The sequence below is a fragment of the Actinomyces sp. HMSC075B09 genome (genome assembly GCF_001812395.1).
In the GTDB taxonomy this organism is placed as follows: Bacteria; Actinomycetota; Actinomycetes; order Actinomycetales; family Actinomycetaceae; genus Gleimia; species Gleimia europaea.
The window spans coordinates 1-57,671 of the sequence record NZ_KV808735.1 but is presented as its reverse complement, the minus strand read 5'-3'; the positions used below and the strand labels follow the sequence as shown (position 1 = coordinate 57,671).

At 56.3% G+C, this 57,671-nt stretch carries 55 protein-coding genes (1 of these 55 running past the window's edge); 8 read left to right on the top strand and 47 right to left on the bottom strand.

Annotation, left to right across the window (positions count from 1 at the left end):
- Both HMPREF2854_RS04830 and hisD read right to left on the bottom strand, forming a co-directional pair.
- Positions 1 to 873, bottom strand: the 5' portion of a protein-coding gene (locus HMPREF2854_RS04830) for a histidinol-phosphate transaminase (RefSeq protein ID WP_070619849.1). The gene continues 237 nt to the left of window position 1, outside the view; only the first 873 of its 1,110 coding nucleotides appear in the window; the start codon lies at positions 871 to 873; the stop codon falls past the left edge of the window.
- A gap of 5 nt (positions 874 to 878) precedes the next feature.
- Positions 879 to 2,204, bottom strand: coding sequence for a histidinol dehydrogenase (hisD, locus tag HMPREF2854_RS04825; RefSeq protein ID WP_070619846.1), 1,326 nt, complete (start codon positions 2,202 to 2,204; stop codon positions 879 to 881).
- 48 nt (positions 2,205 to 2,252) lie between these two features.
- Between hisD and HMPREF2854_RS04820 the strand changes: the two genes are divergently transcribed.
- Together HMPREF2854_RS04820 and HMPREF2854_RS04815 are read left to right on the top strand one after the other, a co-directional pair.
- Positions 2,253 to 2,738, top strand: coding sequence for a VanZ family protein (locus tag HMPREF2854_RS04820; protein ID WP_146002550.1), 486 nt, complete (start codon positions 2,253 to 2,255; stop codon positions 2,736 to 2,738).
- Positions 2,731 to 2,964, top strand: a complete 234-nt coding sequence (locus tag HMPREF2854_RS04815; RefSeq protein ID WP_070619841.1) for an RNA-binding S4 domain-containing protein — start codon at positions 2,731 to 2,733, stop codon at positions 2,962 to 2,964. Before HMPREF2854_RS04820 ends, HMPREF2854_RS04815 begins: the two co-directional genes overlap by 8 nt.
- A gap of 44 nt (positions 2,965 to 3,008) precedes the next feature.
- Here HMPREF2854_RS04815 and dnaE read toward each other — a convergent pair whose 3' ends face one another.
- From dnaE to HMPREF2854_RS04690, 25 genes are all read right to left on the bottom strand, one after another.
- Positions 3,009 to 6,542 carry a DNA polymerase III subunit alpha gene (gene dnaE / locus HMPREF2854_RS04810; RefSeq protein WP_070619838.1) on the bottom strand — a complete coding sequence of 1,178 codons (3,534 nt, stop codon included), beginning with the start codon at positions 6,540 to 6,542 and terminating at the stop codon, positions 3,009 to 3,011.
- A 37-nt stretch (positions 6,543 to 6,579) separates the two neighbouring features.
- The gene (locus HMPREF2854_RS04805; RefSeq protein WP_083309395.1) at positions 6,580 to 7,497 is read right to left on the bottom strand and encodes an RluA family pseudouridine synthase; all 918 of its coding nucleotides are present in this window, start codon (positions 7,495 to 7,497) and stop codon (positions 6,580 to 6,582) included.
- Entirely contained in the window at positions 7,494 to 8,003 is a 510-nt protein-coding gene (gene lspA, locus HMPREF2854_RS04800; protein ID WP_070619834.1) for a signal peptidase II, read from the bottom strand. Before lspA ends, HMPREF2854_RS04805 begins: the two co-directional genes overlap by 4 nt.
- A 72-nt stretch (positions 8,004 to 8,075) precedes the next feature.
- Positions 8,076 to 8,681, bottom strand: a complete 606-nt coding sequence (locus HMPREF2854_RS04795; protein WP_070619832.1) for a DivIVA domain-containing protein — start codon at positions 8,679 to 8,681, stop codon at positions 8,076 to 8,078.
- Positions 8,682 to 8,807: 126 nt separating this feature from the next.
- The gene (locus HMPREF2854_RS04790) at positions 8,808 to 9,098 is read right to left on the bottom strand and encodes a YggT family protein (protein ID WP_034500753.1); all 291 of its coding nucleotides are present in this window, start codon (positions 9,096 to 9,098) and stop codon (positions 8,808 to 8,810) included.
- Between the two features lie 16 nt (positions 9,099 to 9,114).
- Entirely contained in the window at positions 9,115 to 9,585 is a 471-nt protein-coding gene (locus HMPREF2854_RS04785) for a cell division protein SepF (RefSeq protein WP_083309394.1), read from the bottom strand.
- Positions 9,586 to 9,734: 149 nt separating this feature from the next.
- Positions 9,735 to 10,400: a purine nucleoside phosphorylase YfiH/LACC1 family protein gene (locus HMPREF2854_RS04780; protein WP_070620337.1), complete on the bottom strand. Its 666-nt coding sequence runs from the start codon at positions 10,398 to 10,400 to the stop codon at positions 9,735 to 9,737.
- A gap of 44 nt (positions 10,401 to 10,444) precedes the next feature.
- Positions 10,445 to 11,689 carry a cell division protein FtsZ gene (gene ftsZ / locus HMPREF2854_RS04775; protein WP_070619829.1) on the bottom strand — a complete coding sequence of 415 codons (1,245 nt, stop codon included), beginning with the start codon at positions 11,687 to 11,689 and terminating at the stop codon, positions 10,445 to 10,447.
- Between the two features lie 236 nt (positions 11,690 to 11,925).
- The gene (locus HMPREF2854_RS04770) at positions 11,926 to 12,996 is read right to left on the bottom strand and encodes a cell division protein FtsQ/DivIB (protein ID WP_070619826.1); all 1,071 of its coding nucleotides are present in this window, start codon (positions 12,994 to 12,996) and stop codon (positions 11,926 to 11,928) included.
- The gene (gene murC / locus HMPREF2854_RS04765) at positions 12,993 to 14,372 is read right to left on the bottom strand and encodes a UDP-N-acetylmuramate--L-alanine ligase (RefSeq protein ID WP_070619823.1); all 1,380 of its coding nucleotides are present in this window, start codon (positions 14,370 to 14,372) and stop codon (positions 12,993 to 12,995) included. Before murC ends, HMPREF2854_RS04770 begins: the two co-directional genes overlap by 4 nt.
- Complete coding sequence (gene murG, locus HMPREF2854_RS04760; RefSeq protein ID WP_070619818.1) at positions 14,369 to 15,520, bottom strand: undecaprenyldiphospho-muramoylpentapeptide beta-N-acetylglucosaminyltransferase; 1,152 nt, start codon at positions 15,518 to 15,520, stop codon at positions 14,369 to 14,371. The genes murC and murG overlap by 4 nt, the downstream gene beginning before the upstream one ends.
- Positions 15,521 to 15,528: 8 nt before the next feature.
- The gene (locus HMPREF2854_RS04755; protein WP_070619815.1) at positions 15,529 to 16,755 is read right to left on the bottom strand and encodes an FtsW/RodA/SpoVE family cell cycle protein; all 1,227 of its coding nucleotides are present in this window, start codon (positions 16,753 to 16,755) and stop codon (positions 15,529 to 15,531) included.
- Positions 16,748 to 18,247 (bottom strand): UDP-N-acetylmuramoyl-L-alanine--D-glutamate ligase, encoded by a 1,500-nt coding sequence (murD, locus tag HMPREF2854_RS04750; RefSeq protein WP_070619812.1) that lies wholly within the window; start codon positions 18,245 to 18,247, stop codon positions 16,748 to 16,750. The genes HMPREF2854_RS04755 and murD overlap by 8 nt, the downstream gene beginning before the upstream one ends.
- Positions 18,229 to 19,317, bottom strand: a complete 1,089-nt coding sequence (gene mraY / locus HMPREF2854_RS04745) for a phospho-N-acetylmuramoyl-pentapeptide-transferase (RefSeq protein WP_070619809.1) — start codon at positions 19,315 to 19,317, stop codon at positions 18,229 to 18,231. The genes murD and mraY overlap by 19 nt, the downstream gene beginning before the upstream one ends.
- A gap of 21 nt (positions 19,318 to 19,338) precedes the next feature.
- Positions 19,339 to 20,718 (bottom strand): UDP-N-acetylmuramoyl-tripeptide--D-alanyl-D-alanine ligase, encoded by a 1,380-nt coding sequence (gene murF / locus HMPREF2854_RS04740; RefSeq protein WP_070619806.1) that lies wholly within the window; start codon positions 20,716 to 20,718, stop codon positions 19,339 to 19,341.
- A 43-nt stretch (positions 20,719 to 20,761) separates the two neighbouring features.
- The gene (locus HMPREF2854_RS04735) at positions 20,762 to 22,381 is read right to left on the bottom strand and encodes a UDP-N-acetylmuramoyl-L-alanyl-D-glutamate--2,6-diaminopimelate ligase (protein WP_070619803.1); all 1,620 of its coding nucleotides are present in this window, start codon (positions 22,379 to 22,381) and stop codon (positions 20,762 to 20,764) included.
- A 7-nt stretch (positions 22,382 to 22,388) separates the two neighbouring features.
- Entirely contained in the window at positions 22,389 to 24,143 is a 1,755-nt protein-coding gene (locus tag HMPREF2854_RS04730) for a peptidoglycan D,D-transpeptidase FtsI family protein (protein ID WP_070619801.1), read from the bottom strand.
- A 12-nt stretch (positions 24,144 to 24,155) separates the two neighbouring features.
- Entirely contained in the window at positions 24,156 to 24,545 is a 390-nt protein-coding gene (locus HMPREF2854_RS04725; RefSeq protein WP_034510357.1) for a cell division protein FtsL, read from the bottom strand.
- Positions 24,542 to 25,540: a 16S rRNA (cytosine(1402)-N(4))-methyltransferase RsmH gene (rsmH, locus tag HMPREF2854_RS04720; RefSeq protein ID WP_083309392.1), complete on the bottom strand. Its 999-nt coding sequence runs from the start codon at positions 25,538 to 25,540 to the stop codon at positions 24,542 to 24,544. Before rsmH ends, HMPREF2854_RS04725 begins: the two co-directional genes overlap by 4 nt.
- Positions 25,541 to 25,637: 97 nt before the next feature.
- Complete coding sequence (gene mraZ, locus HMPREF2854_RS04715) at positions 25,638 to 26,069, bottom strand: division/cell wall cluster transcriptional repressor MraZ (protein ID WP_034510360.1); 432 nt, start codon at positions 26,067 to 26,069, stop codon at positions 25,638 to 25,640.
- A gap of 265 nt (positions 26,070 to 26,334) precedes the next feature.
- Positions 26,335 to 26,952: a response regulator transcription factor gene (locus tag HMPREF2854_RS04710; protein WP_034510362.1), complete on the bottom strand. Its 618-nt coding sequence runs from the start codon at positions 26,950 to 26,952 to the stop codon at positions 26,335 to 26,337.
- A 2-nt stretch (positions 26,953 to 26,954) separates the two neighbouring features.
- Positions 26,955 to 28,061, bottom strand: a complete 1,107-nt coding sequence (locus HMPREF2854_RS04705; RefSeq protein ID WP_070619794.1) for a sensor histidine kinase — start codon at positions 28,059 to 28,061, stop codon at positions 26,955 to 26,957.
- Positions 28,058 to 28,843 carry an ABC-2 transporter permease gene (locus HMPREF2854_RS04700; RefSeq protein WP_070619791.1) on the bottom strand — a complete coding sequence of 262 codons (786 nt, stop codon included), beginning with the start codon at positions 28,841 to 28,843 and terminating at the stop codon, positions 28,058 to 28,060. Before HMPREF2854_RS04700 ends, HMPREF2854_RS04705 begins: the two co-directional genes overlap by 4 nt.
- Positions 28,840 to 29,742 (bottom strand): ABC transporter ATP-binding protein, encoded by a 903-nt coding sequence (locus tag HMPREF2854_RS04695; protein ID WP_070619788.1) that lies wholly within the window; start codon positions 29,740 to 29,742, stop codon positions 28,840 to 28,842. Before HMPREF2854_RS04695 ends, HMPREF2854_RS04700 begins: the two co-directional genes overlap by 4 nt.
- Before the next feature lie 68 nt (positions 29,743 to 29,810).
- Positions 29,811 to 30,290 (bottom strand): SixA phosphatase family protein, encoded by a 480-nt coding sequence (locus HMPREF2854_RS04690; protein ID WP_070619785.1) that lies wholly within the window; start codon positions 30,288 to 30,290, stop codon positions 29,811 to 29,813.
- A gap of 77 nt (positions 30,291 to 30,367) precedes the next feature.
- Here HMPREF2854_RS04690 and HMPREF2854_RS04685 point away from each other — a divergent pair, with 77 nt between their 5' ends.
- The gene (locus HMPREF2854_RS04685; protein ID WP_070619782.1) at positions 30,368 to 30,658 is read left to right on the top strand and encodes a hypothetical protein; all 291 of its coding nucleotides are present in this window, start codon (positions 30,368 to 30,370) and stop codon (positions 30,656 to 30,658) included.
- Here the strand turns inward: HMPREF2854_RS04685 and HMPREF2854_RS04680 are convergent.
- The gene (locus HMPREF2854_RS04680) at positions 30,655 to 32,265 is read right to left on the bottom strand and encodes an ABC-F family ATP-binding cassette domain-containing protein (protein ID WP_070619780.1); all 1,611 of its coding nucleotides are present in this window, start codon (positions 32,263 to 32,265) and stop codon (positions 30,655 to 30,657) included. The genes HMPREF2854_RS04685 and HMPREF2854_RS04680 overlap by 4 nt on opposite strands.
- Before the next feature lie 61 nt (positions 32,266 to 32,326).
- Here HMPREF2854_RS04680 and HMPREF2854_RS04675 point away from each other — a divergent pair, with 61 nt between their 5' ends.
- The 4 genes from HMPREF2854_RS04675 to HMPREF2854_RS04660 all read left to right on the top strand — a co-directional run bounded on the left by HMPREF2854_RS04675 (position 32,327) and on the right by HMPREF2854_RS04660 (position 37,260).
- Positions 32,327 to 32,998, top strand: a complete 672-nt coding sequence (locus HMPREF2854_RS04675; RefSeq protein WP_070619777.1) for a queuosine precursor transporter — start codon at positions 32,327 to 32,329, stop codon at positions 32,996 to 32,998.
- Positions 32,991 to 34,319, top strand: a complete 1,329-nt coding sequence (gene tgt / locus HMPREF2854_RS04670; RefSeq protein ID WP_070619774.1) for a tRNA guanosine(34) transglycosylase Tgt — start codon at positions 32,991 to 32,993, stop codon at positions 34,317 to 34,319. The genes HMPREF2854_RS04675 and tgt overlap by 8 nt, the downstream gene beginning before the upstream one ends.
- Positions 34,320 to 34,328: 9 nt before the next feature.
- Positions 34,329 to 35,420 (top strand): type II CAAX endopeptidase family protein, encoded by a 1,092-nt coding sequence (locus HMPREF2854_RS04665; RefSeq protein WP_070619771.1) that lies wholly within the window; start codon positions 34,329 to 34,331, stop codon positions 35,418 to 35,420.
- A gap of 145 nt (positions 35,421 to 35,565) precedes the next feature.
- The gene (locus HMPREF2854_RS04660; protein WP_070619768.1) at positions 35,566 to 37,260 is read left to right on the top strand and encodes an AMP-binding protein; all 1,695 of its coding nucleotides are present in this window, start codon (positions 35,566 to 35,568) and stop codon (positions 37,258 to 37,260) included.
- Between the two features lie 58 nt (positions 37,261 to 37,318).
- On the opposite strand, the gene HMPREF2854_RS04655 is transcribed toward HMPREF2854_RS04660, so the two are convergent.
- The 8 genes from HMPREF2854_RS04655 to HMPREF2854_RS04620 are packed head-to-tail and all read right to left on the bottom strand — an operon-like array spanning position 37,319 to position 43,944.
- Entirely contained in the window at positions 37,319 to 37,726 is a 408-nt protein-coding gene (locus HMPREF2854_RS04655; RefSeq protein WP_070619765.1) for a metal-sulfur cluster assembly factor, read from the bottom strand.
- Positions 37,723 to 38,187, bottom strand: coding sequence for a Fe-S cluster assembly sulfur transfer protein SufU (sufU, locus tag HMPREF2854_RS04650; RefSeq protein WP_070619762.1), 465 nt, complete (start codon positions 38,185 to 38,187; stop codon positions 37,723 to 37,725). Before sufU ends, HMPREF2854_RS04655 begins: the two co-directional genes overlap by 4 nt.
- On the bottom strand, positions 38,188 to 39,483 hold the full coding sequence (locus HMPREF2854_RS04645) for an aminotransferase class V-fold PLP-dependent enzyme (RefSeq protein ID WP_070619759.1): 1,296 nt from the start codon (positions 39,481 to 39,483) through the stop codon (positions 38,188 to 38,190). It abuts the gene before it with no gap.
- Positions 39,484 to 39,496: 13 nt separating this feature from the next.
- Positions 39,497 to 40,249, bottom strand: a complete 753-nt coding sequence (gene sufC, locus HMPREF2854_RS04640) for a Fe-S cluster assembly ATPase SufC (RefSeq protein WP_034510392.1) — start codon at positions 40,247 to 40,249, stop codon at positions 39,497 to 39,499.
- Between the two features lie 11 nt (positions 40,250 to 40,260).
- On the bottom strand, positions 40,261 to 40,587 hold the full coding sequence (locus HMPREF2854_RS04635; protein ID WP_070619756.1) for a Rieske (2Fe-2S) protein: 327 nt from the start codon (positions 40,585 to 40,587) through the stop codon (positions 40,261 to 40,263).
- The gene (sufD, locus tag HMPREF2854_RS04630) at positions 40,584 to 41,771 is read right to left on the bottom strand and encodes a Fe-S cluster assembly protein SufD (RefSeq protein WP_070619753.1); all 1,188 of its coding nucleotides are present in this window, start codon (positions 41,769 to 41,771) and stop codon (positions 40,584 to 40,586) included. The genes HMPREF2854_RS04635 and sufD overlap by 4 nt, the downstream gene beginning before the upstream one ends.
- Positions 41,772 to 43,220, bottom strand: a complete 1,449-nt coding sequence (sufB, locus tag HMPREF2854_RS04625) for a Fe-S cluster assembly protein SufB (RefSeq protein ID WP_070619750.1) — start codon at positions 43,218 to 43,220, stop codon at positions 41,772 to 41,774. It abuts the gene before it with no gap.
- A 10-nt stretch (positions 43,221 to 43,230) separates the two neighbouring features.
- Entirely contained in the window at positions 43,231 to 43,944 is a 714-nt protein-coding gene (locus HMPREF2854_RS04620; protein ID WP_070619747.1) for a helix-turn-helix transcriptional regulator, read from the bottom strand.
- Between the two features lie 305 nt (positions 43,945 to 44,249).
- Between HMPREF2854_RS04620 and HMPREF2854_RS08825 the strand changes: the two genes are divergently transcribed.
- Positions 44,250 to 44,372, top strand: a complete 123-nt coding sequence (locus HMPREF2854_RS08825; protein ID WP_261666660.1) for a hypothetical protein — start codon at positions 44,250 to 44,252, stop codon at positions 44,370 to 44,372.
- Positions 44,373 to 44,449: 77 nt separating this feature from the next.
- Here the strand turns inward: HMPREF2854_RS08825 and HMPREF2854_RS04615 are convergent, their stop codons facing one another.
- The 11 genes from HMPREF2854_RS04615 to HMPREF2854_RS04570 form a co-directional block, all read right to left on the bottom strand.
- Positions 44,450 to 45,094 carry an NUDIX domain-containing protein gene (locus tag HMPREF2854_RS04615; protein WP_070619744.1) on the bottom strand — a complete coding sequence of 215 codons (645 nt, stop codon included), beginning with the start codon at positions 45,092 to 45,094 and terminating at the stop codon, positions 44,450 to 44,452.
- Between the two features lie 9 nt (positions 45,095 to 45,103).
- Complete coding sequence (gene murJ / locus HMPREF2854_RS04610) at positions 45,104 to 46,726, bottom strand: murein biosynthesis integral membrane protein MurJ (RefSeq protein ID WP_070619741.1); 1,623 nt, start codon at positions 46,724 to 46,726, stop codon at positions 45,104 to 45,106.
- Entirely contained in the window at positions 46,727 to 47,539 is an 813-nt protein-coding gene (locus HMPREF2854_RS04605; RefSeq protein WP_070619738.1) for a hypothetical protein, read from the bottom strand.
- Complete coding sequence (locus HMPREF2854_RS04600) at positions 47,532 to 48,542, bottom strand: copper transporter (RefSeq protein WP_070619735.1); 1,011 nt, start codon at positions 48,540 to 48,542, stop codon at positions 47,532 to 47,534. Before HMPREF2854_RS04600 ends, HMPREF2854_RS04605 begins: the two co-directional genes overlap by 8 nt.
- Before the next feature lie 11 nt (positions 48,543 to 48,553).
- Positions 48,554 to 49,756 (bottom strand): putative cytokinetic ring protein SteA, encoded by a 1,203-nt coding sequence (steA, locus tag HMPREF2854_RS04595; protein WP_070619732.1) that lies wholly within the window; start codon positions 49,754 to 49,756, stop codon positions 48,554 to 48,556.
- On the bottom strand, positions 49,753 to 51,420 hold the full coding sequence (gene recN, locus HMPREF2854_RS04590; protein ID WP_070619730.1) for a DNA repair protein RecN: 1,668 nt from the start codon (positions 51,418 to 51,420) through the stop codon (positions 49,753 to 49,755). Before recN ends, steA begins: the two co-directional genes overlap by 4 nt.
- Positions 51,417 to 52,256: an NAD kinase gene (locus HMPREF2854_RS04585; protein ID WP_034510418.1), complete on the bottom strand. Its 840-nt coding sequence runs from the start codon at positions 52,254 to 52,256 to the stop codon at positions 51,417 to 51,419. The genes recN and HMPREF2854_RS04585 overlap by 4 nt, the downstream gene beginning before the upstream one ends.
- A gap of 8 nt (positions 52,257 to 52,264) precedes the next feature.
- Positions 52,265 to 53,098, bottom strand: a complete 834-nt coding sequence (locus HMPREF2854_RS04580) for a TlyA family RNA methyltransferase (protein ID WP_083309390.1) — start codon at positions 53,096 to 53,098, stop codon at positions 52,265 to 52,267.
- Positions 53,086 to 53,223, bottom strand: a complete 138-nt coding sequence (locus HMPREF2854_RS08735) for a hypothetical protein (RefSeq protein ID WP_186822487.1) — start codon at positions 53,221 to 53,223, stop codon at positions 53,086 to 53,088. Before HMPREF2854_RS08735 ends, HMPREF2854_RS04580 begins: the two co-directional genes overlap by 13 nt.
- Entirely contained in the window at positions 53,220 to 55,994 is a 2,775-nt protein-coding gene (locus tag HMPREF2854_RS04575; protein WP_261666659.1) for an HAD-IIA family hydrolase, read from the bottom strand. Before HMPREF2854_RS04575 ends, HMPREF2854_RS08735 begins: the two co-directional genes overlap by 4 nt.
- A 461-nt stretch (positions 55,995 to 56,455) precedes the next feature.
- Positions 56,456 to 57,178, bottom strand: coding sequence for a hypothetical protein (locus HMPREF2854_RS04570; protein ID WP_070619727.1), 723 nt, complete (start codon positions 57,176 to 57,178; stop codon positions 56,456 to 56,458).
- Positions 57,179 to 57,671 lie beyond the last annotated feature (493 nt).

The window sequence follows — 57,671 nt, the reverse complement described above, 5'->3', positions numbered from 1 at the left end:
CATGTGCGCCACCTGACTCATCAGCTCTTTCGAATGTGACAGTGCCGCGAGCGCCACCGCCTGCGTGGTAGCAGACAGGTGGTACGGAAGGCGAACCCGCATAACGTGGTTAACTATTTCGCGCGAGGCTGCGAAGTAACCCAGACGCAATCCGGCCATCCCAAATGCTTTCGACATGGTACGGCTGACAACGACATGCGGATACTCATCCAGGAGAGTCAGCGCAGAGGGGGTGCCTTCGCGGCGAAACTCGGCGTAGGCCTCGTCGATCACCAAAACCGTGTCGGTTTGGGCTCCCCCTATCACGGGGCCACTTCCACGCGTAGCCTCGCCAACCCGGCGTACCTCTTCTAAAGTTAGAGCTGTGCCTGTCGGGTTATTTGGAGAGGCCAGGACTAACACGGAAGGTTTCGTGCGCGCGATCTGAGCCTCAACCTGTTCGAGATCAAGTTTGAAACCAGCGCCGCGCGTGCCAGCAACCCAGTTTGTACCCGTGTCGCGAGCGTACTCGTGATACATCGAATAGGTAGGGGCAAAAGATAGTAGCGTTCTGCCCTGGCCCCCATAGGCCTGCAAAAGGTGCAGCATGACCTCGTTGGAACCGTTCGCAGCCCAAATACGTTCCTTCTCGACCATTACACCCGCTTCCGCGCGCAAATAGTTAGCCAATCCGGCACGAAGCTCCATGAAGTCGCGATCAGGATAGCGATTCATAGTAGGCAGAATCTTAGCTACTCGCTCCAAAATGGATGCGATTACCGCCGGCGAAGGCGAATACGGATTCTCGTTTACATTTAAGCGCACTGGAACGTCGAGTTGCGGTGCGCCATAGGGCTGGACACTGCCGAGTTCTTCACGAAGAGGTAAAGTCATGGCGTTTATTCCTTCATTGCAAAGCGTTCGATAGCGGCCTCGCCATGCGCTGGCAAGTCCTCACTATTGGCGAGCGCAACCAGCGGATCGGTTAGATCTCGAAGCGCCTGCTCGTTGTACTCAATCTGCTGCACCGACTTCAAGAAAGCATGCACGTTCAATCCCGACGCGAATCGCGCTGTGCCTCCGGTAGGTAGAACATGGTTAGAACCGGCAATGTAATCGCCCAGCGGCACCGGTGAGTACGGGCCCACAAAAATCGCACCCGCATTACGGATCTGCTTGGAATCCTCAAGAGCGTTCTCCGTTTGGATTTCCAAGTGCTCTGCCCCAAACGAATTTGCCACAAAAATCGAGTGTGCAACATCCTTGGTGAGTACTATCGCGGACTGAGGCCCCCCCAGTGCTGTCTCAATACGCTGCGCGTGCTTCGTTTGTGGAACCATCCGCGCCAGCTCTGCTTGGACCGCCTGGGCGTGCGCCACCGAATCTGTAATCAAAACCGAAGCAGCTGCCGGATCGTGTTCGGCCTGCGATATCAGATCGCGCGCCACGAAGCGCGGATTCGCCGCCTCGTCGGCAATAATAGCGATCTCTGTCGTACCTGCCTCCGCATCAATACCAACCACCGACTTCACGGCGCGTTTTGCAGCGGCAACAAAAATATTGCCCGGCCCCGTAACTACATCGACCGGCTCCAAAACACTGTCATCAACCTCGTCGATAAATCCATACGCGAACGCTGCTATCGCCTGCGCCCCGCCCATGGCATAGACCTCATCGATACCCAAAAGCTCGCAAGCCGCCAAAATCGTTGGATGTGGTAGACCGTCGAACTCCCTTTGCGCCGGGCTTGCAATCGCGATCGAATCGACTCCCGCAACCTTCGCGGCAACAACGTTCATGACCACCGAGGATGGGTAAACAGCCAAACCGCCCGGCACGTACAAGCCAACACGTCGCACCGGAATCCAGCGCTGTCGCACAAAACCACCCGGCACTACCTCAACCACGCGCTCCATGGGTAGCTGCGCCTCATGCCCAATCTGATTGTTACGGATTGAGATCTCCAAACCCGCGCGAACCTTTGGATCAAGCCCTGCTAATGCATCTTGCAGAGCCGACCTCGGCACGCGAATATGAGCAGGTTCCACTCCATCAAACTGAGCGGTCCACCTGCGAACAGCTTTCGCCCCGTGAGCGCGTACGTCCGCGATAATCGGCATAACTTTTTCTAAAGCGCCTTCAACGTCGAGAGAAGCGCGCGGCAGTCTTTCAGAAAGCTCTCTCGCGCTAAGCGAAATCTCACGCAGGTCAAGTATGTTCATCATGCCTTCTACTTTAGGGTTTTTACTGCGTAGATGCGCCGGCGGGCGAAAATGTGGAACGCACTTGCACACCCCAACTGGCATAATGAGCTCATGAGTATGAGGCCGCGTCACGCAAAAGACACACCCGAAATCAACTACTGGTGGGCGGGCGTCTTTGCCGTAACGTTTACCGCGCTGTGCTGGGTCCTTTATACACCCGCAGACGGCTCTGCCTCCGGAATCCTAACGACCTTGCTAAACCACGTCAGCGAACTCGTGCCCGCACTGAACCTCACCGACTCAGCCGGATTAGATAAGATTGTTCATTCGAGCGCATTCGCCACGGTCACTGCCGCAGCGCTACTGACCGGATGGCGTAGGGACATTGTCGTTGGGCTCAGCATTATCCACGCAGGCCTGTCCGAAATCATCCAGGCCTACTTCATCCGCGGGCGAACCGGGCAGGCCCTAGACATCGTGGCAGACGTGGCAGGTATCCTCATCGCGTGGCTAATAGTGGCGCTACTAGTTAAGAAAGAGAAAACACATGAATGAGCGCGAAATCCGAGTCCGCGGCGAAATCCGGCTGGGTCAACTGCTAAAACTAGCTGGATTAGTAGAAAACGGTGGAGAAGCACGCGTGGCCATACAGGAAGGCTACGTTAGCGTAGATGGTGAAATAAATACCCGCCGCGGCGCCCGCCTCAAGAATGGTCAAGTGGTATCCATCGACTACGGCGGTGAAATCGAATCAGTCATCGTCCGCGCCGAAAGCGAATAGCTTAACAACCTGGTGGCGGCTCCCAAAGCCGCCACCATTTTCTATTAGCGCAATACTCCCGCCCCAAGCGCCGCCTTCAAATCCGCAAAGAAAGACGTATTCGAATCGACGTTGAAGGACGGGTCAAACTGCACCAATGTGGGCTTCTCCCCCGGCCTCAAAATCCTTAGTTGCACTGGACACGGCCCCGGATAGCCCGAAATAATACTCTTCAAATCGGTCAGTACCGGCTCCGTACACCTGTGAACCGGAAGCTCCAAAACTACGGGCGCATTACCGTCCTCACCCAAATCGAGCACGGTCATCGACATGCCATTAATCGTGCGCTCGCGGTCGCGTTCTTTCACCCGTCCCTCCACCTGCACTACAAGATCGGTAGCGAGGATGTGCGAGATCGACTCGTATGAGCGAGGGAAGAACAAGACGTCGATTGATCCGGATAGGTCCTCAACCGTGACTATCGCCCACAGCTCACCCTTGCGAGTGGTCTTTACATCAACTTTTGTCACGAGGCCGGCAACCTTCACGGTCTGGTTATCCATGCTGCCTTCGCCGTGGACGATGCCGCCAATAGTCATGTCCTGGTAGCGAGCAAGCGCTCGGTGAATGCCCGAGAGCGGATGGTCCGAGACGTACAGGCCGAGCATGTCGCGCTCGTACTGGAGCTTCTCGCGCTTGGACCACTGCGGAATGTCGGGGATCTCCACCTGGAGAACTGACGCGCTTTCACCGCCCATCGCACCGAAGAGGTCAAACTGGCCGATGGACTCGTTGCGCTTCAGTTTAACGGCCGAGTCCACTGCCTCCTCGTGCACCGCCACAACTGCCCTGCGGTTTTCCTCCAGCGTGTCGAACGCACCCGCCTTGATGAGGGACTCGATAGTGCGCTTGTTACAAACCCGCACCGGAACCTTGTCCAAGAAGTCAGCGAAAGACGTGTATGCACCCTTCTCATCCCGCGCTTCCTCAATGCCGTCCACCACGTTCGCACCTACGTTACGGATTGCGGCAAGACCAAAACGAATATCGTTACCAGCTGGGGTGAAGTTCGCAGCCGACTCATTAACGTCCGGCGGCAAAACCGTAATTCCCATGCGGCGGCACTCAGAAAGATACAGCGCGAGCTTATCCTTCTTGTCCCTATTCGAAGTGAGGAGGGCAGCCATGTACTCGGTGGGATAGTTAGCTTTCAGCCAAGCCGTCCAGTAAGACACAAGTCCGTATGCGGCCGAGTGAGACTTGTTGAACGCGTAGTTCGAAAACGGAACGAGAATGTCCCACAGGGTCTTCACCGCGTCCTCGGAATATCCGCGTTCAATCATGCCCTGATGGAACGGACCATATTCCTTATCGAGGATTTCCTTCTTTTTCTTGCCCATCGCGCGGCGCAACAAATCTGCTTGTCCAAGCGAGTAGCCGGCAACGCGCTGCGCGATAGCCATAACCTGCTCTTGATAGACGATGAGGCCGTAAGTAGTGCCCAGGATATCCTCAAGAGGCTCTGCCAGCTCGGGGTGAATCGGCACGATTTGTGCGCGCCCATTCTTACGGTCCGCGTACTTGTTATGCGAGTCCGCACCCATCGGACCGGGACGGTACAGGGCACCCACAGCTGAAATGTCTTCGAAGTTATCCGGATGCATACGCTTAAGTAGCTTTTGCATACCGTCACCATCAAGCTGGAATACACCTAGCGTTTCACCGCGTGAAAGTAGCTTGTACGTCTTTTCATCATCGAGGCCAATATGGTTTAGGTCGGGGCGCTCCTTGCCATTCTTCTCAATATTGTCGAGCGCATCCGAGATCACCGTGAGGTTGGTGAGCCCCAAGAAGTCCATCTTTAGCAGGCCCAGCGTCTCACACGTTGGGTAATCAAACTGGGTGATTATGGCCCCGTCCTGTGGACGCTTCATTAGTGGAATGATCTGTTGCAAAGGCTCCGAGGACATGATCACCGCGCAAGCGTGCACGCCCCACTGGCGAGTCAGGCCCTCAATACCTTTGGCAAGCTGAACCACCTCGTGGGTTTCGGCATTCTCCTGGTGGAATCGGCGGAACTCGGCGGCCTCCTCGTACCGAGGATCTTCCGGGTTGAAAATGCCATTTACCGAAATGTCCTTGCCCATGACCGATGGTGGCAGAGCCTTGGTCAGCTGGTCTCCCAAGTTAAACGGCTTGTCCAAAATACGCGCCGAGTCTTTCAGCGCCTGCTTGGTTTTAATCTTGCCGTAGGTAATAACCTGCGCCACGCGATCCGAACCATACTTCTCGGTCACGTAGTCGATGACCTCACCGCGCCTACGCTCATCAAAATCGACGTCGAAGTCAGGCATTGACACACGTTCAGGGTTCAAGAACCGCTCGAACAGGAGGCCGTGGTTCAGCGGGTTCAGATCGGTGATCTGCATCGCGTATGCCACCATCGAGCCTGCGCCGGAGCCACGACCGGGCCCTACCCTAATGCCTTGTTCTTTTGCCCAGCGAATGAAGTCAGAAACGACGAGGAAGTAACCGGGAAAGCCCATTTGAGTGATGATGCCGACCTCGTACTCGGCCTGTTTGCGCACGTCTTCAGGAACACCGCCCGGGAAGCGGTAGTTCAGGCCCCGTTCAACTTCCTTTACAAACCAGGAGGTCTCGTCTTCTCCGGCAGGAACCGGGAACCGGGGCATGTAGTTAGCGCCTTCGCCCACCGTGGTGAAGTGAACGTCGCAACGCTCAGCGATTTCCAGCGTGGCATCGCAGGCGTCGAGGGCATCTTGCCAGTCCCGGCGCATCGATTCGGATGAGCGGATGTAGTAGCCCGAGCCGTCAAATCGGAAGCGGTCTGGATCTGCTAGTTTCGAACCGGAGTTAATACAAAGCAGTGCATCTTGAATATCGCGATCATCGGCCGTCACGTAGTGCGCGTCATTGGTGACGATCTTCGGGGCCTTCAGATGCTCGGCGAGCCGGAATAAGTCGGTGCGAACACGGCGTTCAATCTCGATGCCGTGATCCATCAACTCAATGTAGAAGTTGTCTTTACCGAAGATATCCTGCAAACGCCCAGCTGCGGCAACTGCCTCGTCCCACTGCCCAAGACGAAGACGCACCTGAACCTCGGACGAAGGGCAACCCGAGAATGCGATTAGGCCAGAGTGGTGGCGTTCCAACAGTTCCATGTCCGCGCGCGGCCACTTACCCATCTGCCCATCAAGCGAGGCACCAGATCCAAGGCGGAAAAGGTTATGCATTCCCTCCGTGGTTTCAGAAATGAGGGTCAGGTGCGTGTAGGCGCCGCGAGCGGAAACATCGTCTTCCTTTTGCGATTCGTCTCCCCAACGCACACGCGTTTGGTCAAAACGTGACGTACCCGGCGTCATGTACGCCTCGAGGCCGATAATTGGTTTTACGCCATGCTTCTTCGCCGCCGCGTAAAACTCGTAAGCTCCAAACAGATAGCCGTGGTCCGTGATTGCGATTGCGGGCTGACCAAGCCGCGCAGCCTCCTTAACCATGGGAACAATTTTGGACGCCCCATCGAGCATCGAATACTCGGTGTGATTATGAAGGTGAGCAAACTGTGGAACGGACATAGGGTCAGTCTATGCTAGCTAAACCCTCGAAGAAACTTCAGGAGGGGTTGCGAAGTTGTTCGAGGACCTGTTCCAGATCCGGTGGATACGGCGCGGTAACACTCATTCTGACCGCTGTGCGCGGGTGTGTAAATTTCAGTTCCACCGCGTGCAGCCACTGCCGTCCCAACCCCAGTTCTTGGGCCTTACGCTCATCCGCACCATAAAACGTGTCGCCAATCAAGGGAGCGTTAATTGACGAAAAATGGACACGGATCTGGTGGGTACGTCCCGTCTCCAGCTCCACCTTTACCAACGTTGCACCCGGTAAATACTCCAGCACTTCAAAATGGGTAATCGCGCGGCGGCCCGAAGCCACAATGCCCATCCGCCATTCCTTTGACGGATGGCGTGCGATCGGAGCATCAATCGTTCCTTTAGCCGGTTCCAAATGTCCAGTAACGAGGGCATGGTAGATCTTGTCCACCGTGCGCTCTTTAAATGCGTGCTTCAGCTTGGTATAGGCAAGCTCCGACTTTGCCACCACCATCGCGCCAGAAGTACCCACATCCAGGCGATGCACAATGCCCTGGCGCTCCGGCGGACCCGAAGTAGAAATACGATAGCCCGCGGCCTCCAGGTTTCCAATCACCGTGGGCCCATCCCAGCCCGGACCCGTGTGCGCGGCGACCCCCACCGGTTTGTTTACAACAACTACGTCCTCGTCATCGTAAAGAATATCCATGCCCACCACCGGCGCAGAAGCCTTCTCCTGCACCTGCATATTGACCGAAATCATTTGGCCAGATTCCAGCCGCTGGCCTTTCTTAGCAGCAACCGAATCAACTTCGATCTCTCCTGCTTCAATCATCTTGCCAACAGCGGAACGCGATAGCCCCAGCATTCGCGAGAGCGAAACATCGATTCGCTCCCCCACAAGGCCGTCCGGAACAGGCAAGAAGCGTGTTTCACTCACTGCCTCTCACCACCGAGATCACGGTTGAACGGCACTTCAAGAACTGCCAGCAAGAACATTGAAGCTGCCGCAACCACGATGTAAATATCGGCAACGTTACCTACAAACCAGCCGTTCCAATTCAGGAAATCAACCACGTGTCCCATTCCAAACGAAGGCGGCTGAATCAGGCGGTCAATCAAGTTTCCAATTGCCCCACCAAAAAGAAGAGCCATCGATAACAACCACGGCGATGAAGAAACCTTGCGAACGTAGTACAAAATCACCACGATTATCGCAATAGCTATGACCGTGAAAACCCACGTAGCGTTATCCAGCAAAGAAAAAGCGGCGCCAGGATTGTGGACGAGTTGAAAACTAATGAACGAACCAATAAAAGGGTCAATCTGATCGGTGGACAGGTTATTCAAAGCCCAGACCTTGCTCACCTGATCCGTAACCACCGCTAGAATGGCAACCACGTAAAAGATGATGCGGGTCTTAAAACTTTGTGTCACCTGTTGCATTCGATAACCCCCAAATAATAAGACAAAGCGGGGGCGACGCACGTCGCCTCCGCTTTGTCGGAACAGTTAAAACTAGTTGGCAACTTCCGAGAGGAAGCTCTGTAGCTGTTCACGCAGACGAGTGCGGTACTCAGCCTCAAAGCTCTTCAACTCGTTGATCTTGCCCTCTAGCATGCCGCGATCAACGTCAAGCTGGTTGAGGATCGAGTCGCGCTTATCTTCAGCCTCCGCCACGATCTTGCTTCCCTCTTCGCGAGCCTCAGCAATAATGCGCTCGCCTTCCTCACGACCATCGCGCACGTACTCATCGTGAACGCGCTGGGCCAGAGCCAACATCGAGGTTGCATCTTCCGGCGTGGAGGTCGGAGCTGCAGCCGTCACGGGGGCGGGAGCTGGTGCCGGCTCCGGTTCGGGCTCCGGCTCGGGTTTGACTTCCTCCACTGGCTCAGCAACAACTGACGCGGGCGCGGAGCCCGACTCAGAACCCTCAAGCTCTTCAACGCGAAGCTGCGCTGCTTCAAGCTTTTGCTTTAGCTCCGTATTCTCAACCTGGAGAGCGTAGATGGTTTCAACTACTTCGTCGAGAAACTCATCAACCTCGACCTGGTCGTATCCCTCACGGAACTTCACCGACTGGAAAGTCTTATTCAAGACATCCTCTGTCGAAAGCAGTGCCATTTCTTCACCTCTATATCTAAATGGGATTTGCACGGCGCTAGCCTCCAGACAATAATTTTGTCCACAGCACGCGCAGTCAAACTTTTTCTATCTCATAGACTACAGAATTTCATTGTAAGTGTGCACCTACATGAGCAATCTCGCAATTTCTCCCAAAATTACTACACCCGCAAACAGGACAATAAATCCCACGTCGAGAGAGATCTCGCCAAGCCGCAATGGAGGAATGAAACGGCGCAAAAAACGCAACGGTGGATCCGTAAGGGCGTAAATAACGTTCAGGAGCACAAGGAGCACACCGCGAGGCTGCCACTGCGGGCTGAAGAACTGAACCCAGTCAAAAACCAGCCTAATGAGTAGCACCAGCGTGTAAATCGAGACTAATAACGATAGCGCCTGCCCGATGTACCAAGACAAGTGTTAAAACCTACCTTTAGAAACCCAAGCCCGACTTGTTTGCGAACAACGGCTCGTTTGCGAACGCGTGCTTTTGCTGACCTTCCTCAACCTTCACAGATTCTGGCGTGAGGAGTATTACTCCCTCCACTACCTGCTCCATCGATCCTCCCAGCGCGAACGCAAGACCAGCGGTGAAATCGACGATTCGCCGGCCTTCCGCATCATTCACCTTCGAAAGGTTGATAATCACGGGAACGCCATCACGTATCGCGTGGCCAATGCCCTCAGCGTCCGCATAGGAAGCGGGAGTCAAAGAAACAATACGGTTGATGTCCAGGCTTGCACTTCTGGAAGAAACGATCTCAGGGCGAGGTAGCGGGGTTACTGACTCCGGCTCCGAAAAAGTCGGTTGCGAGAAATCAGAATCGTCAAACACCTGATCCTCATCCTCGTCGTATCCGCGCCAGCCAAAGCGTTCCATTGCGCGGTTCAGTGCATCACCCATGTCATTCCTCCCAAGGCAACAAAAGTTTGAGCTGCTCTTAAAGTAATCGAGTTGCCGCAAAATATACGGTTTTGAGGCGGCGTGTCACATCCCCACGCGCTTTTCATGCCCGATACTCAACAGTCGCTGTGACGGGCCCCGTCGCGCGGCTAGTCGAGGACCACCCAACCCACCTGTCTGCCGCATTTTGGATTACGCCTATACGAGTTCAAATCATCAGATTCGAGCGTGCATGCATCGTCAATTTTGACATCTCCCACATGCTCCAAGTCGCGTAAAACTGCTGCACGAACGTCGAGTGCCCTAGTGCCCCATCTAGACTGCGTAGCCATTTCCGGCCGTATGGACACCGTCTGGGCAAACACATCCTCGCCCACCTCGTAACACGCACCGCAAATACTCGGGCCCACCACGGCCTTTATATTGCGGGGCGAGCAGCCCATGCTAGTCATCTGCGAGACAGTCTTTGCAACGACGAAAGCCTTCGCACCTGCTCGCCCCGCGTGTACCGCAGCTACCACGCCTGCGGCCTTGTCGAACAGCAGCACAGGAACACAATCTGCTACCTGCACTGCCAGTGCGACACGGTCCCTAGTTATCACCGCATCAGCAGTGACCGAATTGTCCAGGCCGGATTCCTCCTGCCCTACCACACACACGATGTCGGAGTGAATCTGGTTCATCCACACCACCGGCGCACCAATCGAATCTGCAAGTGCCTGCCTGTCGGCCAGCACAAGGCTACGCGGCGCACCCGTATTCAATCCATAGTTGGGACTCGAAAGAGCCCGCCCTACTTGAGTCGGGTTCGTCACGGCCCTCGTAAAGCCATAACGAACCCGACCGAAGGAGCTATTCATTAACGCAAGAAGTCCGGAAGATCTAGCTGATCCTTCGAATCGTCCTCATCAAAAATGCGGGGAACTTCGAAGCGGTCCGAAGATGGCTCTTCTACCGGCTCGCTACGCCGCGGCGTTGCCGAAGGGAAGTTCGATTCACGCGTCGGGGGCTTCACCTCAGCGCGGTGCGCTGGCTGAGCCGGCTGGGCCGACTGCGCCGTGGGCAAAGAACCGAGTGGACGCTCATAAGCGGGCTTTTCTACCGGCTCCGATGTTTGCACAGTGCGAGTCGGCATTGCCGGCGCAGGCTGCGCCGATGCCTCTTCCTCGTCAAAACCAGCGGCAATAACGGTAACGCGCATCTCGTCGCCAAGCGAGTCGTCAATAACCGTACCGAAAATGATGTTGGCTTCCTCGTGGAGGGACTCACCGATGAGCGAGACAGCGGCATTGATCTCGGCAAGACCCATGTCAGAGGCGCCCTGTACGTTGATCAGAGCGCCGTGTGCACCATCGATACGGGTTTCGAGGAGCGGGGACGAAATCGCAGCCTCAGCTGCACGCAATGCGCGATCTTCGCCCTGCGCTGTACCGATACCCATAAGAGCGGTGCCCGCACCTCGCATAATCGTATTCACGTCGCGGAAGTCCACGTTCATGTCACCGGCAACCTTGATGATGTCGGTGATGCCCTGCACGCCAGAACGGAGCACATCGTCGGCAATGCGGAACGCGTCAAGGTACGAAACATTCTTGTCGGCAATCTGGAGCAGACGATCATTTGGAATGATGATCAGAGCATCAACTTCCTTACGCAGATCCTCAATGCCCTGCTGTGCAACCTGGCCGCGACGAGGCCCCTCAAAAGCAAACGGGCGAGTAACGATACCCACGGTCAAAGCGTCGAGCGAACGCGCAACACGTGCCACAATCGGAGCCGCGCCTGTACCTGTTCCACCGCCCTCACCGGCGGTAACGAAAACCATGTCGGAGCCCTCAAGCGCCTCCCTGATGGTGTCCTCGTTCTCTTCAGCCGCCTTTCGGCCAACCATCGGATCAGAGCCGGCTCCAAGGCCGCGCGTTAGCTCATCTCCCAGGTCAATCTTGACTTCTGCGTCAGACTGCAAAAGTGCCTGCGCATCCGTGTTCATCGTGATGAATTCAGCGCCCTTAACACCGGCGCTAATCATGCGATTAACGGCGTTACAGCCGCCGCCGCCTACGCCCACGACCTTAATAACGGATTGGTAGTGTGCCTCGTTCACTCGTGATCCCCTTACGTCTGTCTCGCCTGCCTAAACCTTAAGTTGAAGGTTTAAGTTTTGGCTCATCGTTGCACGCAGAAGATAAACGCGTTTCACGTCGGTTTCAAACACTGTTATGGGCGTGTCGCAACCTATTTTCCCGGCCGCGCTAAACCCTTGATTATTCACCTTTAATGGTCCAACAATTACCGACCGATAAACCCCCGCTTAAGATCCTTGCAATGTGGGGCTTATAACTACGAAGTTACCGGGCGAGCGGGAGTAGACACGTCGTACACCTGGGCGGGACGCTGGTCCAGCAATAGCTTGAGCACCTGCGCTTTCAGCTGCGAGTCACTCTCATCGCCCCACTTGATGATGCGCCCATCCAACGTGCGCATCTCTACGCTCGTCGGGTACGCGGTATACACCGTGATCTGCTGGGAAAGTTCTGCAGGTAGTTCATCCTTCACCGTAGCCACCCGCGCAACAGCCGCCGCCCGTTGCTCCTGCGACTCGATCTTTACCTCCACGATCGGCAAGCCCTCCGGCACGTCTGACGAGGAGCGCAACACCACGCCCTCGCGATCAATCACGTTGTATCCCTCATCGCTTTTCTCAGCAGCCATGGGCGTGCGCACCGTTACTTTCACGTTGAGTCCGTCCGGCCATGCGCGGGTGATTTCGGCTGCATCCACCTGAGCGATGCTCTCCACCTCACTTCGCGCGGCATTCATCGAAATGCGTGGGAGCGGCACATCCACAAAACCCGCAAGTTTCTCTTCAACGACCTCGGCGGTCACATCTTCATTCAGACCCGAAATCTTGATTTTCGAGGCTGTTAACGCAAAGAACGGCGAGAAGAAAACTGCCCATACTACGGCGGCTACCAACAAAACCGCTGCGAATGCAATGCCCACGCGGGTGAGGATGGCACTACGGCGAGCGCGTTTCATTTCCGCGCGACGCTCATTCAAACTGATTGTGTTTTTCTGGGAACCAAAAACCTCTGTGGCGCGCCGCGACGTGAAGTACTTCTGCAAGCTAGAGCTACGCGAAGGTTTGGATTTGTTTACCGAAGGATCGAACCTGTCTTCATCTGGCGCACCCGAAGATACTTGGTTCGACTTTTTTGCACGAGTAAAGCGCGTAAGGCTTAGACGCGATGAGGACTTCGGTTCTTCTGGCGCGCCTTCTGAAGACTTTTGATTAAAACCCTCAACCGGCTTTGACGTAGCGGGATTGGACCTTCCAAGGCGCTCAGCATCGACGCCTCGGTCCGCGTGTTCCTCGGACCGAGGCGTGTTTGGCAGCCCTGGACGTTTCACTTACTGGCGCCCCAGCGGTTTAAAATGACCTCACCCATCGATGTGATGCTACCGGCTCCCATGGTGATAACTAAATCGCCCTCGCGCGCTTCGTTCGCGATCGCTTGCGCAGCCTCACGCATGTCCGGAATGTAGCGGGCCCCGGGAACCTGGTTAGAGATAAGCTGCGATGTTACCCCCTCCACGGGATCTTCGCGCGCCCCAAAAATATCGGTAATATACAGCCGATCAGCCAGTTGGAAAGCTTTAGCAAACTCGGTCGCAAAAGTCTTGGTACGTGAATACAAGTGCGGCTGGAACAGTACCAGCACACGTCCGCCACCCGACTCCACGCGGGCTTGCCGCAACGCTGCCGCAACCTCGGACGGATGGTGCGCATAATCATCCACCAGGACCTTACCCTGTGCTTTTCCGCGCAGTTCGAAGCGTCTCCCCGTGCCTTTGAACGAGTGCAAGGCGGTTGCCATACGCTCCATCGGAACGCCCAGCTCAATACCCACTAGTAGCGCGCCCGTAGCGTTCTCCAAGTTGTGCGCCCCGCCCACGTTCAACGACAATTCCGTTTCTTGTCCATCGAAGCAAACAGTTGCGCTCGCATGTGCAGGGGCCAGGTTTGCCGCGGAAACCACTGCGTGCTTTTGCCCACGCCAAAGCCCCTCGTCTTCAGTTAGCCCGCCATAGGACCATACGCGCCCGCCCAGTTCCTCATACGCCCTACCGAGCCTTGCCGCCCCCTCGTCATCGCTACACACAACCAGAAGGCCACCCGGCACTATCTTTTGCGCGAACTTCAAGAAAGTTTGTTCAAACTCTTCGCGTGAACCGTAGTTATCCAAATGATCCGGTTCAACATTCGTTACCAGCGCCACCCTGGGGCTGTAATTCAAGAAGGACTTATCGGATTCATCGGCCTCCGCTACAAACACCGAGGAGGCACCCAAGTGTGCGCCCGTGTTGAAACCTGTTACGACCCCTCCCACCGCAAACGATGGGTCCATTCCCGCCTGGGACAGGGCCGCCGCTAGCATTCCCGATGAAGTCGTCTTGCCATGAGCGCCGGCAACAGCAACAAAATCCAATCCCTTAGCCGCCAACGCAAGCGCCTGGGAACGATGGAGCACCTCCTGACCGCGCTCGCGCGCAATCACCAACTCAGGATTTGACTCACGCACCGCCGTGGAAATCACCACGCGGGCGTCAGCCGGCACGTGAGCAGCGTCGTGCCCCACAAAAACCTCAATCCCAAGCGAACGCAAATGATCGAGATTCTTCGAATCCTTCGCATCTGATCCGCCCACTACCTCACCCTTAGCGTGAAGCAGCTCCGCAACCACGGACATACCTGCCCCGCCAATACCGATCAGATAGAAACTCATTTGACCTGCCCCCTGCATAGGACCGATTCAACCAAATCTGCCATGCGATAGGCGGCGTCCACGTGACCGAGCTTCGCGGACTCCTTGGCCATATCCTCCAAGCGCTGGGAAGAATCAAGCAGAGGTACCACAAAGGAGCGGACAATCTTTTCTGAAAAATCACTGTCGTCGAACAGCATTGCCCCACCCTTGCGCACCTGCTCTAGTGCGTTCAGCTTCTGCTCGCCATTTCCAATCGGAAGCGGAACATAAACGGCCGGCAGTCCCAAGGCCGTGAGCTCGGCAACCATACCTGCACCCGCCCTGCCAATAACCAGGTCTGCGGCCGCGAAGTACGTCTCCATATCCATCGCGTATTCGCGCAGGGTCCAAGTACCGGCAAAACCGCTCGCCGCGACTTCATCGGCAATCCCTTCGGATTTTCCCTTGCCCGTCAAATGCAAAACCTGATGATCTGGCCCAAATGCCGAGGCCGCCTGCACCATCACCTGATTCAAATGTAGGGCTCCAAGAGAACCGCCCGTGATCAGCACAGTTGGTTTAGTTGGGTCGAGTCCGAGCTGCGCACAAGCCTGCTCGCGCCGCCTTGCCCTTCCCTCTTGACTAGCCCGATCCTCGGCAAGCTGCCTAATAGCAGGGCGTAGGGGAAGCCCCGTAACTTCCGTTATCCCCCGGCGAGCTTTCAAACTAGTTTGCGAAAATGTCAGAGCAAGTGCCGCCGCAAAACGAGCACCCAGCTTATTTGCTAAACCCGCGCGAGCGTTTTGCTCGTGGATCACCACGGGGATTCCTTGCGCTCGAGCCGCCAAATACGCAGGCGCTGAAACGTAACCGCCAAAACCAACTACGGCCTCGACTCCCCCACTCTTGATCAAACGCTCAACGTCGCGCACCGTCTTTGCTAAGTCCGGCGCAAATGTCAAAGCCGCCTTGTTCGGGCGACGCGGCGCCGCAACCTTCTTAATGGTGTGAAGCGTAATACCAGCTTGTGGCACTAGGTCCATTTCGAGGCCCGAAGCCGTTCCCAGAGCCTGCACTTCGATATCGCGATCACGCAAAACCGAAGCCACAGCCAGCAATGGATTCACGTGCCCCGCGGATCCACCTCCCGCTAAAAGGACTCTTGCACCCGCGTTAACCGAAGTCATCTCTACACCTACTTTTTCGAAGGCCTGCGAAATAGCGTACGCAAACCAAACGCCTTTTCCATACCCGAATCTTTTCGAGCAAAGCTCAATACTATTCCCAGGCCAGCACAAGTGGCCACAAACGCCGAACCGCCCGTTGAAATCAGAGGTAGCGGAACACCAATCACGGGCAAAACCGCCACCACTGCACCCATGTTAATGATTGCCTGCGCCCCGATCCACATGGTTACACCGCCCGACACAATGCGCGAAAAATCATCGGAGTGGTACAGCGACAGGCGCGTGAGGCCATAGATCAGCACTGCAAACGTGACAACAACGAACACCGTGCCAATCAAGCCAAGTTCTTCACCCAAAATCGCAAAGATAAAGTCCGTGTGGGCCTCGGCCAGATAGTTCCATTTCTCTTTCGAAGCACCGGGCCCTACACCGGTTAGACCGCCCGATCCTAGAGCCCACAACGCGTGGTCAATCTGTTCGGGTGCCGCGGGATTAGGAGGCTGCCTAAACCCCGGTATAACGGAAATAATGCGTTGCAAGCGCGACTGGTTCTGAAACACTGCAAATGCGGCAACCGGGATAAAAGCGAGTACCGCAATACCAAACCACTTACCGGGTACACGTGCAGCAGCTAGAGCTCCCGCGGCCAGTGCCACCACGACTAGAGCTGTACCGAGGTCATGACCCGCCATAATGCCACCCAGGCCAACCGCGAGGGGCAAACCCACATTTACCGCGATGTGCGTAAAATTCGTGCGATCCAGATTCAGCCTGATAATGACCCAGCCAATAAACAGTGCCATCCCGACCTTTAACGCTTCTGATGGCTGGATTAGAAAGGATATGCCGGGGATCATGATCCAGTTAGTGTTACCACCGGATTCTACGCCCAGAGGGGTGACAACCAAGAACTGCAGTATTAAGGTCGCTATAAACACCCAGGGAGCAGCGCGATACCAAAACCGGTTTGGTAGCCTCATAGCCACGACCAGGGTGAATACCCCAAACGCCATGATTAGAAGATTGCGAAGGTAGGCAGTATATGGATTCTCTCCCTGCGATATGACACGCACGGTTGAGGCAGAAAACACCATCACGAAACCTATCGCGATGAGGCAAATGACCGGCACCAAAATCAGGTAATACGTGGTGACCGGAGAAGGCTCAGCGCGGCTTCCCGTTCCAAATTGGAGCTTCGGGATGCTTCTGGCGCGGGTCTTCAGCTTTTCAATCACCGGGCAGCTCCTGCGGGGTTTGCCACGCCTCGTCCAAACGTGCAACGGCCTCGCGGAACACGTCACCGCGTTCGGCGTAGCTATTGAATTGGTCCCACGACGCAGCGGCAGGAGCTAATACAACCGTGTCTCCAGGCCGCGACAAAGCCACGGCCTCATTGACCACGGAATACATCCAATCTTCATGCCCATCCACAACCACGTGCGGAATTTGCGGCGCAACGTCAGTAAGCGCACTCGTGATTGGCGTAGGGTCAGCACCTATCACCACCACGCCGCGCAATGCCGGCGCAACAGCCTTCACCAGGGAGTGGAAGTCCTGGCCCTTAGCGTCCCCTCCGGCGATCCAAATGACTGTTCCCGGGGCGAAACCTGACAGGGACGCGGCAGCCGCGTGCGCATTAGTAGCCTTCGAATCATCAATCCAAATCATGTCGGCAACCTCGCCAATCACTTGGCGCCGGTGCCCGGCCGGATGGAATGCACGCAGCCCCGCAACCACAGCACTAGAATCAATGTCCTTCTTCGAATACGCGCCGTAGGCTCGAGCAAGCGCGATTGCGGCCAAAGTGTCTTTGATGATCGCAGCAGAAGGGGATGGACCCGCGAAGTGAGCCACGTCGGCGAGCGTGGCAAGAGCCGCTGCCTGCGTATGCCGGTTAGCTACAAAAGCACGGTCAACGATGAGCACCTCATCCTCATCTTGGGCAAGGCCAATCTGGGACACCGCCGGAACGTCAAGAGCGTAGCCAATTGCTCGTGCCCCTTCGGTCACATCAGCTTGCATCACCATGTTCTCGACAACTAAATCTGCCGCGTCATACACACATGCCACGCGCGTGTTCTCATACACTCGCGCCTTCGCCTTCGCATACTCCTCAACCGTTCCATGCCAATCCAGATGATCAGCATCCACGTTCAGACAGACAGACGCTACGGGCTCCACTGATTGCGTGGAATATAGCTGGAAGCTAGAAAGCTCAACAGCCAGCACGTTCACGTCCTCGTTCATCACAACGCTGACGATCGGCATGCCAACGTTGCCAACCACGCGTACACGCTCAGAAGCCGCCTCTAAAATCGCACCTAAAAGACCAACCGTGGTGGTCTTGCCGTTGGTGCCAGTCACGGTGAGCCAAGCGATGTCTTTACCGAGGTGCTGCTGGATCTGCCAGGCGAGCTCAACCTCGCTCCACACCGGTAAGTTCAGATTCCGCGCCGCTTGAAACACGGGAGAATGCGGGGCAACTCCGGGAGATACCACCACTAGGCCGAAATCATCCGCAAGAGCGCTAGCCTGCTCTGCCTCACCACCAATAACGAACTGCTGGTTACCCGATTCAAACGACGCAAACCCTTCGGGCGCCTTCAAGTCGAAGCCAACCGCCCGTACCCCAAGCTGGCCTAAAGCATCCATAACCGCGCGGCCCGTAGTTCCCAGGCCGATTACCGCGACTTTAGATTCAAGCCAGCTCACAGCCGCGCCACCCATTCCGCGTAGAACAGCGACAGCCCAAGCACGGCAAACAAGCCTGCAATAATCCAGAATCGAATTACGATCGTGATTTCTTTCCAACCCAAAAGTTCAAAATGGTGGTGAAGCGGCGCCATTCGGAACACGCGCTTGCCCGTCAGCTTGAATACGCCAATCTGGATCACGTCAGACATCACGATAATCATGAATAGTCCGCCAATAATGATCGCCAGAAACTCCGTTTGGGTAAGAATCGACATTCCCGCAAACGCGCCACCCAGAGCGAGCGAGCCGGTGTCACCCATAAAAATCTGTGCCGGGGCTGCATTCCACCAGAGGAATCCAAACGCCGCGCCCACTATCGCCGCGGAAGCTACCGCGAGCCCCAGAGAATCCCTCACCTCATAACACAAGGCGGCGTTCGCAACCGTTACCGCACAGGATTGGTAGTACTGCCATATCGCGATCACGGTGTACGCGCCAAAAACAAACATCGATGAGCCCGTTGCCAGGCCATCAAGACCATCCGTTAAGTTCACCGCATTAGACCAAGCGGCCACGAGGAAATTCGCCCACAAAATAAACAGGATCACGCCTAGCGCCGTGCCGGCGAAAGCTAAGTTTGCCCAATCCAGATCGCGCACGACCGAAATCTTCATCGAGGCGGGAGTATTGCCCCTGGCATCAGGGAAGCTAAGCGCTAATCCGGCAAAAACCGTGCCGACGGCCAATTGTCCCAGGATCTTTGCCGCCGGATTCAAACCAAGTGAACGGTGTCTCTTAATCTTGATGAAATCATCCAAAAAGCCAACGACGCCAAGTCCAACAAACAAAAACATGAGCAGGCTAGAAGATAGGTCCGGCAACCGCCCAATCGAAATATGCCCTACCAGCCAGCCAATCAACGAAGCAGCAATTATCACGACACCGCCCATAGTTGGCGTGCCGCGCTTCGTAAAGTGCTGGGTTGGCCCGTCCTGACGGATGAACTGCCCGTACTCTTTACGAATCAGCAGCTTAATAAAAGCTTTGGTGCCGAACAGCGCGATGACCAACGATACGGCCGTCGCAACGACAATGGCTACCACGTTTAAGCCCTCCGGTCCTAACTACGCTAAAAACTCGTCGGCGATTTTCCAGACCCCCGAACCATTCGATCCCTTCAAGAATACGAAGTCTCCCGCTTGAACCAAATCGCGCAACTTAGCTCCCGCCTCTTCCGCACTCTCAAAGTGATAAATGTCGGCCTTTCCAACAAGCGGCTCGCCAATTGGTTGAGCACCCTCACCAACCGTGATCAGCACATCCACGCGGGCCTCATCAGCCAGGCGCCCTACCTCCCGGTGCAGAGACGTTGAACTCTTCCCCAGCTCAAGCATCACGCCAAGCACAGCGATGCGCCGCGCCCCATTTTCTCCCAGCTTTCCAAGCACCTCCAGGCCCGCCTTCATCGAATCCGGATTCGCATTATACGAATCGTCGATTATCGTAATGCCGCGCGCACGCGTGACACTCATACGGTGCGGGCTCTGCGCGCGTAGCGAATTTAGCGTCTCGACGATCTTTTGCGGATCCAAACCAAGAGTCAGGCAAACGCTGATAGCCGCGAGCGCGTTGGACACCTGATGACGGCCCACAAGGCCAAGCTTTACCTTCTTCAGAACGTCTCCCGCCTCAAGATCGAAGGTAGCGCAAGACGAGTCATCGAGCTTTACGTTAACGGCGCGCACTTCCGCGTCAGACTTACCCGCAGCAGAAAAGAACAAGACCGCGCCCTTGGCTAGCGACTGCATATCGCGAACATTTGGATCGTCGCGATTCAAAATTGCTGTGCCGCCCTTGGCTAGACCCTCAACAAGCTCCGCCTTGGCGTGTGCCAATGCCGGAACCGAGCCGAAACCACCCAGGTGCGCCTTGCCCACCGCAAGCTCAACTGCAATATCCGGAGAGGCAATCTTCGCAAGGTACTGCAAATGTCCCGGCCCGGAAGCCCCCATCTCCAATACCAAATAACGCGTGTTCTCATCCGCTCGAAGAACTGTCAACGGCATGCCAACCTCGTTATTAAACGAAGAAACCGGCGCAACAGTGGGCGCGAACGCGCGCAAAATTCCCGCCGTTAGATCCTTCGTGGTGGTCTTGCCTACAGAGCCGGTGATCCCCACAACGTCGATATCGCCCGCTTCGCGAAGCTTCTTCAGATGGGCCTGCGCCAGCAACCCCAGCGCCTTCGTTGCATCTTTCACCACGATCTTGGTCAGATTCTGCGGCCCCGCGTCCTCTCGCGTCACAATCGCCGCAACAGCGCCACGTTCAACCGCCGAATCAAGGTAATCATGACCATCGGCGTGCTCACCGACACGCGCAATGTACAACGATTCCGGGGTCACCTCACGCGAATCCGTGTACACGCCACCGGAAACGACCGTGTTATCACCAACCAGTCGACCGTCGACGACTTTCGCAATCTCGTCTGCTGAGTACCTCATTCGCCTCTCCATCTAAACGCCGCGACACGTCCTTGTATCAGTATTACTGAAAATCTTCCCACGTTTTGCTGATCATTCGTAACTTTGGCAACGCGGTTGTTGCCGGCTCGCCAGTTCCCAGCGACGAAGTGCGTGAAGAACGCTTCGAAAGTGCGGCTCGTGCCTCCACCCGATCGTCCAATACGTGGGGTTTTTCACCAATCATCTGGATCGTCTCATGTCCGCGGCCCGCGATCAGCACCGTGTCGTCCGGGTTTGCTGCCAGCACGGCCTCGTAAATCGCACTCTTGCGGTCATCACTTTCCCACGCGGCACGGGCCCGACCTGGTGCGCCTTCAAACCCAGCGGCAACCTCAGCGCGAATCTGCGCCGGGTCTTCTCCGTAGATGTCGTCATCAGTGAGCACCACAAAATCAGCTGAGGCCAACGCCACCGAGCCCATTTCCGGCCGCTTACCGCGATCTCGCTCTCCCGTTGCACCAAACAAAATCCACAACGCCCCCGGCGTTACCGGGTCTAGAGCCGCGCACGCGCTCGCAATGGCATCGGCTGTGTGAGCGAAGTCTACGATAACGAGTGGCGCGGACGGTGAGCGTTCCGCCACTACCTCCATACGCCCGGGGACCCCCGGCGTGCGAGCAAGCTCCTCGCACACCCTAGCAGTCTCAAAACCTAAACTGACCAAGATAGCCAGGGCCGTCAGCTCATTTTGCACGTTAATCATTCCCGGCAGTGGGCAATGCAGACGCACATTAGTCTTACCTTCGCGGATCGTCACATCCGTTCCCGCATCCACCTGGTTAAGCGAGTGTGAAATGACGCGCCAATCAGCCTCGGAATTGGTTGAAACCGTCACCGTGGGTATGCGCACCATTTGCGCCAGCTGTTCTCCCCACTCGTCATCTACACAAATCACTGCTCGCTTCGAAAGACAACCGTCAAACAGGCTGGCTTTTGCCTCGAAGTAGCTCTCCATCGTTTTATGGAAATCCAAATGATCGCGCTGCAGATTCAAGAATGCTGAAACGTCAAACTTCATCCCCGCCACGCGGTGCAGACTCAATGCGTGGCTAGAGACCTCCATGACCACGTTCTTTGCACCGCGCTCCAATGCCCAGGCCAAAACACGATGCAAAACGGGTGCTTCGAGAGACGTGCGTGCAGAAGAAACATGCGTGTCACCGAGGCTCACCCCCACCGTCCCGATCAACAGCGTGGGGCCTGACATCTGCGAAAGCACGTGATGCACAAAGTGTGCAGTTGTGGTCTTACCGTTCGTTCCAGTAATTCCAATAACGCTCATGGACTCGCCGGGATTGCCATAAACGTGGGCCGCCGCCAACCCTGCGAATGCCCGCGGATCTGCTACCTCCAGCAGTGCAAAACCCTCTGTGCCCTCGAGCATAGAAACCCCAGCGGCGTCTGTGACAACTGCGACGACACCCCCCGCAATAGCTTTAGGGGCGAACTCTGCGCCATGACGTTTGAAGCCGGGAATCGCAACGAATAGGTCCCCTGGCTGCACATCCGCCGAATCGAGCGTTACCCCAGTAACCAGCGGATCGGAATCCGCACGGCGGATTGTAGCCCCCAGCGCACTCGCAAGATGCTGCGCGCTGATTCCCCTTACCGAGCTAGGACGTAAATCTTTTAGTTCACTCATAGCAGTCCTAAGGCTTCATCGGGTAAAGCACGGCCTCTTCAGACGAGCCTGGAATACCCAGATTTTGCACCGACTCTGTAACAATTGATTTGAACAACGGGCCCGCAGACTGAGCAGCAAGGATTCCGTACTTTGGCAGGTACAAGATAACCGAAACCGCAATAACCGGCTTATCGGCGGGAACAACACCTGCAACTGTCGTGGCCGTACCAATCGTCAGCCCATTCTCGAAAACCTCGGCACTACCCGTCTTCGCAGCTATGCGATAACCCTCAACGTTAAACGTATAGCCCGTGCCCTCTTCATCGGCCGTCGTTGATTCAAGCATCGTCAAAACCGTCTTAGCCGTATCTGCGTCGAGAGCACGTTCCGGTTCGCGCTGCGGAGCGGCCTCGTAAGTACCGTCCGGACTAGTCCACCCTTCAATCAGGCGGGCAGGCTGATACACACCCCCGTTAGCAAAGGCAGCCATCATTCCAACCTGCTGTAGCTGGGTTACCGCGTAACCTTGCCCAAACATAGTGGTGTAGCGCTGACGCCCATCCCACTGTGACGGATCTACCAAAATACCGGGAGCCTCCCCCGGCAGACCGATATCAATTGCCTCGCCAAGGTGCATTGCTTTCATAAGCTTATAGCGCTCATCGTCAGTAACCATCGATCCGACACGGACGGTAGCGGTGTTAGAAGATTCCGCAAGGACACCCGTTGCGGTGAGCGTGTAGTCAGGATGCTCGTGTGAATCCTGAAACTCTTGCCCATCTGGCGTTGTGTACTTGTACTGCGACAGCACCGGGGTTACGGGGGTAATTTTTGCTTCGTCAAGGGCAGTGGCAAATGTCAAAATCTTGCCGATAGAGCCGGGCTCCACCGAGTATTGCACGCTCTTAACCGGCTGTGGCTGGTTGGTAATTGGTTTGTTTCCCGATTCGGCCATGGCCAAGATCTTGCCCGTAGAGATCTCTTGAACAATGGCGCTTCCCCACTGGGCCGAATAGGTTTCCACGGCCTTATTTACAATCTCCTCAGTGGAGTGTTGTAGATCCAAACGTAGCGTTGTGTGCACGGTCGCGCCTTGAACAGCTGGTTCCGAGATCGTTTTGCCACCCGGAATGACCTCACCGTAGGGGCCATACTCTTGGACCATGCGACCAGGCTGACCCGTTAGCTTAGCGTCCTGCGTGAGTTCAAGACCCGACGAGCCCTTTCCTTCGGCATCGATGGTCCCAATAATCGAGGCTGCGACCGTGTCGTTTGGGTACACGCGCTTGTAGGAAGGCTCCCACTCGATGCCGTAAATCTGTAGTGCACGTACCTTCCGCCAGGTCTCAACGTCAACGTCTTTCTTCAGATAGTGGTACGTGGAGTTGCCAATCAGTTGGCCTCCCACCTCGGCCTCGTCCATCTGCAAAACCGGAGCAAGTTTTTGCGCAACAAAAACGGGGCCCGCCCCAATTTGGGTTCGGTTACCCTCTTCGTCGATGTCCCACACTTTGGTGTTGGCGATATTCACCTGGTTTACCGCAATGTGGTAGGTCTCCACTGTGGTTGCAAACGTGCTTCCGTTAGCATCTACGATGTCTCCGCGCCGCGGATCAATCGTTGCCGCATGCATGCGCACCGACCTACCCTGCTCGGCCAGATCAGCTCCTTGAATTATCTGCACATTAATCAGCTGCAGCATAATCGCAACGAGAAAGAAGATAGCGATGCCAAAAAATACACGTGTCGCCGTTTGCGAGCCGGCCTGCGATTTACTCACCTGGCCTCCTAACTAACGAACGGCTGCGATTCCGCCCTCTACACTACCTTCACTCAGTTTAATGAAACCCGCCTGACCTGCAGGGACCATGCCCTGCGCGTCCGCCGCCTTTTGCAACGCTGCCGGAGATGAGGCCACCTGCAACTTCTGCCGTAGTGTTTGCGTCTCTTCAGTCAGCCGAACAAGCTCTGCACGGGAGTCGCGAATCTCGTAGGCGGTTTGCGCCATTTGGGTAGTGATAAACAGGTTCACAGCAAGTACCGCGATCAACACCAACGCAACTATAGCGATCACGGGGAAAGCAGCTCGCGGACCAGCCTCGGACGCGATAACGCGAAGAGGAGGACGCGATTGCTCGCGCCTTGGCTGAGCCGGCCGCGTTCTTAGAGCGCTCGACGTCATTGGGAGCTCCTTTTATCTTGCTTGTTGTAGGGAGTGTTAAGTTGGACCGCGCGCAAGCGCACCGATTTAGCCCGCGGATTCACCGCAACTTCAGCCTCCGACGCTTGAATCGCCTTCCTCGTAAGAAGTTCCAAAGGAGCTTGCGGCTGTTCACTAGGCCGGATCGGTAACCCCTTTGGCATTTGCAGGGGTGTAGAGCCTTCTTTGAATAGGTGCTTAACGATGCGATCCTCGAGAGATTGGTACGACTCCACCGCCAAGCGACCCCCAACGCGCAAAGTCGACAGCGCGGAGGGCAACGCCCGTTCCAAAATCGTGAGCTCATCATTTACAGCTATTCGAAGGGCCTGGAACGTCCGCTTCGCGGGGTGTCCACCCGAGCGCCGCGTTGCCGCCGGGATCGTTTCACGAACCAGCTCCGCTAGTTGCACAGAGTCCGTAAGCGGCTGCTCCTCGCGTGTCAAGACAATGCGTCGCGCGATCCGGCTGGCAAACCTCTCTTCGCCATAAACTCGCAGGATTCGAGCTAGCTCAGCTTCACTAGCAGACGCGAGCAAATCCGCAGCACTCATTCCGCCGGTTTGATCCATGCGCATATCTAGGGGTGCCCGGCGTGAATATGAGAAACCCCGTTCATCGTCATCGAGCTGAAGGGATGAGACACCCAGATCCATGAACACCGCATCAACCGCTGATAGACCAGCCTGCGCAATGACGCTTTCAATCTGATCATAAGTGGCGAGAAACGGAGTAAAACGAGATCCGAACTGCGCAAGGCGCGCACTGGCCAGCTCAATCGCACGCGGATCTCGGTCAATACCGATAACCGAAGCATTTGGGAAGGCCTTAAGAACCGCCTCGGTATGGCCACCCATACCGAGAGTCCCGTCTACCAGCACACCACCATTGGCCAAAACTGGATCCAGCAATTCAAGAACGTTGGATACGAGAACGGGATCATGTAGCTCACTGATTGCTTCAGGCGAAAGCTCCACGATGCCCCCTCTCATTACGAACTAGTTCAGCCAGGACTCCCACCGCGTCCGCCGCCGGGGAAGTGACTTCGGATTCTCGGTTGGAGACCAGGATGAACTAGAACATTCCCGGAATAATTTCGTCGGCAGTAGACGAGAAGACCTCTTCTTGATTCTCGAGGTACATTGCCCACTGCTCGGCGTCCCAAATCTCCACCCGCGCGCCAGCTCCTATTACAGCTAGATCGCGAGTAAGACCCGCATAGGTGCGAAGGTTCTGCGGGATCGTGATTCGCCCCTGCTTGTCCGGCAACTCGTCTGAAGCGCCCGAAAGCATCACGCGAACGTAATCGCGTGCCTGCTTTGAGCTCAGCGGAGCCTGCCGTAGCTGGTCGAACATGCCTTCAAACTCGGACTTTGGAAACGCGTACAGGCACCTGTCCTGACCTCGCGTTAGCACCAAGCCTTCCAAAAGCTGTTCACGAAACTTCGCGGGCAAGATCACGCGCCCCTTCGGATCTAGCTTTGGCTCATACGTACCTAGGAACACGTTTCACCTCCCCGTCGCTAACCACACCTATTCGGTTATCACCACTTTACCCCACTTCCCACCCCATTGGAACATTATAAGCGCGATTTCCAAATGTTGAACATAAATAAAGCCTGCTAAATAGCCAAAAATTAAGTGTGGAGTGAGGTGGAGGGATTTTTGTGTTTTGCGTCAATCTTCGGAACCAGGAGGAGCACCCTGGGCGCGAAAATGGGCTGAGAGGAAATCCTCTCAGCCCAAACAGGATGCGTGGTTCGAAGTGGAGCTACAGCCAGCCGCGGTCCCGAGCTATCCTCGACGCCTCGTAACGGTTGTCTGCCCCAACCTTTGCTATCGCCGACGAAATGTGGTTTCGCACCGTTCCTTGGCTTAAGCCCAACGCCTCGGCTACATGTTTGATCGACCCGCCCGCAAGGGCGGCTCGTAACACGTCTGCCTCCCGCTCCGATAGCGGAGAACGCGGCGTAAATAAGGACTCTTCCGCGAGCGCAGGGTCGATCACGCGCAGACCGCGATGGACGCGCCGCACCGCTTCAGCTAGCTGCGACGATGGCGTGTCTTTGACGATAAATCCGAGGGCCCCAGCTTCAAGAGCTCGCTGTAAGTATCCGGGGCGACCGAACGTAGTGACTATTAGAACCCGCGCAGGCAGGTGAAGTTGCGATACTTTCTCAGCAACTTCAAGACCGGTTAAGGATTCCTCCCCCATTTCAATATCCAGCAGCAGCACGTCCGCTTCCTTGCGGCGCGCAATGTCAAGCGCCTCATTACCCGTTGCAACGTCCGCCACAACCTCAATGTCAGCTTCGAGAGCCAGCAGAGCGGCAAGTGCTCCGCGCACGAGATGCTGGTCGTCTGCGATTACGACACGGATTGCTTCCATCGCTAGTTCCTCCCCGCCATGCGAACCTCAACCGTTGTGCCCTCATCACCCGTTATAGCGACGCTTCCCCCGGCCTCTTCGACTCTACGCTTCATACTGGAAAGACCGGATCCACCTGCGCCGACTTGCTGAAATCCACGCCCGTTATCACTAACGGTTATGGATGTGGGCGTGACGTTGATGGTGCAGGAAGATGCGCCCGAGTGACGCACCACGTTGGTTACGGCTTCACGAAGCACCCACCCAAAGAGATAGGAGTTCACGCCGGCGACGCGAGCTGACTCTTCTGGAGCCGGAGACTGGACTGCGATGCCTGCAGTTTGCAAAGCCCTTCTTGCAGCTTGCATCTCACCGGCGAAGTCTGGCATTCGGGTGCGAGTTACTGCAGCGCGCACTTCTGCGAGGGCAACTCTTGACAGGCCCGCGATCTCATCCAGGCTCTCTTTTACTACTGCGGTGTTCTCCGGCTGGCGTTCAGCTACCTTCGCCGCAACATCTGCTTTCAAGGAGAGGAGCGTGAGGGTTTGCCCCAGCAGGTCATGCAAGTCGGCTGCTATCTCTTCACGTTCGTGAGCTATCGCAACCTCGGCGGCGAGGGCATCTTGACGCTCAACCTTCTCCGACACAAGCGCGATTGGAAGCATCAGGATTGGCGACAGTAGCGCGTGGCCTAACCACACCATCAAGATCGTTTTACTTGGCGCAAAGAGCAGCGCGAGGACGGTGCACGCCGCCACCAATATTGCTGCCAGCCAAAGCCGCACTGGCCCACGTAGTGTGAATACCGTAATTGCGAACATGTAGGGAAAGAACACGTAGCTGAACAGAGGGCTCACAAAAATACTGAACCCGATTATGGGGATGCAGAGCACCGCCCACCAAAAAGCCACACGCTGACCAACTGGCCCCTCTGGCCAACTACCTAAATACCCGTTGGCAATGGGATACATCAGCGCGAACATGATGAGGAAGACGAATCCGAACGTGCGCTGCGGGCTAGGCATGTTATCCGTGGCTAGCGAGACGATCGAGAAAACTAAGAAGATTAGCCAGACGGAAGCATAAGCACTGTCAGTCCAGCTGAACTTCGCTGCGGCCTTCATTTTCATTGTCTCTCCAAGGTCCTCCTGCGAAGTAGCGCGGTTGCCAAGGCGAACACGGCCGCCCACACCAATATGTTAACTATCCCTACCCACAGATCATGCTGTACAAACCAAGGATCTTGAGAAATGCTTTGTGCCCCATCGGTTAGCCAGTAACGAGACAGTGCAGATGGACCATACATGGGTGTGAACATGCCGATCTTCAACATCGTGGGCGATATCGGGGCGAACATGTTGCCAAAAAACGCTAACGGAACCAATGCAGTAGCAGCGATTGACACGGCTGTTGGAGAACGAAACGCGTATGCCACGGCCGAGCCATAGAACGTGAATGGAATAGACGACAGGCATGCAAACAAGAAGCTAGTAGCCCACGCCTTTGTGCTCATTTCAGATCCCGTCAAGAACCCCGTGAGGAATACGGCGGCAACGGGAAGCACGATACTCACCAAGGCGGGCACGATAAGCCCGGCTATCCTCTTCCCTCGAGTAAGTGGAGTGAGGGCGAGCTGGCGTGACCATCCGGTGTTCGATTCCACCACCGCGCTACCAATCTGCCCAACCGCACCGGTTATCCCGCCGTAAACAGCCATTGAGATCATCACGTAAGCCGCGAGGTTTCCATGCTCCAGCTGAGCGTCCATGTCTGCTAAAGTAGCGCCAAAAACCAGGTAGAGAACAACAGGCAAACCAATGCCAAATGCCAATAGGGACCAATCTGAAAGTAGTCTCTTTACGTTGTAAAACACGTACGCGCCTGGACGCGACGTTACTAAGCTTGCGCTCATTTTCCACTCCTTCCCGTCAGCTCAAAGAACGTGTCTTCAAGCGAAGCTGAACTGATGCGAAGATTCGTTGCCCCAGCATCTAGCAAGCGCCGTGCAACGGTGTCAGAAAGACCCGTTGAAATACACACCTTCTGTCCCTCCAGGTGAGCACTGAGCACCTCTGGCCATGCCTGCACCTGCTCCAAAGTCATCGCCCCATCAATACGGGCTTCCACCGTGGTGCCGGCAACCATACCGCGCACCTCATCAACGGTTCCGTCAGCTACGACCTCGCCCTCATTCATAAAGATGACGCGCTTAGCAAAATGTTCCGCTTCTTCGAGGTAGTGCGTAGCGAAGATGATTGTGCGTCCGCGCTTAGCCTGTGACTCCATGGTGGTCCAGAAGTCGCGCCGGGCACGAGGATCCATGCCAGCCGTAGGCTCATCAAGGATTAGGAGGTCAGGAGCTCCCAGTAGGGCCAACGCAAACCGAATGCGCTGCATTTCGCCGCCCGAGCATTTCCCCACCTTGCGGCTAGCAATCTCGGAAAGGTTAGCCTCTTGCAGCACCTGCGCTACCGGAATGTGCTTCGGGAATGCCGCCGCGACCTCACTAACCGTGTCACGCACAGAAACGTTTGGTAAAAGACCACCCGTTTGTATGACGACTCCCACCAGGGATTTCGCAATGGCTTCGCTTGCGGTAAGGCCAAAAAGGCTAGTACTTCCGCTATCCGGCTTGGAAAGTCCAAGAACAGTGTCTATCAGTGTTGTTTTGCCAGCCCCGTTTGGTCCAAGAATCGCAACTATGTCACCACGTTCAATCTCGAACGACACGCCTTTTAGTGCCTGCACGGATTTGAACGATTTGGCAACTGAAGCAACCGAGACCGCGGGAGCATTCGTTTTTGTTTCCATACTCCAACTACACCAGGGATCGGCTTCTTGGCCCCCTGCCTGTAGTCACAATTTTGGCATTACAAAAGTCACCGAGCGGGCGTGACAATCAAATCTTTTAGGGCGGCGCTGGCCCGCCGTAACTGGGTTAAGTCGGGGATCTCGAACACGTAGGCAGTGGCGGTTGGACAGCCCCGGGCGACGATGAGGTCACTGCCCTCACCGAGTGCGATCAGCGCAGCCGCGTACGGGATGGTCGGCGCGTGACCTACCACCATCACAGGGCCGGTTAACGCAGGTATGGATCGCAACAGATCATATTCATCCGCGTAGTAAAGCTCGTTCAGTTGCAGAAGCTGACCGCCGCTCTCGCGGGCAATCTCCCGCGCGGTCTGTAAAGCACGGACCGCCGGAGAATGCAGAATCACACCATTGCCTATTAAATTTTTTACTCTACGGGCAAGTTGTCGAGCCTGCTCTTGGCCGGCCCTGGTCAACGGGCGCAACTCGTCCCGCATACCCCCGTGACGCGCCTGGGCGTGACGGACAAGAATCAGTGTTTGCCCCATGCCTCAACTCTAAGAGATCGCGCACTGGTTTTGTAGGGCGAATCGAGGACCTTGCGGGCAAACTATAGTATTGGGGCGTGAGCGAAAAGCATTTCCACGTCTGTTCAGCCCGCCAGTGCACCGAAGTAGCTCGCTGGGCGGTTATCTGGTCTAACCCAAAGATCCATGCTGCGCGCGAAAAAACCTGGCTGGCGTGCGAGAGGCACCGCGATTTCCTCACCGAATTTGTCAGCTTACGGTCTTTCCCCCATCGCGTTGTTCCTATCAGCGAGGTTGAAGCGGCCACCGCACCAGCCCCCAAGCCCGTAGACCCTCGCTCACTCACCGAAGAAGAGCGCGCAAGCTTAAACGATGGCCACCAGCTTTAAGTGAGAGTCACGAGCTCCAAGTAAGAGTCATCCCACAGGTCCTCATCCCCGTCGGGTAGCAGAAGCACGCGATCTGGCTCCAGCGCTTTCACCGCACCCGGGTCGTGCGTTACGAGCACCACCGCCCCCTCGTATGTTTTCAACGAATAGAGGATTTCCTCTCGTGAGGCTGGGTCGAGGTTGTTAGTTGGCTCGTCAAGCAGCAGAACGTTAGCGGCCGATACCACTAGCGTGGCCAGGGCGAGGCGGGTCTGCTCCCCACCTGACAACACAGCCGTAGGCTTGTCCACGTCCTCACCGGAAAACAGAAACTGGCCGAGGACATTGCGAACCCGCGTGTCATCGAATGCGGGGGCGGCCGCAACCATCGTCTCCAGCACGGTTTTGTTTGGATCTAGCGTCTCGTGTTCCTGCGCGTAGTAACCGAGCTTCAACCCATAACCGGCTTCAACCTCGCCAGTATCGGGGCTGAGAGCTCCTGCCAGGATTCTAAGAAGCGTAGTTTTACCCGCACCATTCAGCCCAAGTACTACCACTTTCGAGCCGCGGTCAATGGCCAAATCAACGCCTGTAAAGACTTCGAGCGATCCATAGGTTTTCGAAAGCGAAGAGGCACGCAACGGCACCTTTCCGCACGCAGCAGGCTCTGGAAAACGCAGACGCGCAACCTTCTCTACCTGTCGCACCGGCTCGACGCTGGCCTCGAGTTCTTCAGCACGGCGAAGCATCTGCTGAGCAGCGACCGCCTTAGTTGCTTTCGCCCTCATTTTCTCGCCTTGCGCGCGCAACGCCTCCGCCTTCTTTAAAGCTGTTGCCCGTTGACGCCTGCGTCGGCGCTCATCCTCTTCCCGCTGCTTCAAATACAGATCCCAGCCCATGTTGTACTGGTCCACAACCGCGCGGTCCGCGTCCAAGTGCATCACGTGGTTCACGGTCTCGCGGATCAATGCAACATCGTGAGAGATGATTATCATCCCACCCGGATACGTCTTCAAAAAGTCGCGTAGCCAGATAAGAGAATCATGGTCGAGGTGGTTCGTAGGCTCATCAAGGAGCAGAACTTCAGCCTCGGAAAATAGGACGCGCGCGAGTTCAACGCGGCGACGCTGACCGCCCGAGAGAGTACCGAGGGGGCGCGACAGCTGATCCTCGCTCAAACCGAGAGAGGACGCAATCTGGGAAGCCTGCGCTTTGGCGGCATACCCGCCCTGATTGGTGAACTCTTGATCTAGGCGCACATAGCGCTCCATAGCTTTCTGCTGGCGCGGCCCCTCCAAGGTGCTCATCTGCATTTGCGCCTTCTCAATTTTCGCAAGCAGCTGATCAATGCCTCGCACCGACAAGATCCGATCCAGCCCCTTCTGCTGCGGATCGGCTACACGCGAGTCCTGCGGCAAATAGGCGAGGCTGCCGCGACGCACTACGGTGCCATCAAACTCGGCTTCACCCCGATCCGGCTCGCCGGCCAGCATGCGCATGGTTGTAGTTTTGCCGGCCCCGTTGCGGCCCACCAAACCGATTCGCATTCCCTTATCGACGTGGAAGCTAGCGCCTTGCAAAAGCGTGCGCGGACCAATCCGCACAGTAAGGTTCGAAACATTAATCACAATGAACAGTGTAAATGGGTAACGAATAGAGTCTAAACCGGCCTTGTAGTATGTTTACCGCGTGACTTTAAACAGTGTGAAAACCCGTGAACCGCGCGTCTATGACATCGTCGCGATATCGTTCGTTGCCCTGCTAATACTTTCAAATATTGCCGCAACCAAATTAATCGGAATCCATATCGGCCCCGCACTTCTAGTGTTCGATGGCGGCGCCGTACTGTTCCCCCTCACCTACATTCTTGGTGACGTCCTTTCAGAAGTTTACGGATTCTCCCGTGCGCGCCGAGCAATCCTGGTCGGCTTCGCCTTCTCTATCCTTGCCGCTCTAACCTTCCTCGTTGTAGGTGCGGCACCAGCCGGTCCAGGCTATGAAAACCAGGAAGCTTTTGTTGCCGTACTGGGCTTTGTTCCGCGTATTGTGGCTGCATCTGTACTCGGATATTTGGCCGGTCAGCTACTGAATTCGTGGGTTCTAGTACGTATCAAGGCAAAGTGGGGGGAACGCCACCTGTGGGCGCGCCTGATCGGTTCCACTCTGGTTGGAGAGTTCGCGGACACCCTTATTTTCTGCACGGTTGCGTTCTACGGCGTGATTACGGGCGCGGAATTTTTGAACTATCTGTTTGTCGGCTACGTGTATAAAGTCGGGGTTGAGGTGATTCTTTTGCCCGTGACCTACCGAGTGATCGGTTGGATCAAGCGCATAGAAAGCTACGAGGAGTCCCATGTCTAACGCGCCAATCACGCAGGCACACCGCGAGCGCATCGAGGCTTCGCGCGGCTTCAAAGTTGCGGCGTGGTTGGATGAAGTCGAGGTGGAAACCGGCGACGGCCCGCGTCCTCTCGGGCGCGTTGGCACGCTTCAAACGGCGCACGGCACCATCGAGACTCCCGCCTTTATCCCGGTTGGCACCCTTGCCAACGTAAAGGGTGTGCTTCCCGAAATGATGAAGGAGCTTGGCGCGCAAGCCCTACTTGCAAACGCTTACCACCTTTACCTGCAACCGGGCGCAGATATTGTGGAGGCCGGGGGCGGCCTAGGCAAGTTCATGAATTGGGCCGGCCCCACGTTCACTGATTCTGGTGGTTTCCAAGTTCTGTCGCTTGGCTCTAACTACAAGAAAGTTCTCTCGCAAGAGTTTGCCGGCAAGAAGGTAACTGCCGAAGATGAAGCCGCGGAGGCCGTTCGCCGCAACCGCGCCGCCGTGGACGAGGACGGGGTGGTGTTCCGCTCGCACATTGACGGCACTAAGCACAGGTTCAACCCCGAGATTTCGCTAAGTATTCAGCATCAGCTGGGGGCAGACATCATGTTTGCCTTCGACGAGCTCACTTCCCTGCTCCACCCCTATGACTATCAGGTTGAGTCACTTGCGCGTACGCACCGCTGGGCGCAGCGCTCCTTAGATCAGCATTGGCGCCTCACCGCCGAGAATCCCGACAAGCCGTACCAGCAACTTTACGGCGTTTTGCAAGGAGCACAGTACAAAGATTTGCGTAACGAAGCGGCGCGTGCTCTCACCCAAATGCGCACGTCACCAGACTTGGAGCAGCTGGGTATTAACAGTGAAGGCTTTGACGGGTTCGGCCTGGGCGGCGCCCTCGAAAAAGAAAATCTTGGGCTTATCGTCTCTTGGCTAACCAGCGCACTACCCGATAATAAGCCTCGTCACCTCCTGGGCATCTCTGAACCTGATGACTTCTTTGCCGCGATCGAGGCGGGTGCTGACACGTTCGACTGCGTCAACCCGTCACGCGTGGCACGCAACGCCGCGATATACACTCCCGATGGGCGCGTTAACATCACGAACGCACGGTTCAAACGCGATTTCGGCCCGTTAGCTGACGGATGCGGTTGCTACACGTGCCAAAATTACACAACCGCCTACGTCCACCACCTGTTCAAAGCTCACGAAATACTAGCTTCGACACTTGCAACGATTCATAACGAATGGTTCACCGTTCACCTTGTGGATAGCATCCGCGAATCCATCCGAAACGGTGAGTACACCGAGTACAAGCAAGAAACCCTTGCCCGTTTCTACGGCAACTAGGAGGCCGCTTTGCTTCACCTACCGCAAATCCAACCGCGAGAGCCTGCCGAATATCACAAGCTCTCTGCCGGCCCAGACAGACGCTGGTACCGGCCTCTTCTAGCGATCGTTATCGCGCTGGTAGTTTTCCTTGCCCTATCAACGATGGTGACGTTGCTTCCCCTAGCCGTGCCCGCCCTCCACACCCCCGGCTACGAGCAGCTATTTACCGGCGAGATCGATGCTACGGATCCGGTTGTCTTCACCGTCCTAATGCTTAGCATCGCCGTTCTGATTCCCGCCGTATTAGCCGGCGTGGCGTTGGGCGCGCGTACGGGCGTGGGCTACTTTTTCTCGGTTGAAGGCCGCTTACGCTACAAGTGGCTGGCCGCTTGCTTCGCCATTGCCATACCGATTTTCGCACTCGCTTTCATTCCAATGAGCTTGCTTGAGGGCACGGAATTCAAACCCGGACCACAACTGGCCATCCTCCTACTACTCACGCTTGTGTTAGTCCCGTTCCAAAGCGCGGCAGAAGAACTCACATTTCGCGCGGGATTCTTGCAAATGTTCGGATCGTGGATCCCTAACCGCTGGGTTTCTTTGCTCGTGGCCACTTTGGCTTCCGCCCCGGTGTTCGCGCTCCTGCACGGTTCGCTGGACGTGTGGATCCTCGCCGACCTGGCCGTGTTCTCTTTGTGCGCCGTATTTCTCATGTGGTATACGGGCGGCGTTGAGGCTGCGGTTGCCATGCATGCTTCCAACAACATGGTTATCTTTACCATCGAGGCGTTTTCTAACACTTCCGATTCCCTCATCAGTGAAGAGACCACTTCTACCCCGCTTTCGTTTTTGCTATCTGCAGCGATCATGAGCACCGTTACCACTGCCCTCGCTTTCGCGGCGAAGAAGGCAAAAGTAAGCCGCGTTCACGACCCGAGTAAGACGCCGCAGCCCGATGCCGTTTACTTGGCCGGAGAGCTTTCCAAGGGACGTTTCTACCCAGAATGGCAAGGCCTCTATCCGCAATGGGTGCTGGCCCAACGCGGCATCATTCCGCCTGCACCGTCTCAAGCCCAGCCGCGTGCGCAGGAATCACACGGCCCGGATTACTTCCAGTAAAACCACCTGCTTTATCCCGACGCATTTTGCCCACCCTTTGAGGCGGGCAAAATGCTACACAAAGGTGATCTAGACGCGATAAATTATGCGAGGGGCAATAACTTACGCTAGCGTAAGATAAGAGCATAGTTCCTTTAGGAGAATCATGTCGACCATCACCGAGATGGCGCGCTCGCACTACGAAAAAGGCGTGCCTTACGAGATCGCGGAGCCAGAAACCTCCCTCTACCAGGTGCTAGAAGAAACGGCACGCTTCTACCCAAATCGACCCGCAACCCAGTACTTCGGGCAGGAACTTACCTACAGTCAGCTAAAGACCGAAGTTGATCGCGCTGCAAACGTCCTTCGCCTCGCGGGAGTCCGCAGAGGAGACGCCGTTTCTATCGCGCTACCAAACTGTCCACAACACGTGATCGTCTTCTACGCCCTCATGCGCATTGGAGCGATTGCTGCTGAACACAATCCGCTCGCCCCAATATCAGAGATTGAACAGCAGATTAAACGACACCGCGGCAAAGTGGCCGTGGTGTGGGAAAAGTCAGTCTCCAAGTTTGCCTTTGGCCCCGGCCACCAGCTCCAAACTGTTTTTACCGTCGACATCACTCGGTACATGCCGGTTACTAAGAAGACGATGCTGGCGCTTCCCATCGCCCCGGCCCGCAAAGCTCGCGATCAGATGCGCTTAGCAGCTCCGGCCGGCACCCTATCCTGGGATGACAAGGTGCGTGCAGCCAGCCCAATTGACCCGTCAACGCCGCATGCAATCGGCTCTGACATAGCGGCAATCTTGCACACGGGAGGAACTAACGGCGTACCAAAATCGGTTCCTTTGACCCACAAGAACATCGGGTCAAACGCAAACCAGAACCTGTCGTGGGTTTACAGGTTGCACGAGGGCGCTGAGAACTTCTTCTCGTTGCTACCCTACTTCCACTCGTTCGGACTTTGCTTCTTCCTGGTTTGCGCGGTGAAGTACGGAGCCTGCCAGATCATGCTCCCCAAGTTCGACGTTGATATGGCTCTGGCCGCTCACTCGCGAACGCCGGTGACGTTTTTTGTTGGCGTTCCGCCCATGTTCGACCGGATTGAAAAGCGTGCACGCGAAAAGAAGATCGACATTTCTTCGATCCGCTACGCAATCAGCGGCGCCATGCCGCTACCGGCCGATGTTGCTGAGCGCTGGGAGAAATCCACTGGCGGGTACATTATCGAGGGGTACGGAATGACCGAGACCTCGCCCACAATGTGTGGTTCCCCCATGACTAGCCAACGCCGCCGCGGCGCTCTAGGCCTTCCCTTCCCCTCCACGCAAATGCGTCTGGGAGACCTCAACGACCCCGATGTTGAACCAGCTGAGGGAGAGCCGGGCGAGATCCTCGTGAAAGGCCCACAAGTGTTTTCCGGCTACCTGGATGCGGACGAAGAGAACGCGCAGGCATTCACAAAAGATGGGTTCTTCCGCACCGGCGATATAGGCATGGTGGACGACGGGTTCATTTACCTTGCAGATAGGCGCAAAGAGCTAATCCTGTCCGGCGGCTTCAATGTCTACCCCACGCAAGTCGAGGAGGCGATTCGCTCCATGCCCGGAGTTAAAGACGTAGCCATCGTTGGCATGCCCGTTCCAGGCGGCGAAGAGGTTACTGCGGCCCTCGTGCTAGATGAGGGCGTTGAAAACATCACGCTAGAGGACGTACGCGCCTGGGCAGAAAAGAAAATATCCCACTACGCCCTCCCCCGCTCTTTGGCAATAGTCTCTGAACTTCCACACTCCCAGATCGGAAAGATCATGCGCAGAGTTGTGAAAGATCGACTCATGATAGAGCGTGGCGGCAAATAACTCTTACCAATTGGTTTTGGCTCCGCATTTGCGGAGCCAAAACCATACGTAGCAAGAACTACACGTTGAAGCCGATTGCGCGTAGCTGTTCGCGACCGTCCTCAGTAATACGGTCCGGCCCCCATGGTGGCAGCCACACCCAGTTCAAGGTAACGCCACTTGCAACACCATTCAGCATCATGCGCACTTGGTTCTCAATCACATCCGTAAGCGGACAGCCGGCGGATGTTAGCGTCATGTCAATATTCACGTGATCATTTTCGTCAATCATGATGCCGTATAGCAGGCCCAGGTCAACGATGTTGATACCAAGTTCAGGGTCAATAACGTCACGTAGGCAGTCTTCAACTTCCTGCGCGGTAAGTTGTCCGAGGCTCTCGTGATCCACCGTAGCGGCGGCCTCCTCAGGTACGACCTCCTGGAAGCGCTGTTCCACGGGCTCGGGATTAGCCATGGGATTACTCATTGTTGATCCTCCAATGCGACTCCTGCCTTCACCAGCGCGTCTTTCAACGCGTACCAGCCCAGCAGTGAGCACTTGATGCGGTTTGGAAACTTAGCGGTGCCCTCAAACGCGGCGCCGTCCTCTAAACGATCAAGGAGCTCGTCAGGAACGCCCTTTCCGCGCGAATGCATCATGGTTTCAAAATCCTTGTACAGCTGCGAGATTTCCGCAATCGACTTTCCGTTGATTAGCTCTGCCATCACCGAAATTGAGGCCTGTGAAATCGAGCACCCATCACCTGCCCAGGTGTAGTCAACGAGTTCGCCATCCTTCACGTGAACGCCGAGCGTGATCTCGTCACCGCAGGTGGGATTAACCTGGTAGGACTCTCCATCTACGTCCTCAGGAATCTCCCCCTCACCAACACGCCTGCGTGAATGATCGAGGATGACCTGCTGATACAACGTCTCCAAGCTTGACACTTACACTCCTCCAAAAAAACCACGAACTCGCGACAAGGCTTCACCGAACCGGTGCACCTCATCCAGCGTAGTTGTTAATGCCGCCGAAGCGCGATTCGATGAGCGCACCCCAAAAAACTTATGCAGAGGGATCGCGCAGTGGTGTCCCACGCGCACGGCAACGGACTCCGAATCGAGGTATTGGCCCACATCGTGCGGATGCACGCCTTCCACGGCGAACGCCACCACCGCTAGACGATTCTTAGTATCTGCTGGTCCGAGTAGTTGCACGCCGTCGGCGTTTTTAACCACATCAAGTAGAGCAGCTGTGATTTGCTCCTCATGCGCCGCAATCCGATCCATGCCTACCTCGCTCAGGAAGTCGAGCGCAGCCGCCCAACCCACCGCTTGAGCCACCGGCTGCGAGCCGGCTTCAAAACGGTTTGGCGGAGGCAAATAGATCGATTTTTCCATCGTCACGTTCGCAATGACAGAACCGCCCACCAGTACCGGAGGCATCGCCTCAAGCAACTCGTAGCGCCCCCAAAGTGCACCTACACCGGTTGGCCCAAGCATCTTGTGCGAAGAGAACACGGCGAAGTCAACACCTAGTTCGCGCACGTTTATGGGCATGTGCGCTGATGACTGGCACGTATCAAGCAGAACGAGGGCACCCGCGTTGCGCGCTGCGGCCACGATCTGTTCTACCGGCGACACCGCGCCTGTCACGTTTGATGCGTGAGTAAAAGCAACCAGTTTGGTGCGCTCATCTATTACGTTCAACGTTTCAAGGTCAATGCGACCATCTGGAAGCAGGTCGAGGAACGCGAACTCGGCACCCGTGCGGGCTGCGAGCTCTTGCCAAGGGAGCAGATTCGCATGGTGCTCGGCGCGTGTGGCAACGATTTTGTCACCGGGCCCAACCCGGAAGCGCTGCGCCTGAGTTCCTCCCATACCGGCGGCTACGTTAGACATCGCGTAAGCCACAAGGTTGATAGCCTCAGTTGCGTTTTTCGTCCAGACAATCTCACGGGCGTCAGCCCCAACAAAGTTCGCAACCGTTTCGCGCGCAGCCTCAAACGCTCCCGTTGATTCATCGCCCAGCATGTGCGTGCCCCGGTTTACCGCCGCGTTATGCAAACGGTAAAACTCAGCTTCAGCCTCGATCACTCTAACGGGCTTTTGCGATGTAGCCGAAGAATCGAGATAAATGATCGGCTTACCATCGCGTCCAATGCGTCCAAGAATAGGAAACTGCGTGCGCAGATGCTCCACTTCCTGGGCAGAAAGCGCTTTGGCAAGCCGATCAGTTGTCATCAAAATCTCCGGACTAGTTGTTCAGGTAACGGTCGTAACCTTCTTCTTCAAGACGGTCAGCAAGCTCCGGACCGCCCTCGTCAACAATGTGACCATTCACAAACACGTGCACAAAATCCGGTTTGATGTAGCGCAGGATTCGCGTGTAGTGCGTGATCAGTAGAACGCCGAGGTTCGACTTGTCGGCCACGCGGTTCACACCTTCAGACACAATACGCAGAGCATCAATATCTAGGCCAGAGTCCGTCTCGTCCAAGATAGCCATCTTCGGATTCAGCATTTCCATCTGCAAAATCTCCAGACGCTTCTTCTCGCCGCCCGAAAAACCTACGTTTACCTCACGCTCCGTGAACGCCGGATCCATACGGAAGTTATCCGTAGCTTCCTTAAGTTCCTTCACCCAAGAGCGAACCTTTGGAGCCTCACCATCAATGGCGGTCTTAGCGGTGCGCAGGAAGTTCGACACGGTCACACCCGGCACTTCAACCGGATACTGCATCGCGAGGAACAGACCAGCCTGGGCACGCTCGTGCGGATCCATCTCCAAAATATTCACGCCATCAAGCAGGGCCTCACCGGAATCAATCTGGTACTTCGGGTGGCCCGCGAGCGCATACGCGAGCGTGGACTTACCAGAACCGTTCGGCCCCATGATTGCGTGCTTCTCGCCAGAATTGATAGTCAGGTTTACGCCCTTGAGGATGTGCTTCATTTCCTCGCCGGTATCTACGCTGACGTGCAGATCCTTGATTTCAAGGGTAGTCATTTAAGTTTTCCTTACTCTACTTCCAGATCAACCAGAACGTTCTGGCCTTCAAGCTTCACGGGATAAGTACGCACAGTTTCGGTCACAGGTAGCGTGGCCTCCCCCGTCTTTAAGTTGATTTCAGCGCTGTGTGCCCAACATTCCACACAGGCTTGCGAAATGTCTCCCTCGGACAAAGACACGTCCGCGTGGGGGCACGTATCGTCAATCGCGTACCAGTCGCCTACCGTGTCACGAATGATCGCGATCGGGAGCTCCTCTCCCGCCTCATTCGTCAGTTCGACCATGCGAGCCTGGCCCGTTTCTAGGTCTGCGGGGCATGCAACTTGGAAGCTCATCGCGACACCAGCTTGTCCATCGAGCCGCCCTTTTCCAGCTCGGCCTCGATGGTTTCCATAAGGTGTTCCTGGACGGATGGTACGCCAATCTGGTTTACCAGCTCGCCGAAGAATCCTAGTACCACGAGGCGACGCGCGTCCCGTTCAGAGATGCCGCGGGCCATCAGGTAGAACAGCTGCTCGTCATCAAAACGGCCCGTCGCAGACGCGTGACCCGCACCCTCAATCTCACCATTTTCAATTTCAAGGTTTGGCACGGAATCTGCACGTGCCCCCTCGGAAAGCACGAGGTTGCGGTTCAGCTCGTAAGTGTCCGTTCCGTCAGCGTTTGCGCCAATCAGACAGTCACCCACCCAAACAGATTGCGCATCCTTGCCTTGAAGCGCACCCTTGTAAGTAACGCGAGAGTAGCAATGCGGCTGCGTATGCGCGATGAACGGGCGATGTTCCAAATGCTGGCCAGCATCAACGAAGTACAGGCCGAGCATTTCAATATTGCCGCGCGGAGACGCGAACTCAGTATCTGCGCTCAGACGAACCAGGTCGCCTCCGAGCGTGACGACCACGTGACGCAACTGCGTGTCGCGCCCCGCCCGCATGCGATGGTTCGACGCGTGAGTCGCGGTGTCATCCCACTCTTGAAGGGAAACCACCGTTAGCTTTGCCGCGTCAGCCGCATCGATCTCCACGGTCTGGTTCAGCTTTCCCTTACCCTTGTGGTTGATTACTACCACGGCCTCACTAGCTTCGTTAGCGCGAACGTAGATACGCTGACTGCGGGGCGTTTCATCATCGCTTGAGACATTGATGAACACGGGCTCCGAAAGAGCCTTACCCTTCGGAATCTCAATGAGGTTTACCGAGTTCGCAAGGACCCACGACACAACCGCGGTGCGATCGCCGGGAGCCAAGATCTTATCGAGATCGAAATCCTTAGCATCCACAACGCTCACCGAAACCTCGCTCGGAGCGGTCACGGAAACCGGAAGGTCCGCCTCGGCGTAGCCAGACTCATCAAAAAGCGCCTGGATGCGCTTTATAGGCGTAAAACGCCAATCCTCTTCACGCCCGTTTGGAACCGGAATATCAGCCGGGTTGAAGGAGCTGGGGCGGTCCGCTCGCGACGAGTAAGTCGCCTGGGTGCCCGCGCCATGTGAATGGGCCCTAGCCATTGCGTTCGACATTTAGCCCACCGATCCTTCCATCTGTAGTTCAATAAGGCGGTTAAGTTCAAGCGCGTATTCCATCGGAAGTTCGCGCGCAATCGGCTCCACAAATCCGCGGACGATCATCGCCATAGCTTCGTTTTCTTCTAGCCCACGCGACATCAGGTAGAACAACTGATCCTCTGAAACCTTCGTCACAGTTGCCTCGTGGCCCATTTCTACGTCGTCGTTACGAACGTCAACGTACGGGTACGTGTCGGTACGAGACTCCTTATCAACGAGGAGGGCGTCACAAAGGACGTTCGACTTCGAGTGGTGCGCCTTCTCATCGATCTCAACGAGACCGCGGTAAGACGCGCGGCCACCGTTACGGGCAACGGACTTCGCAACCACTGTTGAAGAGGTGTAGGGCGCCATGTGATGCATTTTTGCGCCCGTCTCCTGGTGTTGACCTTCGCCCGCAAAACCGATAGAGAGTGTCTCACCACGAGCGTGCTCACCCATGAGGTAGCAGGCCGGGTACTTCATGGTTACAGCGGAACCGATGTTGCCATCGATCCACTCCATAGTTCCGCCCTCTTCAACGACAGCACGCTGAGTCACAAGGTTCAAAACGTTGTTAGACCAGTTCTGAATGGTGGTGTAGCGAACGCGCGCATCCTTCAAGACGAAGATCTCCACGATTGCCGCGTGAAGCGAGTTGGTGTCGTAAATCGGCGCAGTACAGCCCTCGACGTAGTGAACGTAAGAGCCCTCATCCGCAATAATTAGCGTTCGCTCAAACTGGCCCATAGCTTCAGTATTGATACGGAAGTAAGCCTGGAGCGGAATCTCCACGTGCACGCCCGGAGGTACGTAGATGAAGGAGCCGCCAGACCACGCGGCGGTATTCAACGCAGCGAACTTGTTATCGCCAGCCGGAACGGCCTTACCGAAGAAACGCTCGAACAGCTCCGGGTGTTCTTTCAAACCCGTATCGGTATCGAGGAAGATAACGCCCTGCTTCTCCAAGTCCTCCTGGATCTGCTGGTACACAACCTCGGACTCGTACTGGGCTGCTACACCTGCGATCAAACGCTTACGCTCCGCGTCTGGAATACCGAGACGCTCGTAAGTTTCTTTTATCTCGGGCGGTAGGTCATCCCACGAGCTCACCGGACGATCGGACGGGCGAACGTAGTACTTAAACGAATCGAAATCGATGTCATCGAGGTTTGGACCCCACTTAGGAATGGGTTTACGTTCCCACGCCTTGAATCCCTTGAGCCTACGCTCAAGCATCCACTCGGGTTCTTCCTTAATGCTCGAAATATGACGAACAAGGGCTTCAGTTAAGCCACGCTCCACGTCAGCGCCATACACGTCAGTGTCGCGCCAGCCGTACTGGTACGCACCAATCGAGTCGATGATCTCGTCATCGGTGCGCGGCTTGTCTTCACCTCGTTCAACTTTCGTTGTAGTGGTCATTAGTTCCTTCCTAGTTCGAACGCTCGTGCGCTCGATCTCCACCGTGGCGCCAGCCGTTTCTTCTGGTCAGCGCCGCCACTGGAATGTGCGTTGTACACACGTGCTCGCCCCCCGCCAAAGTGGCAAGTCGCTGCACGTGTACGTCTAGCAGGCGCCCAATCGCCTGTGTCTCCGCCTCGCATAGCTGCGGAAAATCTTCCGCTACCTCCAGGATCGGACAGTGCCCCTGGCACAGCTGGATAGCAAAGTTACCTCCCCCAACGTCGCGCACGCTGGCCGCATAGCCATCCTGAGTAAGGGCGTCTGCAAGCGCCACCGCGCGCGCCCTCGGATCACGACCCGCAGCGCGAACCACGGGTGCATACTTGCGTTCAATTTCGCGCGAACGAACTGCGGCAAAGTTCTCGATTGCTTCCACTCCAGCTGTTTGCGCGAGGTATGACATAGCCCTCGTCGCAATTTCTGAATAGCTATCATGCAAGCGTTCGTGAGCAACGTCCGTGGCAATGTAATGGCGAGCCGGACGGCCCCGCGAGCGCTTCGTCGACTGCGGCTGCTCGCGTTCAGCTATCTCACCGGACTGCTCCAAAGTGGTGATATGACGGCGAACCGCAGCGGTTGTAAGCCCTAGAATTTTAGCGATAACCGATGCTGTTACCGGGCCTTTTTCAACTATGAGGTCGAGGACGAGTTCGCGCGTCCCCTGATCTACTGGTTCTGCCAAGGCGCCCTCCCTTCATGGCCGTATTCACACGTCGGCAACACTTCTCATAACCGACTTTTGCAAGTCTACCTTCTTTAAGCAACATCTTCATTACGTAATAGCTCGAATGTCGCGTCTGCACCCGAGATCACACCGAAAACAAGCGAAGACAAAGCTCGGCAACGAGAGGATAAGCCGCCATAGTCAGCACCGCTAGACGGCCATATACCTATGGGGGTATTTCTGATATGATTTTGATGACTCCAAAGAAGAGTCTGAAAAGGACGAGTCCATCAGGACGCGGTCCCCGAGCTTAGGAGCATGGCATGTGTAGCCCAATTCGTTGCGCAAAGTGTGGCAAGACCACTTGGACCGGTTGCGGACAGCACGTAGATGAGGTTAAGGCAATGGTTGCCGACTCTGACTGGTGCACCTGCAACGAAAACTAATCAACTAAAAAGTGGGCGGTTAGCCGCAAAACGGCTAACCGCCCACTTTATTTTTGCTTCAATAGCGAGCTACGCGCCTAGTCGCGTTGCTTGCGGCTGAACGGCGACCTCAGCCACGGAGCGTCCGCGGGACGCAGACAGCTCCAGCCTTGCGCCCGCGCCGACTGCGCCGCCAAGATCCCCACCACCGCTGAGGGATTGTGCAACCTTCCGTCATGAATGGCAGCCACCGCCTCACGCATAGGAACCCAACGCAGTTGCATTGTGGCCTCTTCATCAGTTCGTTCAAACCGCTTCCCTGCGGGCACTTCCCTAACGTCGCGCGCCAAGAAAATACGCAGCCCCTCCGTGGTACCTCCCGGCGAAGTGAAATAGTCAACCAGAGTGTGCCAGGTATCTGCCTCGAGATCAGCCTCTTCAAACAGCTCACGTTTAGCAGCATCCACCGGCTCCTCGCCTTCAATATCAAGCAAGCCAGCAGGGATCTCCCATAAAGTCGCCTGCACCGGGTGGCGGTACTGGTCAACCAGGGCGACCTCGAGGTCCTGGGCCCCCTCACGAAGAGCCACAACAGCTACTGCCCCGGTATGTGCCACGTAGTGTCGCGTCACCACGTTGCCCTCAGTTACTTCAACGCGGTCCTCATCCATGTCGAACACCGCACCCGTCCACACGCGTTCGTGCGAGTGAACCGGCCTTGTATCCCTACGATCGGCTATCATGACAACCTCCTAGCTGTCTTCGTCTTCCATGGATTGCAGTAAGCCGGCCAGCACCGACTTCTTTCCAAGTGTGTACACCACTCCCGCGAGGATCGTTAGCCCCACGAAGCCGGCTGCGATTACCGCCAGCACGTGCCCCAAGCCTTCACCTAGAGCGGAAATATGCGTCGTCGCCAATGTTCCAAGCGCAGTTGTTAACCCCAACGGAACTAGCGAACGTGCGACTACAACCAGCATATCGCGCGCGCCGTAGCCATCCGTCACCTTGTGAATCGATACGAGCACTCCGATCGCCGCTACTGTCATCCCCACTGAATGTCCACCCGCGATTGCGCGTAGCGTTGCAACGCCATCACCCTCGGCTCGCACAGATACTGCAACTAATGCGGCTTGTGCCGCCGCGACCGTTACCCACCCCGCGGCCGCCACCAGCCAGGCTAGCCGCGGATGTGAAAGCGCATAAAGCGCGCGTTGGCCGTAGAACAGCAAAGAAAATCCGATTAGGGCTGGAGCCATAATCGTAAGAGCGGAAGCCATCCCCGGAACGGGCGTGAGTAGCTCGAAGAAAGCCTGTGCCACCGGCGCCATGATGACCAACAAAGCAGAGCCGAGCAAGGCCGCAATCAAAACTTTTTGCATCGCCCTCGCGGACGTAACTTTGAACTGATCCGTGCATCCGCTCTCTCCCTGCTCGGAAAGGAGGGGGAATGCCGCGGTTGCAACCGGATAGACCGCTACGGCATAGGGCAACCAGTAGACCGCCTGCAGGTACTGAAACACCGCTACCGTTCCTGAAGCACCGTAGAAACGCATAAGCCAAAGCGAGACGACCACAGCAAACTGCTGCGCCACCAATGCGCCCAGGCCGGAGGCTCCCAAACCTACCGCACGACGACGCTCATCGGCCCCAAGGCGCAGAGTGGGGCGAAAGCGGAATCCTGCTCTACGGGCAGGAATGAACAACGGCAACGACAGTGCCGCCACCCCCAGGGTTGTCCCCCAACCCAGCACCTCAACAGCCGTTTGGGGAGGAGCTTGGTCACGCGCCGGGTTCAAAAGCGCATAGCCAACGAACGACGCAACCACGGTCAAGGAAGACAACGCCGGCGCTATGGCCGGCCAGAAGAACTTCTTATGTGACTGCAACACACCCGTCAGCACGATAGATACCCCGTACAGCGGGATTTGCCACGCAAAAATCTGTAAGAAGCGGGTCACCAATGCCTGCTGGTCGGATACGATGGCATCCGCTGGCACGGGAAGCGCCTGCGCAATCCACGGGGCGGCAAGAAACACAACCGCTGCCACCACAGCAAGTATCAAGGTAACCCATGACAACAGTGCAGAAGCTACGCGATTAGCATATTGCGCGCGCCCTTTCGCAAGGGGCGCAGACAGTAGAGGCACCGTTATGCCCGCAAGCGCTCCGCCCACCACTATCTCGAAAATAATGTTTGGAATCTGATTAGCAGAAGCGTAGGCTCCTGCGGTAGCTCCAGATCCCACCAGGGCGGACTGCATGAGCCATCGCAAGAACCCGATAAGCCGTGAGGACAAGGTCGCAATTGCGATTATGCCCACGGCGCCGGTGAGGACGCCTCGCAGTCTTACCAGCCCGCCCGATGCCTTCATCTACTTAGATTTCACGCCCAACTCATCGAGTGTTGAAAGCACCTTCGAACTTTCAATCAACTTCGAAAAAGACACCACTTCGCCTGCCCCAATTACCCCGAGCGTAAGCGCGGCCATTGTCGTTCTAAAGCCGCGAGAAGACGGAACTATCGCGAGCATACCTACCTGCAAGCCAAGCGTATTTGCACCCACGTCACCAAGCATGGTTTTACCCGCCAGATCAGAGGGGGCGCTTCCGGCTATGGTGCCAAGGGTTGCACCAAACGAGCGCGGACTGACGCGGCTGGAAGACGCTATCAGAGAGCAGACAGCTGCAGCTTTGAGTGCCCTACCTGGACGCAAATCAAACAGGTTTGCGATGTTGGCAGACCCCGCCACAATGATCGAGTCAATCAACCAGTCGTAAAATCCGCGATCATAGCGATTGCAGTGGACCAGCGCGTAGCCGGCAGCAGAAGAACCAATAGCTGCTACCTTTACCGCGCCGGTGGTTACCTCGCCACGCCTTAATGCTTCAAAGTGGCCAGCTAGTCCCTTCGCTTTTGGGGCGTCCTCACGCAAATCCTCAATGTCATCAGCGAGGCCCGCATTAGCGGTAGCAGCCAGAGCAGCGGCGGCTGCAAAGTCACGCCGCGCCACGGCAGAACCAATCAAAGCTGTGGCCGCTCCTACGCCTTCCGAAAGACTAACCTGCTCGCCCGCATGATTTGTACGTTGCAAAGACGGCGCGGTGCGAATCACATTTGTGATTATTGCCGTCAGTGCCGCCGCTCCCACACCACCTGCAAAAGCGATAGCAGACCTACTATTCACCAGCCGTTGCCTCCGTCTCGCTCGGTTGCGTAGCCTCGGTCTTGGCCTGCGGTAGAGGCGGTACAAGATCGGTTGCTGTAGAGGCTGTTCCAAATGCGCGAGCCGTGCGATCTGCGCTCAGCAACGCAATCACGGTAGAGGCATGTCCCATGGAGGTACCCACCGAGTCAACCGAAGTCACAGCCACTGCCTGGCCGCGCACTAGCGAAATCAAGGAATCCGAAGCCGAAGCGTCACCAACCACAACACCAGCGGAAGGCGCCTTGGCAACCATACCCGCAACTGCAACCAGCATCTGCGAGTCCGAACTATCTGCCTCGCTGTCCTCCTGGTTGGTCTCATTGTCCGTTTCCTGTGTGGCAGCCGTTGTCGCATCTTCTCCCACCGGGCGGGGACCTACAAAAATAATCGAGTCTGACACAACCTGATCGGCTTCGAACGAAAGCAACGCGTTATCGGCATCAGCCAAGATTTCACGCAACAACTTCGTCTCATCGTTCGTCTTCGTAATAATCTCCAGGAGTGCCTGAGACAAGATGTCTGCGGCGGGTGCCTCCGCCGACACCTCGCCCGACAAGTGCGTAGCAACCGGACCTGCCAACGAATCACGGAACTGCGACATATCCTCCGAATACCACGCATTCGTGAGCACGACTCGCTGGTTTACCACACCGCCAGCAACATCAATGTACTTGGCGATTCCGTCAATATCCTCAGCGGCCGCGTCCTCCGTATATACAATCGCGACCTTGCGGTCCTTCAGCGTACCGGGCAAAACCTGATGCACCGACTGCTCAATCCACGCATTACGATCCGCAACATCAGTGCGCAAACGCTCGATCTCCACGGACGTGCGCGCCTGCGACTCGCGCAAGACCTCGACCTGGCTGGTAAGCCCAGATGCAATTGGCCCCTGCAATGGGCCCGCGCCGAGCACCACTCCAACCGCAAGCGCTAAAAATACTGAAATCAGTGAAACCAAATGGTACCTAAAATCGACCAATGTTCCTCCACTCACGTAAGGGGCGCACCCGGCGCCAAACCAAGCCAGCCGCGCAAGACGTCAACGACGTCAGAAAAATACACTGCCATAATCTGCAAAAAAGTTTGCCCCGCGGGTGTAACCGCAAGCGCAACAATCAAAGCTAAAATGCCCGCAGCTGAAAGCATAAACAACTGGAACGAAGAGATTCGCGTGCGATAAATCCTTGACACACCCTTCGCGTCCACCAACTTTGGCCCCACAACCAAACGCGTAAAGAACGTGGAAGCCATACCGGAACGACCCTTATCCAAGAACTCCACCAGCGTCGTATGCGTGCCGAGAGTTACGATCAGACTTGCCCCCTTAGCATCGCCGAGGAGCATAGCCGCATCCTCTGACGTGCCCGTTGCGGGAAACACCACGTGTTCAACGCCAACGCGTTCCACGCGCTCCAATCCCGGGGCCCTTCCATCACGATATGCGTGCACCACGATCTCAGCGCCACACGTTAATGCCTTATCAGACACCGAATCCATGTCGCCAATGATCATGTCCGGCTTGAACCCGGACTCTAAAATCGCATCCGCACCGCCGTCAACGCCAACTAGAACGGGCCGGTAGTCGCGGATGTATGCCTTCAAAAGAGCAAGGTCTTCCTTGTAGTGGTAGCCGCGCACAACCACCAACATATGGCGGCCCTTGAACTTCGTCTTAACATCGGGAATACCAACCGCGTTGAGCAACAGGTCTCGTTCACGCGCCAGATACTCCATAGTGTTAGCTGCGAACGCCTCAATCTGGCTCGACATTCCATCTCGCGCAAGCGCCATCGCCTGCTCATTCGTCTCTGTGGTTTGACGAATACCCTGCGCCACGAGCTTATCTCCAGCGAATACTGAATCTCCATCAATACTCACCGCCTGCCCCTCGTGAAGGGTCATGATGTCCGGACCAAGATCATCAATCAAAATGATTCCAGACTCAAGCAGGATCGACGGCCCCAAGTTGGGATAGCGACCCGTGGTTGACTTCGCTGCATTCAGCACGGCCACCGGTTTCGCGGCCACCAAAGACTCGGCCGCAACGCGGTCAATATCCTCGTGGTCGATAACCGCGATCTCGCCCTCTTCCAAGCGGCGCGCCAGCTTCTTCGTGCGCTCGTCCACGCGCACTCTTAAGCCTTCGCCCGGTAACTCAACCTGGTTCTTAGCTTTCTTGAAAAAACGCTTCACACTCTTGATTGTGCCACCTTTACCTGCGAACGTAGCTCAGCGGCATGCGCGCGCGCCGTTTGTGACGATTCCGACCCTGAAAGCATGCGCGCAAGTTCCACAATCCGCTCCTCTTCTGTGAGGCGGTTCACTTCGGTAGTGGCGCCCGACTTTGTGATGAGCAAGTGGCTATCCGCCCATGCCGCTACCTGCGCCAAATGGGTCACCACCAGCACCTGCCGATCACGAGCTAGCCGGGCCAACCGCTTCCCTACCTCACGCGCTGCGCGGCCACCAACGCCTGCATCTACCTCGTCAAAGACGTAGGTTAAGTTCGTTGCGGATGCCTCGCTGTGCTCAGCCAGCACCACCTCCAACGCCAACATCACGCGCGATAATTCACCGCCGGATGCTCCATTTCCTAGCGGCGCCGGATTCGCGTCGGGGTGCGCCTGCAGAAGCATCTCAACATCCTCAATACCATTCGGACCCGGTTTTTCACGCTCTTTAAACTCTACGAGTAGACGCGCATCTTTCATCGATAGGCCCGCTAGCTCTGTATCCACCAGCTTCGAAAGCCTGTGTGCTAACTTGTGCCGTTCATTAGAGAGTTTGCGGCCAACCTCAATTACCTGCCCTTGCGCATTTGTGAGTTCACCCTGGAGCTCAGTCATAAGATCATCGCGCCGCTCCAGGTCACCAAGCCTAGCCTCGGCCTCATCGGTCCACTTGAGCAGCGCTGGAATATCAAGAGCACGGCCACGCAGAAGAGAAGTTATGGCGCGGCGACGCTGATGTACATATTCCAAACGAGACGGATCGGCGTTTAATCCCTCCAAATACTCGGCGAGGTCGTCGCGGACCGTTTCTAACTCAACCAGTTGCGCATTCAAACGCCGAGAGAGTTCCGCAAGCTTTGGGTCAAGCCCCTCGAGCTTTGCTACCTGGCCGGCAGCCAATCCAACAGCATCCACAGATCCCGCACCGTCTTCCCCAACAAGTGCGCGATATGCGAGCGCGAGGCCGCTACGCAGCTCCTCCACGTTCGTAATGCGCTCAGCTTCAAGGCGCAGAGCCTCATCCTCGCCCTCAACTAGGTCAAGGGAACGGACCTTTTGCACCACCGGGCGCAACTGCGCATTCTCCGCTTCAGCCTCGTCAAGACCTCGCGCAAACTCATCGAGGGCGCGCTTAGCATTTACCGCCTGGTTCCAGGCGTCCGTATAGTGCTGAACCAGATCAGCGTGGCTTGCTCCTCCAAACTTGTCTAAGAACTCGCGCTGTGCGCGCGGGGAACGCAACTCGATCTGATCGGACTGGCCGTGAATAACCGCCAGATTGGAAGCAAGATCTTCAAGTAGCGACACCGGGGCGGGGCGCCGATCCAAATATGCCCGCGAGCGTGACTGCGACACCTTTCGTGAAACCACAACTGTTTCACTTTCAAGGTCAAACTCATCTAGCACATTCGGATCTATGGTGAACACGCCATCAACCACTGCTTGCGACTGGCCGGCCCGGATCTTAGATGAATCTGCCCTCTGCCCAAGTAGCAGCTGAAGCGACCACAAAACCATCGTCTTGCCAGCCCCCGTCTCGCCTGTAAGCACCGTTAGCCCAGGTGAAAACTCTACGTGCGCTGATTCGAGAACACCCAGGTTCTCAATGTGGAGCTCTTCGATCAAGACTCCTCCAACCCCAGTCGCCGCCAACCCGAGACCGGAAGGTCAAACTTAGCTACCAAACGAGCCGAGAACGGGGTATCCGATAGACGAGCGAGCTTCACCGGAACTTTGGAGGGCCGGCACAGGATTCGAGTACCTGCGGGGGCGGTGATGCGGCGGATACCATCGCACCAAACCTCAATATCTGCCCACTGTTGCTTCAAGATTGAAACCTCAAGCTCTGAGTTTGGGCCAACAACCAAAGGCCTCGTAAACAAGCCGTGAGCGGCCAACGGAACCATCAGCACGGCCTCGGTATCTGGCCACACTACCGGCCCGCCCGCCGAATACGAGTACGCTGTAGATCCCGTAGGAGTGGACAAAATGATCCCGTCCGCCCCGTACGTGGAAACCCCCTGCCCATCCACGCCGATACCAAAGTGTGCCGGATGCGCCAGATCGGTACGCATGATTGCCGCCTCATTAATCGCCCAATCATGTTGCACGCTACCGTCAGGCATCTGCACGTCAAGTTCTAGCGTCATGCGCTCTTCCACCGCATAGTCGGCCGCAGCCACTCGATCTACCAGCGACTCCAACGAACTAACCTCGGCCTCGGCCAAGAATCCCATATGCCCGAGATTCACGCCCAAAAGCGGGATGGACCGCTCGCGTGCTGCCTGCGCCGACCACAAGATAGTGCCATCACCACCGAACACGAGGACAAGTTCGACATCCCGGTCAGACTCCGCACCCACAACAGCGATTTCGCGTTCCTCCAGCGCTACCTGTACCTGGGATGCCAGTTTGGCCGCGTCTTCACGCTTCTCGTTCACGATCATCATGATCGAGCGCATTAAGGCTCCTAACTTAGGTGGTTGCCGGCCGGTCCGTCGGCGATCGCCTGTGCAATCCGATCATCCAGATCCGCCTGACCAATTGCGGCTGGATGCTCCGACTTCAACGCCACAAAATATTCAACATTTCCAGCGGGGCCGGGAAGAGGACTAGCCGCCAAACCGTAAGCCTTCAGGCCTAACTCACCGGCTTTGTCTAAGACTTGGCGGACAGCAAAATGATGCAGTTCCGGATCCCGAACCACGCCTTTTGCCCCTAGCTTATCCTTGCCCACCTCAAACTGCGGTTTCACCATCAACAAGAAATCAGCCTGTGGATGCGCAACGCCTTTCAAAGCTGGAAGCACCAAAGTTAGAGAAATGAAAGAAAGATCCGATACCACAACCGTTGGTGGTGGCGCCACTTCTTCAGGCAACAAATAGCGAACGTTCGTCCGGTCTTTAACCTCAACGCGCGGATCGGACTGCAGGCGCCATATCAGCTGCCCGTAACCCACATCAACGGCTACCACCTTCGAGGCACCCGCGCGTAGTAGTACGTCTGTAAAACCGCCGGTCGACGCTCCCGCATCCAGGCAACGCTGACCGCGGATCACAGGAGCAAGATCACCGAGAATCTCAAGCGCACCCGCAAGCTTATACGCACCTCTAGACGCGTAATCTGGCGAGGAACTTTCATCCACAATCAACGCCTGCGCCGGATCCATCTGCCTGGCGGGCTTGGTGACAACCTCCCCATCCAGCTTCACAAAACCAGCATGGATCAGTTCTTGCGCCTTCGAGCGAGATGGTGCGAGCGAACGTCGCACCATCTCCGCATCGATACGTCTTAGGCGTGCCACTGCTCGGTCCCGCCCTCAAGCTGGGCAGACAACTCCGCCTCAGCTTGCTTCAGCTTCGCAAGACGCTGGGATAGAGGCAGGTTGTCAGCCTGCTCCCAGTCTTCCTCCCACTGCTCCAGATTCACTCAGACTCCTGTGATTCCTCGTCCTCTTCAGCAAGATGACGAGTCTCTTCAAGTAGCTCCTCCAGGTCTTCCTCACCGGGAAGGAATGCCGCAACGGATTCCACATCCACCTGCGCAAGCTCCTCATCGCTTACATCCGAGGCGGGCATATCGTCCAGATCTGTCGATTCTGCTACTGCAGGCTCTTCCACCTCGGGTTCAACGGGCTTCAAGATTCCTGCAGGATCATCGTTATCCACAACGGTGATCGACGGGCAAAAAACCTTCGAATCGTTTTCCCGCGCGTACTCCCAAGCAGCCGCAATGAGGGCCCGGTAGGAGTCGAGCGTGACGGTGGCGCCGTCTTCCAGAAGCGCTACGCCATCGAGAGTCAGCCTGCCTGCCACGACCTTTGCGATCTGACCGACGCCACAGCTCCAGGTGCCGTCACGGTGGTGACGGGGACGAGGATGCGGCTCATTCAGGCCGCGCATATCTGTGTGTACGAGCTGGGGACGAAGACCGCGATCCGCGAGGATTACCGAGCGTGCGTCATGAACGCCAGTCAGCACGTGCATCGACGGGATCGAAGCTGAAAGCGCTCCAGCAACATCGGTCTCCAGCCTGTCGCCAATGGCGATAGCATGCTCTCCCCCAACCATCTCAATAGCGCCGCGGAAAATAGCGGGCAACGGTTTGCCCGAAACCTTGGGCTTCTTACCACTCGCGTAGCGCACGGCGCGCACAAGAGCGCCGTTGCCTAGAGCAAAACCACGCTCGGTTGGGAGTGACCCGTCCATGTTGGTGGCATAGTACGCGGCGCCGTTAGTAACCGCATACGCAGCTTCAGACAGCTCTGCCCATCCCAGGCTCTTATCAAGCCCCTGTACTACGGCATCCGGGTTGTCATCGGCGGACTCTACGATCTCAAATCCACCATTCGTGACAGCTTCGCGCAAGCCTTCGCCACCGATTACGAGTACTTTTGCCCCCGGTTCGAGGTCTTCACCCATTAGCTTCACCGCGTCCATCGCGGAAGTCATGACATCCTCAGGCTCCGCCGGGAAACCCAGATCAGCCAGCTGAGCGGCGACAGCTTTTGGCGAGCGCGAGGAGTTGTTCGTTACAAACGCGTGCTTCATGCCCGAATTCACAGCCTGCGAAACACTCTGCGCAGCGTGCGCAACGGGCTGACTACCGTGGTAGCAAACTCCATCAAGGTCAAGCAGGAGAGTGTCGTAGCGCTGTGAAAGCGGCTCATCGGAGCCCTTCAGATCAGAGCGCACGTCATCCACATCGGATTCCGCCAACATCTTAAGGTCAAGAATGTCGTTGTCCTCAGGCAGGGCCGGCATTGAAGCCTCGACTTCGTCAGCTTCGCCGTCGCGACCAAGAGAACGCAAGTGGTCAGCCTGTGCACTCATCAAACGGTTTCGAAGTTCATCGTCGCCGTCTGGGCCGAGCTTAGCCAGAGCATCTTCGACAAGCACCAGTGCGGTGTCGGTCTCCCCCAAATCGGAGCGAGCTCCAGCGGCTACAAGAACCAGCTCAACCTGCTCTGCAACGTCAAGCTGGGAAAGATCGGTTTCATCAATGAGCTCAAGTGCCTTTTCTGGTTTTCCAAGGCCGCGCTCACAATCTGCCTCAACTGCGCGGAGCGAAAAATCGTTACGCATACGACGCACAGCCCGCACTTCACGCAGAGCCTCCTGGTAGCGCTCCGTAGCATAAGCGGTGAGAGCGGCGGCCTCGCGCACAATATCGACGCGGCCAGCACGGCCAACCGCCGCCTGGGCGTACGTGTAGGCACGCTCCGGATCCATATCAATCAGCTGACCGGCCATGACGAGAAGCTTTGCAACCTCTTCCTGGCTGTGTGCACCTAGAGTTGCGAGGGTCTCGTACGCTGCAGCATCGAGCTCCTGTCCCTCCAAGCCCTCCGGAATCGGCAATCCCTGAATCTGGTTGATACGCTCTGCAAACTCGTCATCGAATTTGTCGTAGGCTGCGGCTGCCGCATCGTACTGGTCTTCAAACCGATTAGGCCGCTCATTGTGGTACCTGTCGGAATCGAAATTCCGACGTCCGCCGCCATCACGGTTGAAGCGGGAACCGCGATCGTCCCTGTCAAACCTGCGACCACCCGGGTTCTTACGGTCAAAGTCACGTTCGCGCCTATCATGGTGGTCAAACCTGCGGCCCGGGCGATCTTCACGGTTAAACTGGCGCCCTCCACGGTCATCGCGCCGGTAATCACGCCCACGTCCGCCAAAGTCGCGTTCGCCGCGTCCAAATCTGCGGTCCGAACGCCCGTCGCCCGAGAAGCTACGATCGTCACGGTCAAAACGTCGACGCGGGCGCTCTTCATTCTCAAAGCGTCGGCCTCCACGGTCGTTGCGGCGGAAGTCGCGATCGCCGCGCTCAAAACGTCGTCCTCCTCGATCATCGGAGTCAAAACGACGGCGAGTATCATCACGGCGGTATCCGCGATCGTTGTCGAAGCGCCTTCCGCCACGCTCGTCACGATTAAACTGGCGTGGGCCGCGATCATCCCTGCGGAAACCGCGATCATTGCGGTCAAAATTCCGATCTCGTCGGCCTTCTCCGTTGTCGTCACGGCCGAACCGCCCGCCACGGTTTCCAAAATCCGACCGTTCGCCGTCGAATCTACGTCGGCCGCCCTCGCTCCTATTTTCGAAGCGTCGTCCTCTATTGCCAAAATTATTCTCGCGCCCTCCGCGCCACTGCCTGTTGTCGAAGTTTCGGTCTCTGCCGCGCTGGTTTTCGCTCATTATTCCTCTTGTCTTCCGCAGCCATGTCCTCGGCTGGCACGTCTCCTACCTCAGGATTATGCAACCTTCATAATACCGCCTAATAGGGATACTTTGAGAGCACATTTTGGTGAGCTACCGCGCTATCGAGATTCATGAAACACGAAAATCACCCAGTCTTTACAGCCTATGCGCCGAAGGTGCACGAGCCTTAAATGCTCTCCCATGCGGGTCACAAAACGTGACCATTACGCCACGACTAATGAGCTTGTTAATACTGTTACGCACACTAATTAGGCGCTCATGAGTGCGAGATGTCCTATCGCCCTAAATATCCTATGATTCCAGGGGCTTTTGTGTAATCGGGCCAGTGTGAGCAAGTAGATTGGTTTGGGTTTATATATGAGTTTGGCCGGGTGCAAAAGCACCCGGCCGAACTCATAGTTCTGGTTAGTCTCCGCTTGGCAGAGTTGAACTAGTTGCTAGAGAGAGCGACGCCTCGTTACGAGGAGTGCGCCACCGCCTGCAAGCGCAGCTGCTACGCCACCGAGCAGGGCGACGGAAGCGCCAGTCTTAGCAAGCTTCTTCTCACCAGCAGCAGCCTTGGTCTCGCTGGCCTTCTCCGAAGCAACAGTGGTGGTCTCGCTGGCCTTCTCGGTCTGCGAAGCATCGGTAGCGTCCTCAGAAGCCTCCGGCGCCTTCTCGGTTGCGGAGGTGTCCGGCGTGGTCGGACGGAGCGTGTTCAGACGATCGGTGGCCTCCGCGCACTTGGCCATGTCGTAGTACTCGGTGCCTTCAGCACAGAACCAGGTGACGTCCAGCTCGGCGTCCTTGATCTTCGCATCCTTGATTTCGCCGCGAGTCTGACCGCACTTAATGTGATCAAAGTATTCGGTGCCTTCTGCACAGAAGTACTGCTCGTCGAGCTCCTTATCAGCAATCTCATTCTTCCAGAAATCACCGGAAGGAGCAGCATCCTCTTTGTCCTCCTCAGCGGGGGCCTGCTCCTCTGCCTGCAAAGCCTTTAGAGCAGCCTCAGCATCCGCGCACTTGGCCATGTCATAGGACTCGGCTTCTACAGTGCAGAACCAAGCGACATCGGCCTCCGCCGCGCTAAGGGCGGCATCGTCAGCTGCAAGTGCAGGCGCGAAAGCAACACCGGCGCCAAGTACGGCAGCGCCGGCAACAGCTAGAATTCGCTTCATTTTTTAATCTCCTAAATGGACGCAACTGTCCTGATGTGATTAGCATGCATGAAACATCGTATATGCACCCCCCCCGCGTCAAACGTTATCCAGCATTCGCTTAACATCACAGGCGTGTCGCCACTTTTTAAAGGTTCTTCACATGCTAATGTGGGACTTTGGTGCCATATTTCGGATGGATTTGTCGCTAGCGTCGCTGCAAATACCGATTGAAGCCTGTGCCTAGCCCACTTTCTAAGTGTGCGTATTCTGGTGGGCATGCCAATACCGATCCACTTGTGCCAAGGTGACCAATTCAAACATGTTTCCAACTGTCGCTGCGCGATTACACGATCACCTGTGAGCCACAGTTACACCTTGAAGCTACTTCATTCGTCTTTGAACGGCGCAAAAACAGCTGTGTGTGTGTTTGGTTTATGTGCGGGGTGTGTGTTTAGGGCCCCACCATTTGGTGGGTGCACGTGTTGGGGCCCCACCAAGTGGTGGGGCCCCA

Excerpts from the sequence above, each read along its gene's own strand:
- HMPREF2854_RS04785 (WP_083309394.1), bottom strand. The coding sequence starts at position 9,585 with ATGGGTGATGCACTGAACCGCGCAATGGAACGCTTTGGCTGGCGCGGA.
- HMPREF2854_RS08825 (WP_261666660.1), top strand. The coding sequence starts at position 44,250 with ATGTGTAGCCCAATTCGTTGCGCAAAGTGTGGCAAGACCACTTGGACC.
- sufD (WP_070619753.1), bottom strand. The coding sequence starts at position 41,771 with ATGTCGAACGCAATGGCTAGGGCCCATTCACATGGCGCGGGCACCCAG.
- HMPREF2854_RS04815 (WP_070619841.1), top strand. The coding sequence starts at position 2,731 with ATGAATGAGCGCGAAATCCGAGTCCGCGGCGAAATCCGGCTGGGTCAA.
- HMPREF2854_RS04585 (WP_034510418.1), bottom strand. The coding sequence starts at position 52,256 with ATGCGCTCGATCATGATGATCGTGAACGAGAAGCGTGAAGACGCGGCC.
- lspA (WP_070619834.1), bottom strand. The coding sequence starts at position 8,003 with ATGCAACAGGTGACACAAAGTTTTAAGACCCGCATCATCTTTTACGTG.
- HMPREF2854_RS04795 (WP_070619832.1), bottom strand. The coding sequence starts at position 8,681 with ATGGCACTGCTTTCGACAGAGGATGTCTTGAATAAGACTTTCCAGTCG.
- HMPREF2854_RS04820 (WP_146002550.1), top strand. The coding sequence starts at position 2,253 with ATGTGGAACGCACTTGCACACCCCAACTGGCATAATGAGCTCATGAGT.
- HMPREF2854_RS04725 (WP_034510357.1), bottom strand. The coding sequence starts at position 24,545 with ATGACGTCGAGCGCTCTAAGAACGCGGCCGGCTCAGCCAAGGCGCGAG.
- murG (WP_070619818.1), bottom strand. The coding sequence starts at position 15,520 with ATGACTTCGGTTAACGCGGGTGCAAGAGTCCTTTTAGCGGGAGGTGGA.
- murD (WP_070619812.1), bottom strand. The coding sequence starts at position 18,247 with ATGGGTGGCGCGGCTGTGAGCTGGCTTGAATCTAAAGTCGCGGTAATC.
- HMPREF2854_RS04655 (WP_070619765.1), bottom strand. The coding sequence starts at position 37,726 with ATGAGTAATCCCATGGCTAATCCCGAGCCCGTGGAACAGCGCTTCCAG.
- HMPREF2854_RS04705 (WP_070619794.1), bottom strand. The coding sequence starts at position 28,061 with ATGAAAATGAAGGCCGCAGCGAAGTTCAGCTGGACTGACAGTGCTTAT.
- sufB (WP_070619750.1), bottom strand. The coding sequence starts at position 43,220 with ATGACCACTACAACGAAAGTTGAACGAGGTGAAGACAAGCCGCGCACC.
- HMPREF2854_RS04735 (WP_070619803.1), bottom strand. The coding sequence starts at position 22,381 with ATGAGTGAACTAAAAGATTTACGTCCTAGCTCGGTAAGGGGAATCAGC.
- HMPREF2854_RS04710 (WP_034510362.1), bottom strand. The coding sequence starts at position 26,952 with ATGGAAGCAATCCGTGTCGTAATCGCAGACGACCAGCATCTCGTGCGC.
- HMPREF2854_RS04635 (WP_070619756.1), bottom strand. The coding sequence starts at position 40,587 with ATGAGCTTCCAAGTTGCATGCCCCGCAGACCTAGAAACGGGCCAGGCT.
- hisD (WP_070619846.1), bottom strand. The coding sequence starts at position 2,204 with ATGATGAACATACTTGACCTGCGTGAGATTTCGCTTAGCGCGAGAGAG.
- sufC (WP_034510392.1), bottom strand. The coding sequence starts at position 40,249 with ATGACTACCCTTGAAATCAAGGATCTGCACGTCAGCGTAGATACCGGC.
- HMPREF2854_RS04660 (WP_070619768.1), top strand. The coding sequence starts at position 35,566 with ATGTCGACCATCACCGAGATGGCGCGCTCGCACTACGAAAAAGGCGTG.
- murJ (WP_070619741.1), bottom strand. The coding sequence starts at position 46,726 with ATGAAGGCATCGGGCGGGCTGGTAAGACTGCGAGGCGTCCTCACCGGC.
- HMPREF2854_RS04695 (WP_070619788.1), bottom strand. The coding sequence starts at position 29,742 with ATGGAAACAAAAACGAATGCTCCCGCGGTCTCGGTTGCTTCAGTTGCC.
- HMPREF2854_RS04700 (WP_070619791.1), bottom strand. The coding sequence starts at position 28,843 with ATGAGCGCAAGCTTAGTAACGTCGCGTCCAGGCGCGTACGTGTTTTAC.
- tgt (WP_070619774.1), top strand. The coding sequence starts at position 32,991 with ATGTCTAACGCGCCAATCACGCAGGCACACCGCGAGCGCATCGAGGCT.
- murF (WP_070619806.1), bottom strand. The coding sequence starts at position 20,718 with ATGAGGTACTCAGCAGACGAGATTGCGAAAGTCGTCGACGGTCGACTG.
- HMPREF2854_RS04645 (WP_070619759.1), bottom strand. The coding sequence starts at position 39,483 with ATGACAACTGATCGGCTTGCCAAAGCGCTTTCTGCCCAGGAAGTGGAG.
- HMPREF2854_RS04575 (WP_261666659.1), bottom strand. The coding sequence starts at position 55,994 with ATGAGCGAAAACCAGCGCGGCAGAGACCGAAACTTCGACAACAGGCAG.
- dnaE (WP_070619838.1), bottom strand. The coding sequence starts at position 6,542 with ATGTCCGTTCCACAGTTTGCTCACCTTCATAATCACACCGAGTATTCG.
- murC (WP_070619823.1), bottom strand. The coding sequence starts at position 14,372 with ATGAGTTTCTATCTGATCGGTATTGGCGGGGCAGGTATGTCCGTGGTT.
- HMPREF2854_RS04615 (WP_070619744.1), bottom strand. The coding sequence starts at position 45,094 with ATGATAGCCGATCGTAGGGATACAAGGCCGGTTCACTCGCACGAACGC.
- HMPREF2854_RS04690 (WP_070619785.1), bottom strand. The coding sequence starts at position 30,290 with ATGGGGCAAACACTGATTCTTGTCCGTCACGCCCAGGCGCGTCACGGG.
- HMPREF2854_RS04570 (WP_070619727.1), bottom strand. The coding sequence starts at position 57,178 with ATGAAGCGAATTCTAGCTGTTGCCGGCGCTGCCGTACTTGGCGCCGGT.